The sequence below is a fragment of the Salinimonas marina genome (genome assembly GCF_015644725.1).
In the GTDB taxonomy this organism is placed as follows: domain Bacteria; phylum Pseudomonadota; class Gammaproteobacteria; order Enterobacterales; family Alteromonadaceae; genus Alteromonas.
This window is the reverse complement of record NZ_CP064795.1, coordinates 2,622,428-2,680,098: the sequence shown is the minus strand read 5'-3', so window position 1 is coordinate 2,680,098 and position 57,671 is coordinate 2,622,428. Positions and strand designations below refer to the sequence as shown.

General features: G+C 50.3%; 49 protein-coding genes, 1 tRNA gene, 2 pseudogenes and 1 riboswitch (1 of these 53 cut by a window edge). Of the genes and pseudogenes, 32 read left to right on the top strand and 20 right to left on the bottom strand.

Annotation, left to right across the window (positions count from 1 at the left end; genetic code table 11):
• Positions 1-330: 330 nt before the first annotated feature.
• Positions 331-2,388 (bottom strand): GNAT family N-acetyltransferase, encoded by a 2,058-nt coding sequence (locus IT774_RS11975; protein ID WP_195809971.1) that lies wholly within the window; start codon positions 2,386-2,388, stop codon positions 331-333.
• 59 nt (positions 2,389-2,447) lie between these two features.
• Here IT774_RS11975 and IT774_RS11970 point away from each other — a divergent pair, with 59 nt between their 5' ends.
• The gene (locus IT774_RS11970) at positions 2,448-2,879 is read left to right on the top strand and encodes an acyl-CoA thioesterase (protein WP_195809970.1); all 432 of its coding nucleotides are present in this window, start codon (positions 2,448-2,450) and stop codon (positions 2,877-2,879) included.
• Here IT774_RS11970 and IT774_RS11965 read toward each other — a convergent pair whose 3' ends face one another.
• Positions 2,880-4,643, bottom strand: coding sequence for a helix-turn-helix domain-containing protein (locus IT774_RS11965; protein ID WP_195809969.1), 1,764 nt, complete (start codon positions 4,641-4,643; stop codon positions 2,880-2,882).
• Between the two features lie 392 nt (positions 4,644-5,035).
• Positions 5,036-5,136: riboswitch (TPP riboswitch) on the top strand.
• 55 nt (positions 5,137-5,191) lie between these two features.
• Between IT774_RS11965 and IT774_RS11960 the strand changes: the two genes are divergently transcribed.
• The 16 genes and pseudogenes from IT774_RS11960 to lysS all read left to right on the top strand — a co-directional run bounded on the left by IT774_RS11960 (position 5,192) and on the right by lysS (position 22,562).
• A complete protein-coding gene (locus tag IT774_RS11960; protein WP_195809968.1) occupies positions 5,192-7,258 on the top strand; it encodes a TonB-dependent receptor in 2,067 nt (688 codons plus the stop codon).
• Between the two features lie 10 nt (positions 7,259-7,268).
• Complete coding sequence (locus tag IT774_RS11955; RefSeq protein ID WP_195809967.1) at positions 7,269-7,541, top strand: YkoF family thiamine/hydroxymethylpyrimidine-binding protein; 273 nt, start codon at positions 7,269-7,271, stop codon at positions 7,539-7,541.
• Positions 7,538-8,149 carry a nicotinamide riboside transporter PnuC gene (pnuC, locus tag IT774_RS11950; RefSeq protein WP_195809966.1) on the top strand — a complete coding sequence of 204 codons (612 nt, stop codon included), beginning with the start codon at positions 7,538-7,540 and terminating at the stop codon, positions 8,147-8,149. Before IT774_RS11955 ends, pnuC begins: the two co-directional genes overlap by 4 nt.
• Positions 8,136-8,906 (top strand): phosphotransferase, encoded by a 771-nt coding sequence (locus tag IT774_RS11945; protein ID WP_195809965.1) that lies wholly within the window; start codon positions 8,136-8,138, stop codon positions 8,904-8,906. The genes pnuC and IT774_RS11945 overlap by 14 nt, the downstream gene beginning before the upstream one ends.
• Before the next feature lie 117 nt (positions 8,907-9,023).
• A tRNA-Trp gene (locus tag IT774_RS11940) sits at positions 9,024-9,100 on the top strand.
• A gap of 66 nt (positions 9,101-9,166) precedes the next feature.
• A complete protein-coding gene (locus IT774_RS11935) occupies positions 9,167-9,634 on the top strand; it encodes a hypothetical protein (RefSeq protein ID WP_195809964.1) in 468 nt (155 codons plus the stop codon).
• Between the two features lie 6 nt (positions 9,635-9,640).
• Positions 9,641-10,102, top strand: a complete 462-nt coding sequence (gene rimI / locus IT774_RS11930) for a ribosomal protein S18-alanine N-acetyltransferase (RefSeq protein WP_195809963.1) — start codon at positions 9,641-9,643, stop codon at positions 10,100-10,102.
• A 252-nt stretch (positions 10,103-10,354) separates the two neighbouring features.
• The gene (locus IT774_RS11925) at positions 10,355-12,313 is read left to right on the top strand and encodes a hypothetical protein (RefSeq protein ID WP_195809962.1); all 1,959 of its coding nucleotides are present in this window, start codon (positions 10,355-10,357) and stop codon (positions 12,311-12,313) included.
• A 181-nt stretch (positions 12,314-12,494) separates the two neighbouring features.
• Complete coding sequence (locus IT774_RS11920; RefSeq protein ID WP_195809961.1) at positions 12,495-12,794, top strand: 2OG-Fe(II) oxygenase family protein; 300 nt, start codon at positions 12,495-12,497, stop codon at positions 12,792-12,794.
• Positions 12,795-12,882: 88 nt separating this feature from the next.
• Positions 12,883-14,742, top strand: coding sequence for a DUF294 nucleotidyltransferase-like domain-containing protein (locus IT774_RS11915; protein ID WP_195809960.1), 1,860 nt, complete (start codon positions 12,883-12,885; stop codon positions 14,740-14,742).
• Positions 14,739-15,461, top strand: coding sequence for an exonuclease domain-containing protein (locus IT774_RS11910; protein ID WP_195809959.1), 723 nt, complete (start codon positions 14,739-14,741; stop codon positions 15,459-15,461). Before IT774_RS11915 ends, IT774_RS11910 begins: the two co-directional genes overlap by 4 nt.
• A 310-nt stretch (positions 15,462-15,771) precedes the next feature.
• Positions 15,772-17,357, top strand: a pseudogene (gene prfC, locus IT774_RS11905) (peptide chain release factor 3).
• Between the two features lie 9 nt (positions 17,358-17,366).
• Positions 17,367-19,099, top strand: a pseudogene (gene argS, locus IT774_RS11900) (arginine--tRNA ligase).
• A 98-nt stretch (positions 19,100-19,197) separates the two neighbouring features.
• Positions 19,198-19,773, top strand: coding sequence for an NADPH-dependent FMN reductase (locus IT774_RS11895; RefSeq protein WP_195809958.1), 576 nt, complete (start codon positions 19,198-19,200; stop codon positions 19,771-19,773).
• Between the two features lie 132 nt (positions 19,774-19,905).
• Positions 19,906-21,004 (top strand): peptide chain release factor 2 gene (gene prfB, locus IT774_RS11890; protein ID WP_195809957.1). Its coding sequence is split into 2 segments (ribosomal slippage): positions 19,906-19,980 and positions 19,982-21,004, totalling 1,098 coding nucleotides; the frame shifts between segments, so codons are not numbered across the junction.
• 19 nt (positions 21,005-21,023) lie between these two features.
• The gene (gene lysS, locus IT774_RS11885) at positions 21,024-22,562 is read left to right on the top strand and encodes a lysine--tRNA ligase (RefSeq protein ID WP_195809956.1); all 1,539 of its coding nucleotides are present in this window, start codon (positions 21,024-21,026) and stop codon (positions 22,560-22,562) included.
• Here the strand turns inward: lysS and IT774_RS11880 are convergent.
• The 3 genes from IT774_RS11880 to IT774_RS11870 are packed head-to-tail and all read right to left on the bottom strand — an operon-like array spanning position 22,553 to position 24,733.
• Positions 22,553-23,476, bottom strand: a complete 924-nt coding sequence (locus IT774_RS11880) for a ketopantoate reductase family protein (protein ID WP_195809955.1) — start codon at positions 23,474-23,476, stop codon at positions 22,553-22,555. The genes lysS and IT774_RS11880 overlap by 10 nt on opposite strands.
• A 15-nt stretch (positions 23,477-23,491) precedes the next feature.
• Entirely contained in the window at positions 23,492-24,178 is a 687-nt protein-coding gene (locus IT774_RS11875; protein WP_195809954.1) for a TIGR01621 family pseudouridine synthase, read from the bottom strand.
• Positions 24,179-24,733, bottom strand: coding sequence for an Hpt domain-containing protein (locus tag IT774_RS11870; RefSeq protein ID WP_195809953.1), 555 nt, complete (start codon positions 24,731-24,733; stop codon positions 24,179-24,181).
• 223 nt (positions 24,734-24,956) lie between these two features.
• On the opposite strand from IT774_RS11870, the gene IT774_RS11865 reads away from it, so the two are divergent.
• The 3 genes from IT774_RS11865 to IT774_RS11855 all read left to right on the top strand — a co-directional run bounded on the left by IT774_RS11865 (position 24,957) and on the right by IT774_RS11855 (position 30,237).
• Positions 24,957-27,842: a M16 family metallopeptidase gene (locus tag IT774_RS11865; RefSeq protein WP_195809952.1), complete on the top strand. Its 2,886-nt coding sequence runs from the start codon at positions 24,957-24,959 to the stop codon at positions 27,840-27,842.
• Between the two features lie 94 nt (positions 27,843-27,936).
• A complete protein-coding gene (gshA, locus tag IT774_RS11860) occupies positions 27,937-29,550 on the top strand; it encodes a glutamate--cysteine ligase (protein ID WP_408641217.1) in 1,614 nt (537 codons plus the stop codon).
• Positions 29,551-29,601: 51 nt separating this feature from the next.
• Positions 29,602-30,237 carry a transglycosylase SLT domain-containing protein gene (locus IT774_RS11855; protein WP_195812287.1) on the top strand — a complete coding sequence of 212 codons (636 nt, stop codon included), beginning with the start codon at positions 29,602-29,604 and terminating at the stop codon, positions 30,235-30,237.
• 305 nt (positions 30,238-30,542) lie between these two features.
• Here IT774_RS11855 and smrB read toward each other — a convergent pair whose 3' ends face one another.
• Complete coding sequence (smrB, locus tag IT774_RS11850) at positions 30,543-31,106, bottom strand: endonuclease SmrB (RefSeq protein WP_195809950.1); 564 nt, start codon at positions 31,104-31,106, stop codon at positions 30,543-30,545.
• Between the two features lie 144 nt (positions 31,107-31,250).
• Between smrB and prmB the strand changes: the two genes are divergently transcribed.
• From prmB to IT774_RS11830, 4 genes are read left to right on the top strand one after another with little or no spacing between them, the layout of a single operon-like run.
• Positions 31,251-32,192 (top strand): 50S ribosomal protein L3 N(5)-glutamine methyltransferase, encoded by a 942-nt coding sequence (gene prmB, locus IT774_RS11845; protein ID WP_195809949.1) that lies wholly within the window; start codon positions 31,251-31,253, stop codon positions 32,190-32,192.
• Positions 32,193-32,195: 3 nt separating this feature from the next.
• Positions 32,196-33,299 carry a chorismate synthase gene (aroC, locus tag IT774_RS11840; protein WP_195809948.1) on the top strand — a complete coding sequence of 368 codons (1,104 nt, stop codon included), beginning with the start codon at positions 32,196-32,198 and terminating at the stop codon, positions 33,297-33,299.
• Positions 33,300-34,508 carry an MFS transporter gene (locus tag IT774_RS11835; protein ID WP_195809947.1) on the top strand — a complete coding sequence of 403 codons (1,209 nt, stop codon included), beginning with the start codon at positions 33,300-33,302 and terminating at the stop codon, positions 34,506-34,508.
• A 19-nt stretch (positions 34,509-34,527) separates the two neighbouring features.
• Complete coding sequence (locus IT774_RS11830) at positions 34,528-35,460, top strand: hypothetical protein (RefSeq protein ID WP_195809946.1); 933 nt, start codon at positions 34,528-34,530, stop codon at positions 35,458-35,460.
• Here IT774_RS11830 and IT774_RS11825 read toward each other — a convergent pair.
• The 4 genes from IT774_RS11825 to IT774_RS11810 all read right to left on the bottom strand — a co-directional run bounded on the left by IT774_RS11825 (position 35,457) and on the right by IT774_RS11810 (position 41,079).
• The gene (locus IT774_RS11825; RefSeq protein WP_195809945.1) at positions 35,457-36,977 is read right to left on the bottom strand and encodes a SpoVR family protein; all 1,521 of its coding nucleotides are present in this window, start codon (positions 36,975-36,977) and stop codon (positions 35,457-35,459) included. The two genes, IT774_RS11830 and IT774_RS11825, sit on opposite strands and share 4 nt — an antisense overlap.
• A gap of 2 nt (positions 36,978-36,979) precedes the next feature.
• On the bottom strand, positions 36,980-38,266 hold the full coding sequence (locus tag IT774_RS11820; protein WP_195809944.1) for a YeaH/YhbH family protein: 1,287 nt from the start codon (positions 38,264-38,266) through the stop codon (positions 36,980-36,982).
• Between the two features lie 35 nt (positions 38,267-38,301).
• Positions 38,302-40,224, bottom strand: a complete 1,923-nt coding sequence (locus IT774_RS11815; RefSeq protein WP_195809943.1) for a PrkA family serine protein kinase — start codon at positions 40,222-40,224, stop codon at positions 38,302-38,304.
• A gap of 270 nt (positions 40,225-40,494) precedes the next feature.
• Positions 40,495-41,079, bottom strand: a complete 585-nt coding sequence (locus IT774_RS11810; RefSeq protein ID WP_195809942.1) for a superoxide dismutase — start codon at positions 41,077-41,079, stop codon at positions 40,495-40,497.
• A gap of 392 nt (positions 41,080-41,471) precedes the next feature.
• Between IT774_RS11810 and IT774_RS11805 the strand changes: the two genes are divergently transcribed.
• From IT774_RS11805 to IT774_RS11785, 5 genes are all read left to right on the top strand, one after another.
• Positions 41,472-41,819, top strand: coding sequence for a Grx4 family monothiol glutaredoxin (locus tag IT774_RS11805; protein ID WP_195809941.1), 348 nt, complete (start codon positions 41,472-41,474; stop codon positions 41,817-41,819).
• Between the two features lie 329 nt (positions 41,820-42,148).
• Positions 42,149-44,740, top strand: coding sequence for a TonB-dependent receptor plug domain-containing protein (locus tag IT774_RS11800; protein ID WP_195809940.1), 2,592 nt, complete (start codon positions 42,149-42,151; stop codon positions 44,738-44,740).
• Between the two features lie 210 nt (positions 44,741-44,950).
• Entirely contained in the window at positions 44,951-45,508 is a 558-nt protein-coding gene (locus IT774_RS11795) for an RNA polymerase sigma factor (protein WP_195809939.1), read from the top strand.
• Positions 45,505-46,596 carry a FecR family protein gene (locus tag IT774_RS11790; RefSeq protein WP_195809938.1) on the top strand — a complete coding sequence of 364 codons (1,092 nt, stop codon included), beginning with the start codon at positions 45,505-45,507 and terminating at the stop codon, positions 46,594-46,596. The genes IT774_RS11795 and IT774_RS11790 overlap by 4 nt, the downstream gene beginning before the upstream one ends.
• A gap of 207 nt (positions 46,597-46,803) precedes the next feature.
• Positions 46,804-49,686: a TonB-dependent receptor gene (locus IT774_RS11785; protein ID WP_195809937.1), complete on the top strand. Its 2,883-nt coding sequence runs from the start codon at positions 46,804-46,806 to the stop codon at positions 49,684-49,686.
• A 34-nt stretch (positions 49,687-49,720) separates the two neighbouring features.
• Here the strand turns inward: IT774_RS11785 and IT774_RS11780 are convergent, their stop codons facing one another.
• On the bottom strand, positions 49,721-49,915 hold the full coding sequence (locus tag IT774_RS11780) for a (2Fe-2S)-binding protein (RefSeq protein WP_195809936.1): 195 nt from the start codon (positions 49,913-49,915) through the stop codon (positions 49,721-49,723).
• A 327-nt stretch (positions 49,916-50,242) separates the two neighbouring features.
• On the bottom strand, positions 50,243-50,947 hold the full coding sequence (gene rnt, locus IT774_RS11775; protein ID WP_195809935.1) for a ribonuclease T: 705 nt from the start codon (positions 50,945-50,947) through the stop codon (positions 50,243-50,245).
• A gap of 217 nt (positions 50,948-51,164) precedes the next feature.
• Here rnt and IT774_RS11770 point away from each other — a divergent pair, with 217 nt between their 5' ends.
• On the top strand, positions 51,165-52,037 hold the full coding sequence (locus IT774_RS11770; protein WP_195809934.1) for a flagellar protein MotY: 873 nt from the start codon (positions 51,165-51,167) through the stop codon (positions 52,035-52,037).
• On the opposite strand, the gene IT774_RS17790 is transcribed toward IT774_RS11770, so the two are convergent.
• The 8 genes from IT774_RS17790 to IT774_RS11745 form a co-directional block, all read right to left on the bottom strand.
• Positions 52,034-52,468 (bottom strand): glycerophosphodiester phosphodiesterase family protein, encoded by a 435-nt coding sequence (locus tag IT774_RS17790; RefSeq protein ID WP_269749767.1) that lies wholly within the window; start codon positions 52,466-52,468, stop codon positions 52,034-52,036. The two genes, IT774_RS11770 and IT774_RS17790, sit on opposite strands and share 4 nt — an antisense overlap.
• Complete coding sequence (locus IT774_RS17785) at positions 52,459-53,034, bottom strand: glycerophosphodiester phosphodiesterase family protein (protein ID WP_269749766.1); 576 nt, start codon at positions 53,032-53,034, stop codon at positions 52,459-52,461. The genes IT774_RS17790 and IT774_RS17785 overlap by 10 nt, the downstream gene beginning before the upstream one ends.
• 28 nt (positions 53,035-53,062) lie before the next feature.
• Positions 53,063-53,617 (bottom strand): SDR family oxidoreductase, encoded by a 555-nt coding sequence (locus IT774_RS11760; protein WP_332308892.1) that lies wholly within the window; start codon positions 53,615-53,617, stop codon positions 53,063-53,065.
• Between the two features lie 15 nt (positions 53,618-53,632).
• The gene (locus tag IT774_RS17905) at positions 53,633-53,773 is read right to left on the bottom strand and encodes an SDR family NAD(P)-dependent oxidoreductase (RefSeq protein ID WP_332308843.1); all 141 of its coding nucleotides are present in this window, start codon (positions 53,771-53,773) and stop codon (positions 53,633-53,635) included.
• Positions 53,774-54,459: 686 nt separating this feature from the next.
• A complete protein-coding gene (locus IT774_RS17780; protein WP_269749765.1) occupies positions 54,460-54,585 on the bottom strand; it encodes a hypothetical protein in 126 nt (41 codons plus the stop codon).
• 17 nt (positions 54,586-54,602) lie between these two features.
• Positions 54,603-54,848 carry a DUF1761 domain-containing protein gene (locus IT774_RS17775; protein ID WP_269749764.1) on the bottom strand — a complete coding sequence of 82 codons (246 nt, stop codon included), beginning with the start codon at positions 54,846-54,848 and terminating at the stop codon, positions 54,603-54,605.
• A gap of 1 nt (position 54,849) precedes the next feature.
• Entirely contained in the window at positions 54,850-55,248 is a 399-nt protein-coding gene (locus IT774_RS11750; protein ID WP_195809933.1) for a hypothetical protein, read from the bottom strand.
• Positions 55,229-56,119, bottom strand: a complete 891-nt coding sequence (locus tag IT774_RS11745) for a LysR family transcriptional regulator (RefSeq protein WP_195809932.1) — start codon at positions 56,117-56,119, stop codon at positions 55,229-55,231. The genes IT774_RS11750 and IT774_RS11745 overlap by 20 nt, the downstream gene beginning before the upstream one ends.
• 116 nt (positions 56,120-56,235) lie before the next feature.
• On the opposite strand from IT774_RS11745, the gene IT774_RS11740 reads away from it, so the two are divergent.
• Both IT774_RS11740 and IT774_RS11735 read left to right on the top strand, forming a co-directional pair.
• Positions 56,236-57,234, top strand: coding sequence for a zinc-dependent alcohol dehydrogenase family protein (locus tag IT774_RS11740; RefSeq protein WP_195812286.1), 999 nt, complete (start codon positions 56,236-56,238; stop codon positions 57,232-57,234).
• Between the two features lie 185 nt (positions 57,235-57,419).
• A protein-coding gene (locus IT774_RS11735; RefSeq protein WP_195809931.1) for an SDR family NAD(P)-dependent oxidoreductase crosses the window boundary here: on the top strand, positions 57,420-57,671 show its 5' end (the start). Its footprint extends 552 nt past the window's final position; the window shows 252 of its 804 coding nt (coding positions 1-252); the start codon lies at positions 57,420-57,422; its stop codon lies off the right edge, out of view.

Sequence of the window (57,671 nt, the reverse complement as noted above, 5' to 3'; positions counted from 1 at the left end):
AGTGCTTTTTAGCAGTGGCTGTTAAAGGTGGGTGTCCATCATTTGCTCAGGTGTCCGTATTTGGCTCTCATGCGAAGCGAGTGTCCATAATTGGGTGAGTGTCCATATCCGGGCTGCAATTTTTCCAATGACCACCTGCGAGTACCATAACTAATTTTTACAACGTCTGTAGGTCTAGGTGTTATGGGTGTCCGGACTTGGCTTTCATATGTAGTGAGTGTCCATAATTGACGGGTGTCCATAATTAGGTGGGTGTCCTTAATTGGGTGGGTGTCCATGTCCGGACTCGATGGTTACTGAATGCTTCTGAGCAGATTTGATCCAATCGGTTTAAGGATACTCTGCCGCTGCTGTATAAAGTGCCGGAGCCACTGCCTGAAGCTCATTCCGTAGTGCCTGCTCTAACATCTTTCGTCCTTTTAACCGGTGCTGCCCAATTACAGTCTGGATGGAGTGTTGCTGTACATAAAGCGCATAAAAAAGTGGCGTTTGTTGCAGTACCGCGGCACCAAGAGCGCGTGCGAGCAGGTTAAAAGTGGCGCCCATATGTTGCCTGGGACGATCGGACGCCAGGTAGCCATGCAACCGGTTTTTCATAACCTGACGAAGCCAGAGTGTGCTCGCCTTAGACGCGCTAACAGGCTGTTGTGTATCAAATTGATACAGCCAACGTAATTTCAGCTGCCATGGCAGCGCTTTGCCCGAGAGTGGCTTTAAACAAAGTGCACTGGGCTGGCCGCTGGCTTTATCGGGTTTCTCCCCTGTTTTAACCTGTTCGAAACCCACCTTGTGCCAAAAGGTTAGTAATGAGGGGGTGAGGCCGAAGCTGGTTGCAAGCCAGTCTACCTCTTGCCGGGCAGCAATTGCTTCAAGTTGGGTCAGCATGTCCCGCGCAATCCCTTGTTGCCGGCACTTTTCAGCCACCGCAATACGGCTGATGCGCCAATACGTATGTACTGCCAACTGGCTTTCGGTACTAAGCAGCGCCAGACTCTGGGCACACAAATGGCCGTTTACCCGGCGCCTGCCCTGGGCAATCTGCGAATCAACCGCTGCCAGCGTCTGGCCACCTTCAGTACTAATAGCAATGGCGCCCACTATGGTTTCATTGGCAGTTGCCACTAGCAACAAGCTATCCGGCGCATCATGCAAACGCATTAGATCATCGGGGGTGGTCTGATAATGTGCTAAAGCGAGTAAACTGAATACAGCATCACGCTGAGCCACACTCAGCCGGGCGGGGACCAGAAGCTCACACTGCACATTGGTGGTCTCAGTATGAGCCGGGGAGGGCAGTGCCGGCAGCAGAGTATTGCAAAGCACCGCTTCCAAAGGATCATCGGAATACCACCGCAGGGGCGTGGTTAAGGTTATCTCAGCCAGGGTTTTAGCATTCGTTCGCGGTTTTACAAAGCGGTGGATAAAGCCCAGTCCCGAACCTTCAAAGCCCATAGTGGTAGTACTGAGAATGCAGCGCTGATGGGTATCCACCAATGTATTGAGAACCGGTAAAGGCAGGCCCGCTGCTTCGTCTATTAATAAAATATCAGGCCGGTCATGCACCAGGGCAGGGTTGTCCGGGGCCAGCCATACAATCGATTCACGGGCGGCAAAACCGGCATCGCTGTAACGCGTTAGAGTTTCATAAAATACCTGCTGGCTGTGTTGCACCGGGCTGGTAAGCCACACCGTTTTGCCCTGTTGATGCCAGTACCACGCCAGTAACGCCAGTAAGGCGGATTTTCCACGACCACGGGGTGCGGTGATCACACAGTGCCGGGTGTCGGTATCGCTTATCTTGATAACCTGATGCCACGCCTGCAGCTGATCCGGACTATGAAACTGAGGATGTACAAATGTATCCACCTTTGAGATGTTTGCCTGCACCACCGGCAGTTGCACAGTCTCGCGGCTGAAGCGCGCCACGGCTGGATCATCAATAAGTTGTGCAAGCCAGGATTTAGTAAAAGCGCTGTGCGATAAGTTGCTGCCATAGCTTAAAAAGTGCGGCTGGGTGACACTGGGGTGGGCAGGCCAGTCTGCGATGTCGGGTAGCAACATGATCAGCGTGCCGCCCCGTTTCACCGTGCCGGCAATCGCCAGTAATGCATTGGGGCGTAAACCATCAAAGCCATTGAAAATCGCCACCTCAAATTCCTGCCCCAGCAACTGCCGGAACAAGGGAAGTTCCCGATGTTTGGAGACACATAGGTGGGTCGGCTTGGTGCCAAGCCAGCAGGACTCACCCGGTAGAGTTTCGGCTAACCCTAATGCTGTTATTTGTTGCATTACCCACTGTTTTTCACCGGATAACAACAATAATTGTCGGTGCGCCTGCGGAACAAAGCTATGCCGTTGTAACCAGCGCTGAAGGTTTGCCAGAGCCATAATGCAAAAATTAACGTATAATGGTGGCAAAGTTTAAACATTTACACAGAGGATTACGAATGCGTTTTTTATCGCGTCGATTAGTCATGCCAAACGATCTCAATTATGCCGATTCATTATTTGGCGGCCGGGCATTGGAGTGGATTGATGAGGAGTCGGCTATTTATGCGATTTGCCAGCTGGAAACCAACTGTCTGGTAACCAAACATATTGGCGAAATCAATTTTGACTCGCCGGCGATGCAGGGTGATATCGTAGAATTTGGTCTTGCCACCAAAGCCGTGGGACGCACGTCCATCACGGTCAGTTGTCTGGTGCGCAACAAAGCCACTAAAAAGACAATCTGTCTGGCCGATGACATCGTGTTTGTCAAAGTAGACCCCGCCACGCGCCAACCTGTGCCGCATGGAAAAACTCTGGACAGTCTGGAAGCACAAACTGAAGTTGAGCTGAAAGCGCTGAACCTGCTTACCGAAAGCAGCCAGTCATAGTTATTGCCACTGGCTGATAACGGATTTGATGCGCGCGGCCAGGGCCGGGATCATTGAGTCATAAACGATGGGGTGCGACTCGTGCCCCATCGCGTTTAGCGTAAAACTGATGTTATGGGCGTGTAAAACCTGGCCGGCTGCGCCGCCTGCGGCTTGGCTTTCTGCTACCTGGCACAGCTTCCATAGTGTCTGGTTAATCTCACTGTTAAAACCCCAGCGCAGCAGCATAAGCGAAGTGGCGCCATACAGACATACTCCAAACTCCTGACTCAGCCGACTCACAAAGTCACTGAAAGTCTGCGCTTCATCCCAGGCGCGCATCACGCCGTCGACAAATAAACACTTATCATGAAACACCAGAAAGACCGACAAGGTACTGAATAGAATTAATTGTTTCAGCGTATCGGTGGTGGCCACGGGTGTCTCGGTCTCGGTGTTCAACGCTTCAAAAACCGGTAAGCTGAGCAACATTGCATCGGCGAGCTTTTCCACATCAGGGTGCCGGCATTGCGCATTTAGCTGCTGCTGGGCAGCAAAAACCACGGCTAACTGTTTGATATTACTGAGACCTAAATTACGGCCAATGGCCTGCTCCAGGGTATCAGGTGAACTACCGTAGATGGCCTTGCTGGCCTTACTCATGATATGAGCCTGAAAAATAGGATCTTTTTGAATCAGCTGAACCACCGACTTTAATGTCATGGTGTCATCATCAAGCTGTAAAAGTGACTGGATAGTCGCCGGTAGCGGGGGCAGATTGTCCACAATATCCAGCAAACTATGATTGCCCTTTTGAAAGCGCAGGCGATTGCCAAGCTGACGTAACTGACCGGCGCTGATACCGGCATACTCTTTAAAGCTACGTTCAAATGAGCGGCGATCGGCAAACCCCAGGCTTACCGCGGTATCTTCGGTTTTTTCCCCGGCCAGCAACCTATGGCAGGACTTATCATGGATGTATTCCTTTAACACACTGCTAAAAGCAATGTTATGCGCCCGCAGCATACGACGCAGGCCCGACTCAGTCTGATTCATCTGTTGCGCTGCCCATTCAGCACGTATCCGGGCGGGGGCTTCAGCCTTGGCAAATATATGCAACAGTGTATCTTTCAGACCGGGTGTCTCAATTCGGCTCAATGTAGGAGCCAGCAGCTTTTCCATTGCCTGACTATGATAAAACGAAGGTCGCTGCAGCCAGTCTGCATCAATGCCCACTGCGATCCGGGCACCGGATTGCCACTCACTTCGACTGAGCGCTGCCAGCAGACATTGTTGTTTAGCGGGTAAGCCCCGGGTATAAGCAAAATCAAACTGCCGCCCAGCCAGATGCCGGCAAAGCGTCAATAAAAAATAGCTTTGCAAATCATCAATCAGTGGGTATGGACTGGCCTGCCACGACAGTTCAATATGGGTATCATCTGCCGTCTGGCGGGTTATGGCGTCATGGAATACCTGTTCAGCCCGGGGTACAAGGGCTGTTAGCGCCGCCTCAATATGCTCAGTAGCCGTGGCATACACCACCAGGTTACCCATTTTGTTAAAATCAAAATAGCCAATAAGCGAGCGCCCGAGGGTTTCGCGCTGCGCCGGCGGGCACAATGCCTCCAGCAGCTCATGGAGCGCCACATTATCGATAAGTCCGGCTTCAAGATCGGGTAATGATGCTAATGCATCGGCATCGGCCATCGACACTGTACCCTGGTCGCGGCGCATACTTAAGATAGCCCGCACCATGGCAGACCAGAATAAACCTTTATACTGCATGTTGCTCCTTGCTTAAACGACCCCGGGTAGCCGGAAAATATCTGTGGAGAAAGAAAATTGTCCCATATATCGTAAAAAGTGTCCTGTTTAATTACCACACCCTTTTTTATTATTTATGGGGGGTAACAGCATAATTTTTTATCTATATTGATTCGAAGTCATTTTCACCCGCCGGGTCAAAATGGTGTGCTGGCTCACTGATGAACCCATACCAATGCCATTACCCGTTGCCGGTTTTATGGTTGATTAATAGCGCAACAGACGCTAACAATCCGGTCTTCGACGACCACCCTTAGAAACGCCCGCGCCGTCACTAATAGCGGGCGTTTCTTTTTTCTTCTGCTTGACGATTTATTTACACTTGCTAGACTCTCCCGCTCAAAGTTTAAGTAAGACAGACCAAGGGGCGCCGTCACCGGCTGAGATCCACGTATGTGGGAACCCTTTACCTGATCCGGATAATACCGGCGTAGGGATGGTGTTTACATCTGACCAGTCAACCTGCCGTAAAGCCGGATCTTTCTTCGCATTAAGAAAAGAGATCCTGAATGAAAAAAAATCCTGTTCTGATAGCGCTGCTCTCATGCGCCCCTTTTACTGCTATCGCAAACTCTGACCCTAATAATGTTGAAACCATAGTGGTGACCTCTGATTTTCGGCAGGCCACGCTGGATCAGCTCAGTGCCAGCGCCACCATCATGGATGCACAACGGGTCCAAAGTCGTCAGGCTGAATATCTGGATGATGTATTAAATGTGGCACCCAATGTGAATTTCGCCGCGGGGGCTTCCCGGGGCCGCTTTGTACAAATTCGTGGTATCGGTGAGCGCTCGCAGTTTTCTGAGCCACTGAACCCTTCCGTCAGCTTTTTAGTCGATGACTTTGATTTTTCCGGGCTGGGTGCCACCGGGGTGTTGTTTGATACCCGGCAGGTGGAAGTATTTCGTGGACCCCAGTCTACGTTGTTTGGAACCGGCGCGCTGGCGGGGGCCATTAAAATTGTCAGTGCACAACCCACTGAAGATCAGACCAGTCATCTGCAATTGCGGGCGGGCAACAATAATAGCTACCGAATAGAAGGTGCCACCGGTAGCGCGCTATCCGATACCGTGCGTTATCGGGTCAGTGGGGTGCATAATCGTAGTGACGGCTTTGTTGAAAACCGCTTCTTAAACAGCGACGACACCAATAATATTGATGAAACCGCGTCACGGCTAGCATTGCAATGGGATCTGGATCGAAATTCGATCCTGGATCTCAATTATCGCTGGTACGATATCGACAATGGTTATGATGCCTTTTCGCTAGACAATAACCGCCAGTCGGTAGCGGATGAGCCTGGTTATGATACCCAGCAAACCCATGGGCTGAGCGCAAAGCTCACCCGTAACTTTAACGCTGGTCAGCTCACTATGCTGCTTACCCATGCCAGTCATAATCTGGCCTATGGGTATGATGAAGACTGGACCTACCCTGAGTTTCACCCGGGTACTTACCGTTCATTCGATGCCTACTTCAGACAAATCGATACCCAGACCGCCGAGCTACGGTTTACTTCTTCTGCTACAACCCGGCTGTTTAATGACAGCACAAGCTGGACCCTGGGGGCGCATTTTAAAGGTACTGAAGAAGCCTTGCGGCGCCAATACACCTACGCCGGCTCCGACTTTTTAAGTGAGTACACACCAACCACCACCGCCGTCTATGGCGAGACACAATCTCAATTGCTGGCAGATCTGGTGTTGATTTTTGGGGTGCGCCTGGAAAATTACGAATTTGATTATGCCGACAGTCAGGGCTTACAGCAAAATCACGATACCGATATGGTCGGCGGCAAGCTTGCGCTGCAATATACCGCCGGGGATAAGTTGTGGTATGGCAGCGTATCCCGTGGTTTCAAAGGCGCTGGGATAAACCCGGCCCAACGGGTGTCGGAAGATAAGCGCATTTTTGACGAAGAATACAGCTGGAATTATGAGGTGGGGGTGAAAGGTCCGTTTATTGTGCCGCAGCTCACCGTGCGCGCTGCATTATTTTATATGCGTCGGGATAATACCCAGGTCAATGACTTTGATGTGGTGATACGAGCAGACAGCACGCCGGACTTTATTGATATTATCGATAATGCCGATCTGGGCACCAATCAGGGGGCTGAACTAGAGGCAAGCTGGCAGGTGACCTCCAACTGGGCGCTACAGGGAAGTCTCGGGTATCTGGATGCGCGTTTTGAACAGTATACCAATGCCAAAGGCGAGTTTGTCGAAGAACAACGTCAGGCACAAGCGCCGCGCTGGACCGCCAACCTGTTCAGTGAGTTATGGTTAACCAGCGTGTTAAGCTGGCGAGTGGAAACGGACTTTAAAGATCGCTACCGGTTTTCTGATGGCCATGATGTGATGTCGCCCTCTGCCACCGTGTTTAATACCCAGCTGCATTATGAGCAGGAGCGCTGGAGCACCACCGTGTGGGTGAATAATCTGTTTGATAAAACCTATTATGTACGCGGATTTGGTGGCTTTAGTAACGATCCCCGTGACAATTATGCTTTCGACGAGCCGTACTATCAATTGGCGGACGGACGTCAGTTTGGTGTTACATTTAACTACCAGTTTTAGGAGAAAACGTATGCAGGTTATGGTCGAAATTTCATTGTATCCCCTTATGGAACAATACATTCAACCTATAAAAGGATTTATCGAGCGGCTCAACTGTCACTCCGATTTATGGGTCGACACCAGTGCCACCAATACGCTGGTCCGGGGCGATTATCAGACGGTAATGATGATCCTGGGCAAAGAGATGCAACAGACCCATGAAGAGGTAGGCCAGGCAGTATTTGTTGCCAAGTTTCTAAACTTCGATGCCATGCAGTCTGATAACACCCCGGCTCAGTCATGACCGAGACCTTTTTACAACAACTGGCCGCGACCTCGTTACTGGAATGGGCCGCGGTGGTGCTGGCGCTGGGCTATGTGTGGCTGGCGGCACGACAAAATAGCTGGTGCTGGGCATGTGCATTTGCCAGCACCGGCATTTACACCTATGTCTTCTGGCAGGTAACCCTGCCATTTCAGTCGGTGTTGAATTTTTTCTACATGCTGATGGCTGTGTATGGTTATTACCAGTGGCGACAGGGCCCGGAGGCCATCAGTAAGGTACGTTCCTTAAACTGGCCCTGGCATGTATTACTGGTGCCGGTGTTATTAATTGCTGGCTGGGGACTGGCACAAGTGGCCGAGGCGCAGTTTAATAACCGTTTTTTATGGTTGGATGCCTGTATTCAGGTGCTAAGTGTCGTCACCACGTTTATGGTGGCGCACAAGGTGCTGCAAAACTGGGTGTACTGGTTTTTTATCAACTTAGCTTCCGCCTACCTTTATGCACAATCCGGTTTGGTGCTTTCGGCCTGCCTGTTCACCAGTTATCTTGGCTTTTCGGTTTACGGTTACTGGCAGTGGCGCGCGGAATATCGCGAGCAACAAGATACTGTACATGCGTATTCCTGAGGCGCTGACACAAGCGTTGTCACTATCGAATGACGCTACCTTAACGCCACTTGACGGCGGTGCGGTCAATCATATTTATAAGCTGGAGGATAAGTCCCGGCACTTGCTGGTCAAGTGGCTGGGAGAGGACACCTTTAGTGGTATTGACCGCAAGGCGCAGTTTCATCTGCAACAACAACTTGCCGGTTGTAGCATCGCGCCGCAGCCGTTGTGGATGAGCGACGATGACCACTGGTGGGTAGAACAGTTTGAAACCCGGCAGCCCGGTGTGGTGACACCTGCGCTCTTAGGCAAGGTGCTGGCCCACATTCATCAGCTGCCGATTACCGGTCCCTACCTGAATTTGCCGGCCCGCCTGCAGCATTACTTCAGCCTTGCTGATTTGGCCACCGACAGTGAGCTGGCAATGCAGGCCAGCGAGCTTATACAGCGTTTGAAAAACCATCCAGACGTAGCCGGGGATTTGGTCTGCGGCCACAATGATTTGTCGGCCGGTCATCTGTTGCGACTAAAGCCTTTGATGCTGATTGACTGGGAGTACGCCGGGCAGGTAAGCAGGTACTTCGATATCGCCAGTTGTTGCGCCATCAATCAGTTTGAATCCGGGCAGCAACAACAGTTGTTTCAGGCCTATGCACAGTGTAGCGGAATTGGCTTGCATCATATTCTTGAACACGTTAGTTTTTATCAACGGGTCGTCGGTATTACCGAGGCGCTTTGGCATGCCGCCTTAAAGGCGACCAGTAACGCCATGTAGAAAACCGGCCAAATGCACAGGAATTGCGCAATATGCTGAATTGCTGAGCATTTAGAACGGTTGCGGGTAAAAAGTCTTTACCTTTTGTATTGCATACGTATAATGCGAAACCGCGCTAGGGGTGTAGTTCGAATTGGTAGAACAGCGGTCTCCAAAACCGATGGTTGGGGGTTCGAGTCCCTCCACCCCTGCCACTTTCCTTTCTTTTTTATTTGTTTCCCGCTAGGGTAGTACTTCTTTAGCTTCAGGTTTGTCTGACCGTGTTGAATCTTTCTCAAATTGCCGCTTTGCAACAAATGGGTATCTGTGTCTGGCAGCAGGTCGGGCAAGATGTAGCGACTGACTCTGCAATGCCGGTGACTACTCAGCCATCTGCATCACGGGTACAGACCGCGCCGGATCGAACTCAACAGCTTGCCGCATTACGAACGGCGATAAGCCGTGATAATCCCGATAGCAAAGACACCACGTCATCCCAGGCTGTGGCAGCGACCGCTGAGCCTGCCGAGGCAGCCCTGACCGCAGAGCAGCAATCGCAAGCCGAAGCCTTATTAGACGACATCAGTCTGGCAATGGCAGTGGTATTACCAAATCAGCCGATGCCCGCGGTCAAAATTGCCTCTGAGTTAAAGGTGACCAGCCAGCAAATTAGCCTACCGGTGGCCCCTGCAGCACTCACCGCCGCCGACAAAAAACAGTTGTGGCAAGCTATGGTGTGGCTAGGCTAGGTGGTTATGAATAGCTTTCATACGACCACTGCCAGGGCGCAGGATATCAGGCTGGCCCATGCTATCCATCAGCAGGTGGTACCGACCTCCTGGCGTCTGGATACCTTCACAGACAGCACTACGTCTCCCTACTGTTTACGTACACTATGGCAAAATCAGCGTCTTATCGGCTATGCGATCATTTTGATGGTGGTGGATGAAGCTACAGTGATTGATATCGGGGTGCACCAGGACGCCCGCGGGCAGGGCGCCGGTCGTTACCTGCTCAATGACGTGATTACCTGTTGTCAGCAACGCCAGATGGCCAGTCTATGGCTTGAGGTTCGTGCCTCTAATCAGATCGCCCGTGGCCTTTATGAAACCAGTGGCTTTGTCACTCAGGAAGTCCGCAAAGCCTATTATCCAGCGGCTGATGCGAACGCCCAGGCAGAAGACGCAATCATTATGAGCTACACACTTTTCCGCTAAAGATTAGGGTTTGCTAATCTATACCTTTCAAAATACCTGCAAGTTTTCACACTAAGGCAAAAAAATAAGTCACTGTTATTTAATAATAAAAAATCGACTTTAGTTAAATTTTCAAACCTTGTAAATACTCGCGTATTGGCGCTTATACCTCGTTTCCATAGGGCTTTTAGCCACTAAAGGCTACTCTTACGGCTCCTGCTCTGTCAGCTTGCAAAAGCGCAATTCCTGACTTTAACGAAGTGTGTTGCAGTTATGAAAAAACCAATTATTTACCTCTCAATGCTTGCCTGTTCGACCCTTATCAGTGCCTGTGGTTCTGGCGGGGGAAGCGAGCCCGAGATCGCGCAAAATGTCCCTGAAATCAATCAGGCTGCGCCTGTACCTACAGCCTCAGGTCCGTTACCTGGCTCCTCATCAAACCTTCCCATAAAGCCAACACCGCCGGTGCACTCAACCCCGCCAGCGACCAGCTTACCTGGTGGATTAATCGGTGAAGATGTAAACCAAGATGCCTTGTCCGAAACCGCAACTGCGACGCCCAATGAGTTCAGACTAGGCACGCAGGTGGCAAAGATTCAGGCTGATATGACCGCCTGGTCACTGGCTGATTTGATGAAAGCCTCAGGGGTCACCGGACACAGTCTGGATCAGCGCAAGCATGGCTGGTTTGTCGCTCAGTCCGGCGCGATTGATGAGCAGCTCAGCGAGCATATTCAGGTAGACGCCCAGGGCTGGCCCACCAGTATGGAGCTGAGTAACGGCCGTCGTGCCGATGCTATTTTCACCACGGTAATGAGTGCTGATATCGACCATGCTTACGCGGCCGGAACCTACACCTTTACGTTTGAAGGTGAGGGCGAGCTGGTATTTGAAAATGCCAGGGTGATAAGCGAAGAAGGCCAGCAGATATTGCTTGATTATGCAGGCCAGGGCGCCATCAGCGTGGCGATTGTAGATACCGATCCCCGGCAGTCCGGTAATTATCTGCGTAACTTACGGCTGTTGCGTCCGCAAAGCGAAATGGATGGATTGTTCACCCAGTCCTATTTAAATTATCTTAAGCCAGCAAAAGTCGTGCGTCCGGCGCTGTGGCACACACCGGCCTCTTTGTACGGGCTGACGACCGAGACGGGCAACCGCTTTGATGCGCAGGGCTGGGCTGACCGGGTCCGGTTATCACACAGCAACTGGGGCACCGAAAAAGGCGCACCGTATGAGTTAATGATTGAGCTGGCAAATCAGTCGGCTTCGCATTTGTGGCTTAACCTGCCGCTGGCTGCAGACAATGAATATTTGCAAAGTCTGGCCCAGTTGCTACACACCTCCCTGAACTCAAATCGGGTGGTGTACCTTGAACTTGGCAACGAGCTGGCAAAACGCACCTTCCCGCAGCGTCAGGGCCGTGATTACGCGCTGACTCAGGCTCTGACACGCTGGCCTGATGCGTACAGTGCGCCGGCGATGGAAAATTTATCCATGTTGCAGCAGGAAAATTTGCTTATCAGCAACTGGCAGGCCGCCCGCACCCTTGAAGTAAAAGCGTTGTTTAACGATGTATGGAAGGACGATGCCGCGCGGGTCATCAGTGTACTGGCCGGTACCATCCAGGATGCCAAAAGTTCGGTGACCTACAATCAACAGCTGCTTGAGGGCGCCCTGTTAACGTATTTTGAGGGAGCGCAGGCGCCAGGCGAGCAAATTGACGCACTGGCGGTGGACCCGCTGGTGTTAAATACCTCAGCCACTCAGTTCAGCATTGATAGCGCGCAGAGCATGCTAAGTGATGCGCGACAGTATGTCGATGGTACTTCCCGGTTTCATGAACAGGGAGAGGCGCCGGGTCTGCGTTATGGCATTCGTCAGGCGGCAACATTGACCGGCCAATACAATATCGCCCTGACGGCATATGCCGGCGGGCACGGCTTCGATGCATCGTCTTATCTGAATTATCAGGTTATCAAAAGCGCGGAGATGTACGACTTATATGAGCTGGTGTTTGATGTCTGGAATGAAGAAAACGGGGGGTTGTTTGTGGCTGGTAAGGGCATTTCTACCACCACGCTTCCGACCTATTGTAATAGCGCCTCTTCAGGCACTAAAGCTCTGACCGCCAGTATTGGTTTAAAAGAAACCATGCAGCAACATGAGCAGGATGCGCCTATGTACCGGGCCTGGCGCGACCAGATGCGCAAAATCGGGCAGATTAAATAAGTTAACTGGATCTCGGGCGGCAGCAGGACCGCCCGCTTCAACGTGGTGCTGCCACAATCAAATAGTTTTATCTCATAAACAATTCATCTGGGCTGCATCCCGATCCACACTTTTCTTCGTTTTTTGCCTGTGCCAGTATCCATAGATTATGCTATTACCTCATCACAAGTAAGGTTGGTTAATGGGCAAAGTCATTAACAAAGCGCTATTTAGTTTCTCTCGTATCTCGCTTAATCTGGTGACCTATCCACACGGACATCAGGTGCTTCGACACAATGATCCAATGGGAGGCGGTCGCTATTACAAATTCAATATCGTGCTTAAAAAGCCACAAAAAGGCGGTGTATTTAACGCGGATAAAGTGATTTTTGCGTGGCTCAACCGTATCTACTTTTTTCGGCCAGATTTGTATTCGCACAGCGTCAGCCGTATTGAACAGGGCCAGCGTAAGCTACTGTCACTGGCGTTGCATTTGCCCTGAATCTGGCGCCACGGCCAGACCCGTTACATTTTACAGCAGCTCTGCCTTTGCTTGTCAGCGGCAGGTCGCAACAACCAAAAGATAAATTATGGAATCTTCATTACTGCCCAATATTGTGGGTTTTTTAGCAAAAATTGACCCGTTTGATTTGCTCGATGATGAAGAGCGGCAATCCCTGGCAACCTCTGTCGATATTATGTATCTGAAGAAAAATGAGACCTTGCCGGGCGAGCAGATTGTAGGGCAGGGGCTGTACATTGTGCGTACCGGCGCGGTAGAACAGCGCCATCAGGATGGCAGCTTGCGCACCCGGCTTGCCGACGGCGATTTGTTTGGTTTTAGTCAGTTATACCGTACCGGCGAATGTGGTTATACCCTGCAGGGAATTGAAAACACCTTGTTGTATCGTATTCCTAAACAGGTGTTAACCCGTCTGATAGACAACAATCCGGGCATTCGAAACCATTTTTCTTCCCAGGAGTCGGTTCGCCTTGCCCATTCCTCGGCTCATCAGGAAGGGGAAGAGGCGCTGTACCTTCGCAGCGTCAAAGAAGTAATGAACCGGCGTGTGGCGCGGGTTAACAAAGACACTCCCATACGTGAAGTGGCTCAGGTCATGGCGAAAATGCATCGCTCCAATGCCCTGGTTTTTGATAACGATGCCCTGGTGGGAGTGGTTACCGATCGGGATATGACCACCCGGGTGCTGGCGACCGGCATGAATCCCAGTGTGCCCATTAAAGAAATCATGACCCAGCATTTGCGTACAGTTAACCCCGAGGCACCTTTGCTGCAGGCTATTGAGATCATGATGCAACACAATGTTCGCAGCCTGCCGGTAATTGAAAACGATGCCGTGGTCGGTGTACTTACTGCCACCAGCCTGGTTGAAAACTCTCATGTACAGGCGATCTTTTTAATTAGCCAGATTTACCGTCAGACGTCTTTGAAAGAATTAATTTCGCTGGTGCCACAACGTCAATCCGTGTTTGAAGCCTTGCAAGCTGCCAGGGTCGACTCACGGGCTATCCAGCAGATGGTGACCCTGATTGCTGATGCCTTCAATAAACGTATTTTGCAACTGGCAGAAGATAAGTTCGGGCCGCCACCCATTCCTTATGCCTGGTTTTGTGCCGGCTCCCAGGCCCGGTTTGAAATGCATCTTGGTTCTGATCAGGACAATGGCATGATTCTGCAGTGGGAGCCGGAAGGTGAGGAAGTTAAATATTTTAAAGCGCTGGCTGATTATGTTTGTGATGCGCTCAACGAATGTGGCTATCCCCACTGTACCGGCAATATCATGGCCAGTAACGAGCGCTGGCGGGTGCCGCTGGCCACCTGGCAGGACTATGTAAAAGAATGGGTGGCAGAAACAGAATTACAGAATCTGCTGGATATCAGTGTGTTTCTCGATTTGCGATTTTTGTTTGGTACCGATCATCTGGTGGCCGCATTAAAACAATCTCTGCTGGCCCGGGTGGAAGGCCACCACCGGTTCTTTGCGATGCTGGTGGCCAATTCGTTGAGGGTAAATCCGCCTCTGGGTTTGTTTCGCAAATTTGTGTTAACCCGTGATGGGGATAACCGGCAGGTGCTGAACATTAAGCGCCAGGCGGTCAACCTGATTGTGGAGCTGGCACGGGTCTACGCCCTGGCGGCCGGCAGCTCGGCTACCGAAACCACCCACCGTTTGCGCGACGCGGCCAAAAGTAAGGTCATTAACGATAAAAGCCGTAATGAACTGCTCGAGGCGTTCCAGTTTATCAACATGGTTCGGTTTAAACACCAAAGTGAAGTGGTCTGTCATGGCGGTAAACAGGACAATCTGATTGCGCCTTCACAACTGACCGCCTTTGAACGCAATCATCTTAAAGATGCATTTCGAATAATTGCGCGTTATCAGGAGGCCGCCCAGCAACGCTTTAATGCCGCAGGATTATTGCGATGAAGCTGGCCAGGCGTTCCTGGTTCAGTCGTTTTCATCCGCTGGTCAAAGCCGAAAAAAAACGGCGGCTGGCCCTGGCGAAAAACGACTTTGAGCCGCAGTTAAAAACCTTTTTCGGGCATAGTCTGGCCGCGCCTGAAACCCCGCTTAAAGATCTGGAATGTGTGATCCTGGACTTTGAGACCTCGGGACTCAATGCCAGCCACGATGCCATATTATCAGTGGGCATGCTGACTCTGAAGTTTCCGGTCTTGTCGCTGTCCTCCGCTCAGCATTATTATGTCGACACCGGGCATAGCGTGGTGCCGGATACCGCCATCATCAATCATATTGTGCCAGAAACCCTCGACAGCGGTATGTCGCCGGTAAAACTGGGGCCGCTCTTGTTGCAGGCGCTGGCCGGTAAAGTGGTCATTGCCCATGGCGCCTGGATTGAACAGCAGTTTTTACATGCCTTATTAAAATTACCTGCAGAGGTAGACTTGCCGCTGGTCTTTTTAGACACGCTGGCCATTGAGCGCTCTTTGTGTGTGGCCTCGGGGATGGTTAAACCGGATCTGCGGCTGACCAGTATTCGCGAAACCCGCGGCTTACCACCTTATCTGGCGCACAATGCCTTTGCCGATGCGGTGGCGACCGGCGAGCTGTTTCTGGCTCAGGTCACCGATATATTCGGTTTGCAGCAGGCCACCCTGGGGCCGCTGGTAAAACGCTCGGGTTAAGCCTTTGCGGCCTGGGCGCCCCTGTGCAAGCGAATAGCGTTTACCCACAAATACAATCGTGGGTCAGCTAAATGAACGTGTTATCATGGATGTTTGGCTGTGGCGTCAGCGCTACAAGTTGTTGATGCCTGCGGGTGAGATTTGTAGAATACGGCCGCATCAGCGTAGGGCGGTGGATACTGATTAGTAATTGACCTCCTGGTCGCAAAGCCAACCGGTCAGTAACCGAGCTTGGCTGGCAACCCGCAATTCCGCGTGCGACACCTGCAGCGCGCAGGTAAACATCTTATAAAAGAAGCAAAGAATTTACATGGCAGATAATACTCAAAGCGAAATCAGCAAACGTCGCACGTTTGCGATCATATCGCACCCGGATGCGGGTAAAACCACCATCACCGAAAAAGTCCTGTTGTTTGGTCGCGCTTTGCAAAAAGCAGGTACTGTAAAAGGCAAAAAATCTGGTCAGCATGCAAAATCGGATTGGATGGAAATGGAAAAAGAGCGGGGATCTCGGTAACCACCTCGGTGATGCAGTTCCCCTACCGGGATAATCTGGTCAATCTGCTGGATACCCCGGGACACGAAGACTTCTCAGAAGACACCTACCGGACTTTGACCGCCGTCGATTCCTGTGTAATGGTGATTGATGCTGCCAAAGGGGTGGAAGCCCGAACCCGTAAACTGATGGAAGTTACCCGGCTGCGTGATACGCCTATTATTACGTTTATGAACAAGCTGGATCGGGATATCCGCGACCCAATGGAATTGCTGGATGAGGTTGAAACCGAGCTGAACATTGCCTGTGCGCCAATCACCTGGCCCATCGGCAGTGGCAAAAACTTTAAAGGGGTGTATCACCTGCATCGCGATGAAGCCATTTTGTATCAAAGCGGGCTGGGCCACACCATCCAGGATGTCCGTATCATCAAAGGCATTGATAACAGCGAACTGGATGCGGCCGTTGGCAGTGATCTGGTGCAAACGCTGCGTGATGAGCTGGAACTGGTAATGGGTGCCTCCAATGAGTTTGACCATGAACTGTTTATGGCCGGTGAAATTACCCCGGTCTTCTTCGGTACCGCTTTAGGTAACTTTGGCGTGGATCATATGCTTGACGGGCTGGTGGAATGGGCACCGGCCCCGCTGGGACGTGAAACCGAAGAAGGGCGTATCGAAGCTGATGCACCCGGCTTCAGTGGTTTTGTATTTAAAATACAGGCCAACATGGACCCCAGACACCGCGATCGTATTGCCTTTTGCCGTATTGTATCGGGCAAGTATGAAAAAGGCATGAAGATGCGTCATACCCGTATTGGTAAAGATATCCGTATTGCGGATGCCCTGACCTTTTTAGCCGGCGATCGGTCCCTGCTCGAAGAAGCTTACGCCGGCGATATTATTGGTCTGCACAATCATGGCACCATTCGTATTGGCGATACCTTCACCGCCGGTGATAATTTCCGTTTCTCTGGTATTCCAAATTTTGCGCCGGAGCTGTTCAAACGCATTCGCCTGCGCGATCCACTCAAGCAAAAGCAGTTGCTTAAAGGACTGATTCAGTTGTCCGAAGAAGGGGCCGTACAGGTCTTCAGGCCAATGATGAATAACGATTTAATCGTAGGTGCGGTGGGCGTGCTGCAGTTTGATGTGGTGGTGGCCAGATTAAAAGCTGAATATAATGTCGAAGCAATTTACGAGCATATCAGTGTGAACACGGCTCGCTGGGTCTACAGTGAAGACCCGCGTAAGTTAGAAGAATTTCAGCGTAAAGCCGCGCAGAATCTGGCCCTTGATGGCGGCGACAATCTGACTTATATCGCTCCTACCATGGTAAATCTGCAACTGGCGCAGGAACGTTACCCCGATATCCAATTTACCCACACCCGGGAACATTAAGACACCACTATGAATATACATGCACTATTAGTCAGCCGGTTCAAAGAAGCCTTAACCGAACTGAATGCCGCCGATGCGCCGGTTCCTATTGCTCGTAGCACCCGCCCTGAGTTTGGCGAATATCAGTTTAACGGGGCGATGGCGCTGGCTAAAAAGCTGAAGCAAAAGCCGCGGGATATTGCCGATAAAATTGTTGAGCTGGTGAAAATGGACGATGTGGCCGCCAAACTGGAAGTCGCCGGCCCCGGGTTTATCAATATTCATTTAAGCGATCGCTGGCTGGCAAATCAGTGTGAGCTGGCCATACACGACCCGCGTCTGGGCGTGGCCAAGCAACCCAAACAAAATGTGGTGGTCGATTATTCTTCCCCCAACCTTGCTAAAGAAATGCACGTTGGTCATCTGCGTACCACTATCATCGGTGACAGTGTGGTTAAGCTACTTGAGTTTCTAGGTCACAATGTGATTCGTCAGAATCATATGGGGACTGGGGCACGCAGTTCGGGATGCTGCTGGCGCATTTGCACGATAAGCTACAGAACAATCAGATGGCTGAAACCGCGTTGTCGGATCTGGAAGATTTTTATCGTGAAGCCAAGATCCGTTTTGACGAGGAAGACGGTTTTGCCGATCGTGCCCGGGAATTTGTGGTTAAGTTGCAAGGTGGCGATGCGGCCTGTCTGACCTTGTGGGATAAGTTTATTGATGTATCCATTACCCACAGCGAAGAGGTTTACGACAAACTGAATGTCAGCCTGACCCGCGATCACATCATGGGCGAGTCGGCCTACAATCACGATCTGGCCCAGGTGGTGGCAGATCTCAAAGCCAAAGGGATTGCCGTAGAAGATCAGGGCGCCCAGGTGGTGTTCATTGAAGAGCTGGCCGATAAAGAAGGTAATCCGGCGGTGTACATTGTGCAAAAGTCGGGCGGCGGGTACTTGTATGCCACTACCGATTTGGCGGCCATGCGCTATCGCAGCGGCCAGTTGAATGCCGACAGAACGCTGATCCTGACCGACGCCCGCCAGGCCCTGCATTTTAAACAAACTGAAATTGTGGGCCGTAAGGCTGGCTTTATGGCACCGGAACAAAGTTATGAGCATTGCCCGTTTGGAATGATGCTGGGCAGTGATGGCCGCCCGTTTAAAACCCGCACCGGCGGCACCGTAAAACTGGTAGAGCTGTTAGACGAAGCGGTAGAACGTGCCCGTAATCTGATAGCCCAGCGTGACAGCGACCTGAGCGAACAAGAGCTGGATGAAGTTGCACGTAAGGTGGGCATCGGTGCGGTTAAATATGCTGATCTGAGTAAAAACCGTACCACCGATTATGTGTTTAACTGGGACACCATGCTCAGTTTTGAAGGCAATACCGCCCCGTATCTGCAATATGCCTTTACCCGGGTCAAAAGTATCTTCAGAAAGTCCGGTGTATCGCTGGCGGACCTGCCCATCGATATTGCCTTGCATGAAAAACAGGAGCATGCGCTGGCAGTACAGTTGCTGCAGTTTGAAGAAACCATCAATGTGGTAGGCCGGGACGCCACCCCCCATGTAATGTGCAGCTACCTGTACGACCTGGCCAGTTGCTTTATGAGTTTCTATGAAGCCTGCCCGATATTGCGTGACGATACGCCGGTCGCCGTGCGCCAGAGTCGTCTGGCCCTGGCAGCATTGGTTTCCAATACCATGGCCCTGGGGTTATCGCTACTGGGTATCGAAACCCTGGAAAAAATGTAAACTTAGGCATAAGCCATTATATCCCGATACTATTTTCAGGATTTACTCACAGGGGCTGTTGAATTCAACAGCCCCTTTTTTGTAAGGAACAGCAAACTATGCCAAAACTTCTCGCCTTTTGTGGCAGTACCCGTCGCCAATCATTTAATCAGGCCATTTTAAATGTGGCGGTGCAGGGCGCCGAAGAAGCCGGTGCCCAGGTGACGGTCGTCAGTCTGGCAGACTATGCCATGCCTATTTTTAATCAGGATGAAGAGGCCGAACAGGGGATCCCGGAACGCGCCCAGGCATTTAAAGAGCTGATGGTCAGCCATGATGGATTTCTTATTGCGTCGCCCGAATACAACAGCAGCTATCCGGCGTTGCTGAAAAATGCACTGGACTGGGCCTCGCGCGCCGCGGAAGGTGAACCCATGATGCAGGCTTATCGCGGCAAAACCGCCGGCATCATGGCCGCCTCTGCCGGCGGGTTAGGCGGACTGCGGGTGCTGGTGGCCCTGCGCATGTTACTGGAAAATGTGGGCGTGCTGGTGCATCCGAATCAAAAAGCCATTGCCAAAGTCGATACGCTGTTAAATGAGCGGGGCGAAATCGATAACGAAAAAACCATCAAACAGCTTAAAAAGCTGGGGGCAGATACCACCAAACTGTGCGCCAGCATTCAGGCCGGCTAGTTTCACTACCTCCTCGCTGCTAAGGGAGTCAAATCTGTCTTAGCAGCAATTTCTTTTTAGCTTTGCGCTATCAAAATTTCACTATTTTCGTTACTATTCGCGGTCTTACTTTTTACCTGAATGTAGCGGATTATGTTGGAAACAAACCCTGTGCAAAACGCCATAGTCGATATTCGCCAGCGCACTGAAGCGCTTAGGGGGTATCTTTGACTTTGATGCAAAGTCAGAGCGTTTAGAAGAAGTTAATCGCGAGCTGGAAAATCCGGATGTCTGGAATGATCCTGAACGCGCGCAGTCTCTGGGCAAAGAAAAAGTTGCGCTGGAGCAGGTGGTCGACACCATTGGGCAGCTTGATCAGGGCACCGAAGATATCGAAGGCCTGGTGGAGCTGGCAATAGAAGCCGACGACGAAGAAACCTTTGAAGAAGCGAAAGCCGAGCTGGAAACGCTGGTTCAAAAGCTCGAAGGACTGGAATTTCGCCGGATGTTCTCGGGCCCTAATGATGCCGCCGATTGCTACCTTGATTTGCAGGCGGGCTCTGGCGGGACCGAAGCCCAGGACTGGGCAAACATGCTGCTGCGCATGTATTTGCGCTGGGGTGAAGCTCATGGTCTGAAAACGGAAATTATCGAATTGTCCGAAGGCGATGTGGCCGGGATCAAAAGTGCCACCGTGCGCTTTGAAGGTGAGTATGCCTTTGGCTGGCTACGTACCGAGACCGGCGTCCACCGTCTGGTGCGTAAGTCTCCCTTTGATTCGGGCAACCGTCGGCACACCTCGTTTTCTTCGGCGTTTGTATACCCCGAAGTAGATGATGACATCGATGTAGACATCAATCCTTCTGATCTTCGCATCGATACTTACCGGGCCTCAGGCGCGGGTGGTCAGCACGTTAACCGGACCGACTCAGCGGTGCGAATTACCCATGAGCCCACCGGCATTGTGGTGCAGTGTCAGAATGACCGTTCGCAGCACAAAAATAAAGACCAGGCCATGAAGCAGTTAAAAGCCAAAATTTATGAGTTTGAGCTGCAAAAACAAAATGCTGAAAAACAGGCCATGGAAGAAAGTAAGTCTGATATCGGCTGGGGTAGCCAGATTCGTTCCTATGTATTGGATGATTCCCGTATTAAAGACTTACGCACCGGCGTAGAAAACCGCAACACGCAAACCGTACTAGACGGTGACTTAGATAAATTTATTGAAGCCAGCCTGAAGTCCGGGCTTTAACAACACAAGCGATTAGGTTATGACCGACCAACAAGACGAGAATCGATTAATTGCCGAGCGCCGGGCCAAACTGAGCGCAATTCGTGAAAACTGCAAATCAAATGGTTTTCCTAATAGCTTTCGTCGTGAGCACTATGCGGACGATTTGCAGCAGAAATTTGGTGAGCTGGACAAAGAAACCCTGGCGGAACAGCAATACGAAGTCAGTATCGCCGGGCGCATCATGGCCAAGCGGGGCCCATTCCTGTTGCTGCAGGATATGAGCGGACGTATTCAGTCGTATGCCGCCAAAGACACGCAAAAAGACATCAAAGCACGTTACGGCGCGCTGGATATCGGCGATATCATTGGTGTGTCGGGAGTGCTGCACAAATCAGGTAAAGGTGATTTGTATGTTGATATGGCTCACTACGAGTTGCTTACCAAGGCGTTGCGGCCGCTGCCGGAAAAATTTCATGGGTTAAGCGACCAGGAAACCAAATACCGTCAGCGTTATGTGGACCTTATTACCAGTGATAAAACCCGTGAAACCTTTCGGATCCGGAGTGCGCTAATCAATGGCATTCGTCAGTACCTGACCGACCGCAAGTTCATTGAGGTAGAAACCCCAATGCTGCAGGTGATCCCTGGCGGCGCTACCGCCAAACCTTTCACCACCCATCACAATGCGATGGATATTGATATGTATCTGCGTATTGCCCCGGAGCTGTATCTGAAGCGTCTGGTGGTAGGTGGTTTTGAGCGGGTATTTGAGATTAACCGCAACTTCAGGAATGAAGGGCTATCAACCCGTCACAACCCTGAGTTTACCATGCTGGAATTTTATCAGGCCTATGCTGACTACCATGATCTGATGAATCTGACCGAAGATATGCTGCGTACCCTGGCGCAAAATATTCTGGGCACGACTAAGCTGGAAAACACCGTGCGTGATAATGACGGTGAAGTGACAGAAACCAAGCATTATGATTTCGGTCAGCCATTTGTACGCCTGAGCATGGGCGAAGCTATTTTAAAATACTGGCCGCAAGCAAATGAACAGGCTATCCGCGATCCTGAGGCCCATCTGGATGAGCTTAAAGCGATGGCTAAGCAACTGCACATCAAAGAACCTGAAGTCGATGGCATCTGGGGCGCCGGTAAATATCTGTGTGAGATTTTTGAAGCCACGGCCGAAGAACAGCTGGAACAGCCGACATTTATTACCGAGTACCCATGGGAAGTGTCGCCACTGGCACGTCGAAACGATGACAACCCGTTTATCACCGACCGCTTTGAGTTCTTTGTGGGCGGCCGTGAGTTGGCCAATGGCTTTAGCGAATTAAATGACTCTGCCGATCAGGCCGAGCGGTTTCGTAAGCAGGTTGAAGAAAAAGATGCCGGCGATGATGAAGCCATGCATTTTGATGAAGACTACATCCGCGCCCTGGAGTACGGCTTGCCGCCAACGGCAGGCCAGGGCATTGGTATTGACCGCTTAGCGATGCTGTTTACCGATAGTCCGACCATCAAAGATGTGATTTTATTCCCCCATATGAAGCCTCAGGCTCAGGAATAATCAGCCTCAAGTTCGGTTATTTTGTTATATAAAAAGGCATTGACGGGAACGTCGATGCCTTTTTTTTCGGCCTGTCTGACCACAAAGCCATTAATCGCTTCATTTTCGGTAGGCCGGTGCCGCGCCAGATCCTGATGCATGCTTGAATAATTTTCAGCGGTATTAATAATCACCTGCTGAACATTTTTCTGAAGTTCCGTCGCCTCAGCCTGGATCCCACAGGCACAGGCCACCTGCGCCACCTCTTCACATATAGTCCCAATCTGATCTTTAAATTCTGCGCTGTCTAATTTGCCATTGGGAATATCATTAATAGCGGTAAGCGGATTGATTACCGCATTAATCGCCAGCTTTAACCATAATGCCCGCACAATATCCTGTTGCCAGGTCACCGGCTGCAAACAACGACTGAGCACCTTCATCACCATTTCACTTTGCGCGCTGTTGTCACGGTAATTGTCGGGGGCTTCTCCCACCATGGTGCGACCAAAGCCGGTATGCTTTACTTCGTGGGGGTTGAGCTTAATTGCGCCATGACTGGTTGTGGCCAGATAAATAGGCTGTTTTTTGAAAACCTCGCGGACAGACTCTAACCCGCCCATCCCATTGTGTAGCAGTAACACCGGCGTATCGGGGCTGACCCGCTGCTGCCATTGCTGAGCTGCGCTTTGCAACTGATGCGCTTTAAGCGGAAAAATCAGCAGGTCGCTATCCTGTAACCGCTCAGCCACCGGCAAGTTATGGTTCAGCAGTACCGATTGTCCACTATAGGTAATTAAGCGCTGGGTAAGCTGATCCCTGGTGCGGGGGGCCAGACTATAGGCTATATCATGGCGCTGGGCATTCGCGGCAATGATTGAGCCGATGGCGCCACTGCCAACAATTTGGATACGTCCCTGAAGAGGAAAAGACATGCAAAAATTCCTGTACTAATTAATCGGCAGTTGATAGTTGGGCCAGGCAAGTTGTGCCACCGGTTCCATTGATTGCAACCAGTGCCTGCATGCCTCATCTTCAAACAGTTCGCCAGTAGGGGTACTGGTCACCTCGATACACTCATCCTGATAACAAAAGCTGAGCTGCCAGGCATGCAGATACAACCGCTCGGCGGGGTCGCCTTTGTACAGATCATCACCCAGGATGGGCGCACCAAGACTTTTTAGTGCCACTCTGATTTGATGAGTTTTACCGGTTAATGGCCGTACCACAAACCCGCGCCGCCCCGGCGCAACCGCCTGACTGAAAAACTGAGTGACGGCAGGCTGCTCACGGGTTTTAAGCAAAATATGCTGACCCTGGCGACGGTTTTTCATATCGCCGCTCACCGTACCCTGCTTCTTTTTGGGTTTGGCGGTGGCCAGCGCCACATAATATTTTTGTATCTGCCGGCGGGCAAAAAGCTCACCTATACGGGCGGCCGCCGCTGCGTTGCGGGCCAGAATAAGGCAGCCGGAGGTACCATCATCCAGCCGATGGCACAGATATAGCCGGCTATCTTCGACCAGGGGCAAAACCTGAGAGATAATTCCCTGCGCGCTGTCATGCATCGTTACGCCAGCAGGTTTGTTGATGATGTAGAAATCATTATGGACAAATAAAATGGAAGGTCGGGTCACTTATCGCTCTATTAATTCAATAGCCTGTTCATAGTCCAGCTCATCAATGGCATCACGAATCGCTTCTTTGTGCGCCGCACTGGTGTTCAGGGCTCCCAGCCAGTCATCTAATTGAGACTGGGGGATAAACTCATGCTGTTTTAACGCGCTCAGTAAGGCCTGAGGGGGGACGGTCTTGGCTGCACTTTGGGTATCGACGCCGCTTTGGCCGGTCTGGCCGTTCAGTTCATCAATCGTGCTTAAGGTCAGTTGATGAACCTGACTAAAGCGCGCAACATTTTCAGGTACGCTGGCCTGGCTTTTCAGGTGGTTTTCAAACGCCCGGGCTTCTTCAAATAAGGCGTTACAGCCAAGGTTACCGGCCACACCTTTTAATGTATGCACTAATACCCGGGCGTCGTCCCAGCGAGCCTCGCTAAAGGCCAGATCCAGCGTACCAGGCAACTGGCGGTATTCGTCTGCAAATTTTTGCAGCAATTTTAACAACAAAGCCCGGTTGCCGCTTAATTGTGACAGGCCAAAATCCAGGTCAATAATTTGAGATGTACTATTCATGGGTGTTCCTTGAACCTTATTGGCAAATTGTAGGGCAAGCCGCGACAAATTGATACATTTCAGCTGGATGTGCTTGGGCCATTTACCTGATAATCTGGTAGTCTGGCGATAAGAATTGCCTGTGTGACATAATCGCGATACATCTGATGATGTGACACAGATTCGTTAAAATCAAGGCCCACCGCAGGTGCGTTAACAACAACATCAAGATAAAGGAAATGGAATGTCGTTAAATCCTGTTTGTAAATTATCTGCCCTGGTCGCCGGCATTATGCTGTTAGGCGCGTGTCAGCAACAAGGAAGTACTGAGTCCCGGAGCTCGCAGAGCGCAATGACGCCGACGCAGGCAGACGCCCAAACGCAGACCATGGCGATTGACCACCAGCGCTATCAGCTTGAAAATGGTCTGACGGTCATTTTGCATGAAGACCATTCTGACCCGTTGGTGCATATCGATGTTACCTACCATGTGGGGTCGGCTCGTGAGGAACCGGGAAAGTCCGGGTTTGCGCATTTTTTTGAGCATATGATGTTCCAGGGATCAGAAAATGTGGCCGACGAACAGCATTTTCAGATTATCACCGAAGCCGGGGGCAAGCTAAACGGCTCGACCAATACCGATCGCACCAATTATTACGCCACGGTACCGGCCAACCAGTTACAAAAAGTCTTGTGGCTGGAAGCAGACCGGATGGGCTATCTGTTACCGGCGGTGGATCAGAAGAAATTTGAAAATCAGCGTGAAACGGTTAAAAACGAACGGGCGCAGCGTATCGACAACCAGCCCTATGGCTTACGTCAGGAGCGCACCGCCGAAGCGCTATACCCCGCGGGGCACCCGTACTCATGGTTACCCATCGGCTATGTAGAAGATCTCGACCGGGTCGATGTCACCGATTTAAAAGCATTTTTCAAGCGCTGGTATGGCCCCAACAATGCGGTGCTTACCATTGGCGGCGATATTGATATTGCGCAAACCAAAGCCTGGGTTGAACAATATTTCGGGCCCATCGCCCAAGGCCCGGCGGTCGCAAAAGCCAGCCCTGAACCTGTCACGCTGGAACAAGACCGCTATATCACCCTGCAGGACAATGTCCATCTGCCGTTACTCCAGATCACTTACCCCACCGTGTATGCCCGTCATGAAGACGAAGCACCACTGGATGTGTTATCCAATATTCTGGGTGGCGGCAAAACCTCGCTGTTGTACAAAAATCTGGTAAAAGCCGGGCTGGCAGTGCAGGCCACAGTCAATCATCCCTGCCGGGAACTGGCTTGTGAGTTTCAGATGCTGGCACTGGCCAATCCTTCCAGTACCAAAGATCTGGCGCAGCTGGAGCAGGTTATCAGTGACACCTTAAGTGAATTTGAGCAGCGTGGGGTGAAGCCGGATGACCTGGAGCGCACCAAAGCCTCCATTGAAGCGTCCACGGTGTTTGGATTGCAAAGTGTGGCGGGCAAAGTATCAGCCCTGGCCAATGGCGAAACCTTTCAGGGGCAGCCGGATCTTATCGCCCAGGACATTGAACGCTACAATGCGGTGACCGCCAGTGAGGTCATGCGGGTGTATCGTAAATATATCAAAAATGGTCATGGGGTGTTCTTAAGTGTGGTGCCAAACGGTAAATCGGAACTGGCGGTTAAACCACAGAACTTTACCTTACCTGAGCGCGATATCAGCTCTACAGATACCAACGACCCACTGTCCACCACAGCCCCGGCAGCGGATGATTTTGATCGCTCGGTGGTGCCTCCGGCCGGACCTGCGCCCATTGTTGAAGTACCTGACTACTGGGAAGCCTCCTTACCGCATGAGGTAACCTTGTTAGGGGTAACCAGCAGCGAGACGCCCACCGTCACCTTCACCCTGAGAATGGAAGGCGGCATTGTTTTAGATGCTATGGACAAAGCCGGTACCGCGACACTTACAGCGATGATGATGAACGAATCAACTCAGCGCTATACCAATGAGCAGATGGCCAATGAGCTGGCAAAACTGGGAAGCCGGATCCGATTTGATACCAGCGGTCGTTATACCCAGGTGCGGGTAACCTCGCTAACGAAAAACCTAGAGCCAACTCTGGCGTTGTTAGAAGAAAAGCTATTGCGGCCAGCCTTTAAAGAGTCAGACTTCAGCCGCCTGAAAGAGCAGCTAATGCAGAGTATGCAGCAGCAGCTGAAAAGTAGCTCGGCGTTAGCCAGCCGGGCCCGGGATCTGGTGTTGTTTGGCGACAAAAACCGCGTAAGTCTGCCGGATGAAGGCACGTTGGAGACGATTGCGAACATTACCCTTGCTGATGTAAAGGCCTACTATCAGCAATACTATTCCCCGAATAACGCCCATGCGGTGGTGGTGAGCAACTTACCCCAGGCCAAAGTAATGCAGGCCTTTGAGTTTTTATCGGCGTGGCAGCCCCGTGCCTATGAAATAAACGGGCCCGGCTCGTTTCCGGAGCATCAGCAGCAAACAATTTATCTGGTGGACAAACCTGATAGTGTACAATCGGTAGTGAAGCTGGTTCGACGCGGTCCGCTGTTTGATGCTACCGGTGAGTATTTTAAGTCCAGGCTGATGAACTTTGCCCTTGGTGGTGCGTTTAATAGTCGTGTGAACCTGAATCTGCGCGAAGACAAAGGTTATACCTATGGTGCCTCGACGGCATTTGTAGGCGGCAAAACAGTGGGCTGGTTTGAAGCGGCAGCTGATCTCAACGGACCCAATACCGCCGCCGGAATTACCGAGATCCTTGATGAAATTAAGCGTTACAAAGCCGCGGGCATGACACCGCAGGAACTGGCCTTTATGCGCAGTGCCTACACATTAAGTGATGCCCTTGATTACGAAACACCGGCGAGTAAAGCACGCTTTTTAAGCCAGCTTCAGGCCTTCGACCTGGCGTCGGATTATCGTTCTGAGCAACTTGAAATTATTAGAAATATTTCGTTGCAGGAGCTGAATCAACTGGCCAGTGAACAGCTGGCGCCAGAGCAGCTACAGATTATTGTCGTCGGTGATAAAAGTTCGGTGTTGCCACAGCTACAGAAGCTGGATATCCCGATTGTTGAATTGTCTTTGCAAGACAACCGTCGGCGTCGGTTAACACCATAAATACGCGGTTCATCGTATATGAAGATGAACCACAATTGATTTGCCCATGTTTCGCCTTATTCAGGGGGAGCATTTTACATTAACGGATGAAGATTTGACTGTGACTCAACTGAACTTCGAGCAGCGACTGGCTGCACTACAATCTTCCGACTTTGCCCATACCCTGACCCAAATTCAGCGTGGGGTAGAGCGTGAAGGTTTACGCATCAAAGCCAGCGGGGCATTGTCGCAAACCGGGCACCCCAAAGCCTTAGGTTCGGCGCTGACCCATGAAAGTATCACCACAGATTTTTCTGAATCGTTGCTAGAATTTATCACGCCTCCGGCAGACTCCTCAAAAACCACGGTGGAGCAGCTAAACGATATTCACAAGTTTGTGCTGAACAACCTGGATGACGAACTGCTTTGGCCAATGAGCATGCCGTGTTTCATTGATGACGATAATGGTATTCCGATTGCTGATTTTGGCTCCTCCAATGTGGGCAAAATGAAGCAGGTTTACCGTATCGGTCTGAAAAACCGTTACGGTAGCATGATGCAGGCAATCTCTGGTGTGCATTTTAATTTCTCATTGTCCGGGGATTTCTGGAAACAGTGGGCGCAGTTGCATGATACCGCCTCTTCTCAGGACCAGGTGGATGCGGATTATTTTGCCTTGATTCGCAACTATCGTCGTACCTGCTGGCTCATTCCTTATTTATTCGGGGCCTCGCCGGCGCTGTGCAGTTCATTTTTGAAAGACAAAAAACATCAGTTGCCGTTTGAAAAAGTGGGCAAAGGTACGTATTACATGCCATATGCGACATCGCTTCGAATGAGCGATTTGGGGTATACCAATGCCGAACAATCCTCGCTGGAGATCTGTTATAACCAGCTGGACAATTATGTCCGTTTGCTGCGTGATGCTATGCAACGTCCTTCGACCCGCTTTAGTCAGTATGCTGCGGGGGAAGATGGCCACTGGCAGCAGTTGAGTCATAATATTCTGCAAATTGAAAATGAATTGTACGCACCTATTCGTCCCAAGCAGCCCACCAAAGCCATGGAAAAGCCTTCTGATGCGCTGGTACGTCGCGGCGTCAGCTATATCGAAGTGCGGTCGCTGGACGTTAATCCTTTTGATCCTAATGGTATTGATCAGCAACAAATGGACTTTTTGGATGTATACCTGGTGACCTGTTTACTTATGCCCAGTGATGAACTGACATTAGATACGATTGCCACCGCCCGGGAAAACATGAATAAGGTGGTTCTTGAAGGCCGTGATCCGGAGCTGATGCTGGATAACGACGGCCACCAGGTAAACATGCGGACGTGGGCCGGCGAGTTGTTTGATAAGTTTGACAAAGTTGCTGCTGTATTTGACCAGGCGCATAACACCGGGCAATTCAGTGAAGCGGTAGCGGCTCAGCGAGCTAAAGTAACCGATTCAGCCAAAACCCCGTCTGGCCAGATTTTAGAGATACTGCTAAAAGATGATGCGGATAATTCAGCGTTAGGATTGCTGCTGGCAAAAGAGTACGCCCGTGCTTATGATTCGCTGGATTACACCCATCTGACACAACAGGATTTTGAGGCGATGGCGACCACCTCTTTACAGGCCCAACAAGACGTTGAAAGTGCTGATGAAGAGGACTTTGCGACCTTCATCAAAAACTACTTTAACGAACCACCGGCGAAAAAAACGCCTGACAGAGTCAGGCGTTGAAAGCGTTCCAGGGAAACACACATTTTGCTAGAACAGTTATTTGGACACGTGATGTTGAAAAAGTTCAAATCAATTTGGCAGAATTTGCTGATGGCGGTGTTTTGTCCGCTCATGTTAGTTGGTTGCGCCACGGCGCCGCCTAAAGATATCAGCAATATCTGTAAAATTTTTGAAGAAAAGAATGATTGGTACGATGCCGCCGCTGATACCAGAGATAAGTGGGGCGTGCCTATTCACGTGCCGATGGCCATGATGTATCAGGAAAGCTCGTTCAGACACAATGCCCTGCCGCCCCGGGATTATGTTTTCTTTGGCCTGATCCCCTGGGGCAGAGTAAGCTCGGCCTATGGCTACTCTCAGGCCAAGACCATGACCTGGAGTGATTACATTCGCGAGACCGGCAACAGCTGGGCAGATCGGGACGATTTTGATGATGCGATGGATTTCATGGGCTGGTTTATCTACAAAGCCTACGCCATCAATAAAACCTCTAAGTGGGATGCGTACGGACAATACCTGAATTATCACGAAGGGTGGGGCGGTTATAAACGACGCAGTTATGATCGCAAACCCTGGCTGAAAAAAGTAGCATCAAAAGTAAAATCACGTTCGTTGCGTTATGCCACTCAACTGAAAACCTGTGAAGAAGACTTACAGAAAAACTGGTTCATGCGTTTGTTTACCTGAAAAATGGCTGGGCAGGCGCACCACACACCCGCCCAGCACCGACGCTAAGCCAAGACCGTTAAATCACCTTAACGCCAAACAGGCAGAACCAGATTATTGTAAATGATAATGATTTGCAATAGCAGTTGGTGTCTTTTTGTTTCTTTTTTATTCAGGTTTTTTTATTGAGGCAGCTGTTGCTGTTACCCGGCAGGGCGCAGCCTGGATTCGGGACCATGTCTCCACTAAAAAGGTGCTAAACCAGACACTGATGTGGCGCTATCGATGCAGGAGCGCTATGCCTGCCGGAGCAAGCACTTTAAGCGCTAACGAAAATGCGTAGGCTCAGCGGTTTCTACCAACACCAGCAACGCGCCCTGACCGCCATGCTCGAGCGGAGCCTGGTGAAACGCCATCACATGCGGATGTTGTACCAGCAGGTGAGGTAACGCTCTTTTCAATACCCCTGAACCGATGCCATGCACCACCCCGACACAATTAATCAGTTGTTTGTGCGCGGTATGTAATAACGCACTGAGTTCCAGTTTCGCGGTTTCCCGGGTCAGGCCATGCAAATCGAGAATCAGTTCGGGATAATAGTCGCCCCGGCGTAATTGTTTTAAATAGTGGGTCGACACATTGTCACGGCAATACCGCATCGGGCCTGCTTCAGGCAGTGCTGCCTGATAAATATCTGAAAACGCGAAGCTGGCGGTCGCCTGGCGCTGCTGGGCCTGTCCCCGCCGGCGGGCTTGTTGAGCGGGAGTGGGGGATAACGTCTTATACGGGGTTATTTTATCCTGAGCCAATGGTTTAACCGCGCCCATGGTTTCCCGGAACAATGCGAAATCGTCATCTTGTGAGTCGTTACCGGTTGTATCGTCTGCCATGAAAACCCTGTTGGTACGAGGCGCTGATTATGCCGCCCCCGGTTAAATTCAGATTCAAGTGCTAACGGCCAAATTAGTCATGGGCGCGCTGGTTATCTTTGGGTATGATACCAGCTTTAATTTAGCGGATGTACCGGGTGCCTAATGACGGACAAAATTTATCTGGATGAAGCCATCAACGACCTTCATAGTATTTTAGATATGGTGCGCTGGTCGGTGAGCCGGTTCAATGATGCTCAGCTGTATTATGGACATGGCACCGACAATGCCTGGGATGAAGCGGTATCCCTGGTATTACATGGATTGCATTTACCTCAAAATCTGCCAGCCCAGACCGGTGACGGCCTGTTTTCGGCCAGACTGACCAAAGGTGAGCGCGAAATGGTAGCAGAGCTGGTATTAAAGCGCGTACAAACACGTTTGCCACTGCCTTATATTACCAATGAGGCATGGTTTTGTGGCTTACCGTTTTATGTTGATGAGCGCGTACTTATTCCGCGGTCACCCTTTGCCGAGCTGATAGAAACCGGCTTTGAATCTTTTCTGGCGTCGCCGCCTGCCGCCATTCTGGATATGTGCACTGGCGGTGGCTGCATTGCTATTGCCCTGGCCCACCAGTTTCCAGAGGCACAAATTGATGCGGTAGATATCAGCCCGGATGCGCTGGAAGTGGCTGATATGAACATTCAGGAACATCAGCTTGCCGATCGGGTTTATCCCATCGAGTCTGATTTATTCAGCAGCCTGCAGGGACAGCGTTACGATCTTATTGTCTCCAACCCACCCTATGTCGATGCCGAAGATATGGCCGACTTACCGGAAGAGTTTCAGCATGAACCAGAGCTGGCGCTGGCCGCAGGAGATGATGGTCTTGATTTGGTAGAACAAATGCTGCGTCAGGCGACCCAGTACCTTAACGATGGCGGCTGGATGTTTGTCGAGGTAGGCAATAGTGAAGTGCATATGCAGCATCGCTTTGCCGGACTTGCGGTGCAGTGGCTCGACTTTGCTCAGGGCGGCCATGGTATTTTCGCGGTTTCCAAAGAAACCCTGGTACAGTTTTTCAATTCGCAGGAAGGTCGGTAGACAATGTCAGGAAACAGTTTTGGTAAACTTTTTACCGTTACCACCTTTGGTGAAAGCCATGGCATAGCCATTGGTGGAGTTATTGATGGTTGCCCGCCCGGGCTTGAACTTTGTGAAGCCGATTTACAGCTGGATTTAGACCGGCGCAAACCCGGCACCTCGCGGTACACCACCGCGCGTCGCGAAGACGATGAAGTCCAGATTTTATCGGGGGTATTTGAAGGTAAAACCACCGGCACCAGCATTGGCGTGTTGATTAAAAACAAAGATCAACGCAGCCAGGATTATTCCAATATCAAAGACCGCTTTCGTCCAGGCCATGCTGATTACACCTACGAACAAAAATACGGTACCCGCGATTACCGCGGCGGCGGGCGCTCATCAGCGCGTGAAACCGCGATTCGGGTGGCCGCCGGCGGCATTGCTAAAAAGTATCTTAAAGATTACTTTGGGGTACAAATTCATGGGTTTTTATCCCAGCTTGGGCCGGTAAAAATTGATGAGGTGGACCCAGCGATCACCAATACCAATCCGTTTTTTTGTCCCGATGCCTCCAAGCTGGAAGCACTGGATGAGTATATGCGCGAATTAAAAAAGTCCGGTGATTCTATTGGGGCTAAAGTCTCTGTTATCGCCACCGGGGTACCTGCCGGGTGGGGCGAGCCGGTATTTGATCGTTTGGATGCCGATATTGCCAGTGCCATGATGGGCATCAATGCGGTGAAAGGCGTGGAAATTGGTGATGGCTTCAAGGTCGTTGAACAAAAAGGTAGTGAACACCGGGATGCCCTGACGCCTCAGGGGTTTGCCAGTAATCATGCTGGTGGGGTATTGGGAGGCATTTCCTCTGGCCAGGACATCACCGTACACATGGCCTTAAAGCCCACTTCCAGTATATCTGTGCCGGGCTCCACCATTGATGTTGATGGTAATGATATAGAGATTGTAACCAAAGGCCGTCACGACCCATGTGTTGGTATACGCGCCGTGCCGATTGCCGAGGCCATGCTGGCGATAACATTGCTTGATCATTGTTTACGTCACCGGGCCCAGAATGCGCAGGTTAAAAGCCGGACGCCGCCTATCCCCGGACAGGCTAAAGAATAGGTGACCAGCCCTGCGCCTCAGGTTGTGGGGCCTGCCCACCAACCCTTAAATTTTTTGTTACTGGCCATCACCTACCTGTTGTACTTTGGGCAGCTGGGCGTACTGGTACCGTATCTGGGGATTTTCCTGGATGGTCGGGGGTTTACCTCGGCCGATATTGGTAACTTATTTGCCGTTATCACCTTGTCCCGAATTATTGGCCCTTCACTGTGGGCGAGTCTGGCAGATAAGACAGGGCGGACCGCCTTTATTCTGCGGGCCGGATGTTTACTCAGTGCCTTATCCTTTACCAGTGTCTTTTATTTTTCAGGGTTCTGGGGACTGACATTGTCATTTGGTTTGATGATGATGTTCTGGACCGCGGTGCTGCCACAGCTAGAAGTGATTACCATGCAGTCGGTAGCTCCCACCCGGGTAAGCTACGGCAAAATTCGCTTGTGGGGCAGCATCGGCTTTATTGTTTTCACCGTCGCGGTTGGTAAAGCGCTGGATGTGTTTAGCTCTGAAACCCCGGTGATCGTAAGTATGGGCGTTCTGAGTGCGTTGTTTGTCGCCTCACTGTTCATCCGCCAACCCGCCACACCGCGTTATTCAGAAGGCAATCGCGGTTCAGTATGGCGCTACGTAACCCGTCGCCCCTTTGTGGTTTTTTTGGTTAGCGCCACCCTGCTACAAATTAGCTTTGGACCTTATTACGGATTTTTCGCGCTTTATCTGCGCGACCTGCAGTACACTGGCCAACAAACCGGCTTTTTGATTGCTTTAGGTGTTGCTGCTGAAGTGGGTATCTTTTTGCTGGCCTCCCGGCTGATCAGTCGGTTTGGCGTGTGGTGGTTGTTAATGGTGTGCATGCTTGGAACGGCTGCGCGTTGGTATGCCTTTGCCAGCTTTGCCCACTACCCATGGGTCGTTATAGCGGCGCAGCTGATTCATGCGTTGAGCTTTGGCCTGACGCATGCGGCTTCAGTGCATTTTATCCACCGTTTTTTACCTGCTCAGTATCACAGCCGGGGGCAGGCATTGTATATTTCGGTGGCATTTGGTTTGGGCGGGGCATTAGGTAACTATGGGGCCGGACAACTGTGGGAGCAGGGGACCAATGCCGAGCTGACCTTTATGCTGGCCGCCTTTACCGGACTGCTAGGCGGTTTGATTATGCTGGGTTGTCGGCCTCAGCAAATGAATCATAGCGTTTCTGTGCAGGCGTAAAACATAACAAGGAATAGATATGAAAGGTCGTAGCTTAACTATGATAATTGGGTGGATAGCCTTTACCTGCCCGGTATTGGCGCAGACCACGGTGTCGAACTTATGGTTGTTTGATTTATCCTATGATGAACAGCAGCCGGTTATTGAGCATGCCCGTAAACTCACTGACACCAACAGTTATACCAACCAGCCGTATTTTTTTGCCCAGGAACAGGCACTGTATTATACCCAAAGCTATGCGGCCGGCATGGCCAGACAAACCGATATTATGAAGTTTGATATCAGCCGGGGCTTTCATCGTAATCTGACCCACACGGCTGAGTCTGAATATTCACCGACTCCTTTGCCTGAGAAAAATGGGTTTTCGGCGATTCGCGTGGATAAACAAAACAAGCAGTGGTTATGGATTTATACCCACAAAGAAAACTATCGCTTCACCGGGTTGGAGCCTATTGGATATCACGTATGGGTGAATAGCGACGAAGCATTGGCGTTTGTGCTTGGCGAAACGCATACGCTGCAGCGGCTGGCTGCAGATTTGTCACCCACCGTCATCGACAAAAATATCGGGCCCAGTCTGTGGGCAATACCCAATACGCATTTGTTTAGCTACACCAAAAATCCGGCGCCTGCCCAACAACCCTGGACCCTGATGAGTTATGACCCCAAAGCAGAAAAAACCAGTTTGCTGGTAACTTTGCCTGACGATGCCTACTACATGGCCTGGGCACCCGATGCCAAAGCCCTGACGCTGGTAGATACCCAGATTTATGCCTGGGACTTTAATGAGCCGGGCGCCGATGTAACCTTAGCGTCGGACGCTCAAACTGCCAACAGTGGTGACTGGCAGCCCTGGTTAGATCTTAAAACCTATTGCCCGGAAGGGGGCAGCCGCCTGCACATCAGTCAGGATGCTCGTCAGCTGGCGGTGGTGTGCAACGAATCCGGTTAGGCTGCATTCGATTTCCCCTGGCTGGCGGCAATGACCTCAATGGCGCCATCTTCATGCTCCTGTTCTAGCCTGACATCAAATTTCCATAGGCGATGTAGGTGGCGCATCACCTTATCTCGGGAGTCGGCCAGAGGAATGCCTTGCTGAGGGATATAACGCAAAGTAAGTGAGCGGTCACCTCGTACATCGACATTGTAAACCTGAATGTTGGGTTCCAAGTTACTGAGATTGTATTGCGCCGACAATTTTTCCCGAATCATCTGATAACCACTTTCATCATGAATGGCACTAACACTGACGTAAGGTCGGCTCGCATCGTCTTCCACCGCAAATAACCGGAAGTCACGCATCAGTTTGGGCGATAAAAACTGACTAATAAAGCTCTCATCCTTAAAGTTATGCATGGCAAAATGCACAGTATCAAGCCAGTCGCTGCCCGCAATGTCCGGTAAAAACCGATAATCTTCCTCGGTAGGGTGCTGGCAAATGCGCTTGATATCCATAAACATATTAAATCCCAGAGCATAGGGATTGATGCCTGAGTAGTAAGGACTGTTGTAGTCAGGCTGCATCACCACACTGGTATGATTGTGTAAAAACTCCAGCATAAATCTATCGGTCACCAGGCCTTCATCATACATCTGGGTCAAAATATGATAGTGCCAAAAGCACGCCCAGCCTTCATTCATTACCTGAGTTTGTTTTTGGGGATAGAAATATTGTGAGACTTTGCGAACAATACGCACCAGTTCACGTTGCCATGACTCCAGTAAGGGCGCATTTTTCTCAATAAAATACAGCAGATTTTCTTGCGGCTCCTGGGGAAAATGTGAGGTATGGGAACGCTGTTCTGCTTTAACCTCAGGAAGCGTCCGCCACAGTTCATTCACCTGCGATTGCAGGTACTCTTCACGTTGATGCTGGCGATTCATTTCTTCCTGAATGGAGATCTTTTGTGGCCGCTTGTATCGATCGACCCCGTAATTCATCAATGCATGGCACGAGTCCAGAATATCTTCCACCTCACTGGTGCCATATTTTTCTTCGCATTTGGCAATATAGTTTTTCGCAAACACCAAATAATCAATAATAGAGCTGGCATCAGTCCAGGTTTCAAAAAGATAGTTGCCTTTAAAAAAGGAATTGTGGCCATAGCAGGCATGGGCCATCACCAGCGCTTGTAAGGTAATGGTATTTTCTTCCATCAGATAAGCGATGCAGGGATCCGAGTTGATCACAATTTCATACGCCAGGCCCATCTGGCCGCGCCGGTATTGCTGCTCAGTCTGAATAAACTTTTTGCCAAACGACCAGTGGCTGTAATTGATAGGCATGCCGATACTGGCATAGGCATCCATCATCTGTTCAGCGGTGATCACCTCAATTTGATTGGGGTAGGTGTCCAGTCGAAAGTTTTTGGCGATACGGTCAATGTGAAATTCGTACTGTTCGAGTAAGTCAAAATTCCAGTCAGGGCCATCGCTAAGCGGTTGTTGTGCTTTTTGTGCCTTTGTCATAATTAACCTCCGGTGGTGGCCACCTGCTTATCGCGGGCAAAAAGTTCACGAAAGACCGGGTAGATATCGCTCACGCTTTGAATATGCTTACAGACAAAATTGTCGCACCCGGCTTCTATCGCCTGGTATTCACGCCACAAGCTTTGATGCTGGCGTTCAGTAATCTCTATGTAGGCAAAGTACCGGGTAAGCGGCAGAATATCTTTTAAAAGCAGGTTACGACAGTGAGGTGAATCGTCGGCCCAGTTGTCGCCATCGGATGCCTGCGCCCCATAAATATTCCAGTTAGAGTCGCAATAGCGATCTTTAATAATCTCATCCATTAACTTTAAAGCGCTGGAGACGATGGTACCGCCGGTTTCCTGAGAATAGAAAAACTCGTGCTCGTCGACTTCTTTGGCCTGGGTGTGATGGCGTATATACACCACTTCAACATTTTCGTAAGTACGGGTTAAAAACAAATACAGCAAGATATAAAAGCGTTTTGCCATATCTTTAGTGGTTTGATCCATTGACCCTGATACATCCATCAGACAAAACATTACTGCTTTGCTGGTGGGGATAGGGCGTTTGTCGTAGTTTTTGAAACGCAGATCAAAAGTGTCGATAAAGGGCACCCGCGCAATTTTCGCCCGCAAAGCTTCGATATCTTTTTCCAGGGCTAATATCGCCAGCGTGTTGTCGTGCTTATCATTGTGCAAGGTCTCGAGCTCGGCTTCCAGCTCCTTTAGTTTTCTGCGATCTTTACCGGTTAACGCAATACGCCGGGCGATAGACCCTTTTAATGAACGCACCACATCCAGATTACTGGGCACGCCATCCGTTTGATAGCCGGCCCGATAGGTTTCGTATTCGACCACTTTATCAAATTGCGACTTTTTCAAATTCGGCAGCGCCAGGTCATCAAACAGCAAATCCAGATATTCATCTTTGGAAATAGAAAACACAAACTCATCTTCGCCTTCACCGGAGTTACTGGCATCGCCGTCTCCCTGACCTTCGCCTTGGCCCTGTGGCGGTCGCTCAATGCGATCGCCGGCGGTGAACTGATCGTTACCCGGATGCACTACCGACCGTTTTCCTCCTTTGCCGGTATGAAACACCGGCTCGCTGATATCCCGGGTGGGAATACTGATTTTTTCGCCGCTTTCTAAATCGGTGACCGAACGATTACCCACCGCGTCAGAAACCGCGCGTTTTATTTGCTGTTTGTAGCGACGTAAAAAGCGTTGGCGATTAACAGTACTCTTGCCTTTGCTGTTCAGTCGTCGGTCGATAAAATGCGCCATACACACCTACTTGTTGTTTGCTCATAGACAGCAACTTACGAGGCTTTACGCACACGTAAGTACCACTCACAAAGCAATCTGACTTGCTTCTGGGTGTAGCCTTTTTCGGTCATGCGGTTGACAAAGTCGTCGTGTTTTTTCTTGTCTTCGGTCGATCCCTTAGTATTGAAAGAGATAACCGGTAACAGATCTTCGGTGTTAGAGAACATTTTCTTCTCAATTACAGTGCGCAGCTTTTCATAGCTGGTCCACGACGCATTTTTGCCACCATTGTTGGCCCGGGCTCGCAACACAAAATTGACAATTTCATTGCGGAAATCTTTCGGGTTAGAAATTCCCGCTGGTTTTTCGGTTTTTTCTAACTCGGCGTTAAGCGATTCGCGGTCAAACAACTGGCCGGTTTCCGGATCGCGATATTCCTGATCCTGGATCCAGAAGTCGGCATAAGTGACATACCGATCAAACAGGTTTTGGCCGTATTCAGAGTAAGACTCCAGATACGCGGTTTGAATTTCTTTGCCGATAAATTCCACATAGCGGGGTACCAGGTACCCTTTTAAAAATTCTTTGTAGCGTTCGGCGGTATCCTGTGGAAACTGCTCGCGTTCAATCTGGCGTTCTAAGACATAGAACAGGTGTACCGGGTTGGCCGCGACTTCCTGATGATCAAAGTTAAACACCCGGGATAAAATTTTGAAGGCGAAGCGGGTGGATAACCCTTGCATACCTTCATCAACACCGGCGTAATCACGGTATTCCTGATACGATTTTGCTTTAGGATCGGTATCCTTTAGGCTTTCGCCATCGTAGACTCGCATTTTGGAATACACACTGGAGTTTTCAGGCTCGTTGAGGCGAGACAAAACAGTAAACTGCGCCAGGCTTTCCAATGTGTCAGGGGCACACGGCGCGCCCGCCAGCTCGCTACTATCCAGCAATTTTCGGTAAATCTTAATTTCTTCTGACAAGCGCAGGCAGTAAGGGACTTTTACAATGTAAACCCGGTCTAAAAATGCCTCGTTGTTCTTATTGTTGCGAAAAGTTTGCCACTCTGATTCATTAGAATGGGCCAGGATCAGCCCATCAAAAGGCAGGGCCGAGAACCCTTCGGTCGGATTGTAATTGCCTTCCTGGGTAGCCGTCAGCAATGGGTGCAACACCTTGATCGGCGCTTTAAACATCTCCACAAATTCCATCAGGCCCTGGTTGGCTTTACACAGGGACCCTGAATAGCTGTAAGCGTCGGGATCATTTTGTGCATATTGTTCTAACCGACGAATGTCGACCTTGCCTACTAATGAGGAAATATCCTGATTGTTCTCATCCCCGGGTTCGGTTTTGGCGATCCCGATTTGGTCGAGTACCGAGGGGTACATCCGCACTACCTTGAATTTGGTAATATCTCCGCCAAATTCGTGCAAACGCTTGCGAGCCCAGGGCGACATAATGGTTTTCAGGTAGCGTTTCGGTACGCCGTATTCCTGTTCAAGAATACTGCCATCTTCGGCCAGATCGAACAAACAGAACGGATGGTCGTTGGTTGGCGATCCCTTGAGCATGTAAATAGGGACCTTTTGCATCAATTCTTTAAGTCGTTCAGCCAGCGAAGATTTACCGCCGCCCACCGGCCCTAGCAAGTACAGAATTTGTTTCTTTTCTTCCAGTCCCTGAGCGGCATGGCGAAGATAAGAAACAATTTGCTCAATGGCTTCTTCCATCCCATAAAACTCGCCAAAGGCAGGGTAACGCGCGATCACCCGATTTGAAAAAATACGGCTTAAGGTTGGATCATTGGATGTATCGATCATCTCAGGCTCGCCGATTGCCTGTAATAACCGTTCCGCAGAATTTGCATAAGCCGACGGATCGGTTTTGCAGATCTCCAGAAATTCCTGAATCGTAAATTCTTCTTGTTGTCGTTCTTCGTAACGATGCTGGTAATGTTCAAAAATACCCATACGTACCTCTAAGTCAAAAAACGGTCCCCCGTACTTTCAGCTTAGACGCTATTTAAAAAACCGGTACTTTTTTTGAACATATTTTGGAATAGAAAAAGCCCAATACTTCTATAATAAAATGAACTTTTTTTAATGAGTTACGTCATACAGACTTACGCGGTATAGAAAAATGTAAATGCCGATATAGCCATCATAGATGCGCACAAAATAGCAGATATAAAAAAGCCCGCTTACACAGCGGGCTTTTTCTGACGAACTTACAAACCGGAATTATTTTGCGAAGTTTTCTGCCGCAAATTCCCAGTTAAGTACCGCCCAGAAGTTTTCAAGATACTTCGGACGCGCATTACGATAGTCGATGTAATAAGCATGTTCCCACACATCACAAGTGATGATTGGCGTATACTCATTCCCTGCAACCGGCGTATCAGCATCATCAGTATTGACAATATCCAGGCTGCCATCTGATTTTTTCACCAGCCAGGTCCAGCCTGAGCCAAAATTACCTGTCGCTTTGTCATTAAATGCCGCTTTGAAATCGTCGAACGAGCCCCATTTGGACTTGATGGCATCGGCCAGTTCACCAGTAGGTTCACCGCCGCCATTCGGGCTTAGGCAATGCCAGTAAAATGTGTGGTTCCAAACCTGGGCTGCGTTATTAAACAAACCGCCATCAGCAGACTTGATAATTTCCTCAAGGCTTTGGCTTTCTTTTTCAGTACCTTCAACCAAACCGTTCAGTTTAGATACGTAGGTGGCATGGTGTTTACCATAATGATATTCCAGCGTTTCAGCTGAGATATGCGGTTCTAAAGCATTTTTTTCATAAGGTAATGCTGGTAATTCAAAAGCCATTACGAGTCTCCATGTTGGTGATAATTTAGTGTTGTGCCTGCCGCCAGGTTACGTGGTGTCAAAGCGGGGCCGCAACAACGGTCTCAACGTAATAGTTGTATATGGGCGAATTATTATAACCCAATGACAAATTTGCGAATTTACCGTTAAAATTAGGAAATTCGCCGTATTACCAGACCGGCAAAACCGGACTGCTCTGCTATTCTCATAGCGTTGTGAGCACAGATAAGATCAACGCTGGGGCAGATTTTGTCGGTCGCGTTGGTGATTGCCAAAAGGCTAGCCCCTCCCGCAATGCTACTGCTGTGTGTTATGATGTTGGCACTTGAAATTCACCCATACGGGCCACATATACCGGCTATTACCCAGTTGCCTGTAAAAGCGAGGATTTAATGGAAAACACCAACCCCGAAGCAACCGTAGATAAAATTAAAGAGCAAATTGCAGAAAATCCTATTCTGCTTTATATGAAAGGCTCACCGAAATTACCCAGCTGCGGCTTTTCGGCGCAAGCATCGCAGGCCCTGATGTCTTGTGGTGAGCAGTTTGCGTATGTTGATATTCTGCAAAACCCTGACATTCGTGCTGAATTGCCAAAATATGCCAACTGGCCTACCTTCCCGCAGTTGTGGGTAGATGGTGAACTGGTAGGTGGCTGTGACATCATTATTGAAATGTTTCAGCAAAATGAGCTTCAGCCTTTGGTAAAAGAAGCCGCTGAAAAAAGCAAAAGCGAATAAACAATTATCGTGATGTAAAAACCCGGCAGCAGCCGGGTTTTTTGTATCATTACCCCCAGACTCGCCCTGAACAATCTCATTTCATGACGGCCTGAACGCCGCTAATACAGTAATAGACAAGTCACCACACAAAATCCTCTACGCTATAAAAATAAATAATTTTTCACTTATAAATGGTTTGTTTTACTCCGCAATAGTGGCTATAACGAAGACGCTGGTTAACAAAACAGCACCAAAAACAACAAGTGAAAAATGTTTTTTTGCACCGGTAAAACCAACAATAAACAGCCGGGAACACTGCAATAAAAATTAATCCGGGGAAAAATTATATGAAAACAACTCTGTCATTACTGACTAAAAGTGTGCGTACCGTTCTGACCGCCTCCGCGGCCATGTCGGTACTGGCATTCAATACTGCGGTGGCGCAGGAGCAGGACGCCAGCGCGGAAACACCAGAAGATATGGAACAGATAGCGGTGGTCGGTACACGCGCCGCACCACGCTCAGTAGGGGAGTCGCCTGTTCCTATTGATATTATCTCTGACGAAGAATTTAAGAATCAAGGCTCCACCGACATGGTGTCGATGCTGCAAACCGTGGTGCCTTCGTTTAACGTGAACGACCAGCCAATTAACGATGCATCATCGTTGGTACGCCCGGCAAACCTGCGGGGTATGGCATCGGATCACACGCTGGTGCTGGTTAATGGCAAGCGTCGGCATCGCTCAGCGGTAATCACCTTTTTAGGTGGTGGTTTATCCGATGGTGCCCAGGGCCCGGATATTTCAGTGATTCCAGCGGTAGCGCTTAAACAGGTTGAAGTACTTCGGGACGGCGCCGCTGCGCAGTATGGCTCTGATGCCATTGCCGGAGTGATCAACTTTGTCCTAAAAGACAATGACGACAGTGGGGTGGTGGAAGCTCGCTATGGCTCTTATTACGAGGGCGATGGTGACATGATGCAGATCTCAGGCAATGTCGGCTTACCTATGAGCGATGATGGTTTTATTAACCTAAGCGCTGAATACCGAACCGCAGACCCCACATCACGTAGCGTGCAACGTGATGATGCTGCCGGCCTTGTGGCGGCAGGTAATACATTTGTAGCGAACCCGGCGCAGATTTGGGGTAATCCCGAAATCAAAGATGACATCAAATTATTTGCCAACGCCGGGCTTGATTTAGGCAACGACGCCGAAGCCTATATCTTTGGTAACTACGCCGAACGAGAAGTCGAAGGTGGCTTCTATTATCGTAACCCGCATACCCGTGGTGGGGTCAATGATGGCGGCGTTGACGAAGATGGTACACCGTTGTTATTGGTGGGCGATTTAGATGGCCTGAACACCGGTGTTGAATGTCCTACCGTACGCATCAGCGATGGCAATGTGTTAGATGATGCGGATTATGGCCTGATTGCCGACAACTCCACGGCGGTTGGCGCCAACTGTTTTGCCTTTAACGAATTATTTCCTGGTGGGTTTACCCCACGCTTTGGTGGCACCATTACCGATATGTCGCTGGTGTTTGGTACCCGCGGTGAACTGGATAACGATGTGACCTATGATGTCAGCGTGAATCTGGGCCAGAATGAGGTCGATTTTGCCATTTCAAATACAGTGAACCCCTCATTAGGTCCTAACACGCCCACCTCATTTAAACCTGGTCGTTATACCCAGTCAGAACAAACCTTTGATTTTGGTCTGACCAAGCCTTTTGATGTGGGTATGGATGACCCGCTGTTTGTCGCTGGTGGCTTCCAGTATCGTCACGAAACCTATGAAAGCTTTGCGGGTGACCCGGCTTCCTACGAAATCGGGCCACTAGGTTCACAAGGCTTCGGGATTGGTTCAAATGGCTTTCCGGGCTTATCTGCGCGCAGTCAGGGTGAGTCCTCACGCCACAACATTGCCTTTTACCTAGATGCTGAAATGTATCTGACCGAAGACTTTCTGATTGCCGGTGCGGTGCGTTACGAAGACTTCTCAGATTTTGGTGACACCACCAAAGGCAAAATCTCGGCGCGCTGGCAGGCCACCGACACCATTGCATTTCGGGGTGCCTTCTCTACTGGCTTTAAAGCCCCGACCATCGGCCAGAGTAATGTGCGTAACGTAACTACGGCCTTTGGTACCGATGGTGAGCTTATTGACCGTGCCACCCTGCCGCCAACTGATCCTATCTCAGTACAAAAAGGCGGCAGCGTGTTAACGCCTGAAGAGTCTGAGAGCATGAGCTTCGGGGTAGTGGCGCAGTTTGATAATGGCTTATTCCTGACCGCCGACTATTACAATATTGAGTTGACTGACCGTATCAGTACCACCTCCGGTATCAAACTCACGCCTGAAGATATTGCTACCTTATTGGCGCAGGGCGTCAGTGATGCCTCTAGCTTTACTGAAGTCAGCTTCTTCACTAACGACTTTGATACCACCACGGAAGGGGTGGATTTGGTGGCCAACTACAGCCACGAAATGTTTGGCGGTGATACCAAATACTCACTGGCCTACAACTGGACGTCGACCGAAGTGGATCAGGCCTCTGATAACATCTCGGCTGATCGTATCAGAATGCTGGAAAACAACCTGCCCGCGGTACGCTGGAGTCTGACTGCGAATCACACTAATGGCGACTGGCGGATGCTGGGCCGGGTGAACTACTTCGGCAGTATTTATGAAGACCATTTGGACTCAGCATTGCCAATTGATGACATCGGCAGTGAGTTCACCCTGGATCTGGAACTGGCGTATCACTTTAGTGAACAGCTGCAGGTTGTGGTTGGGGCGAAAAATGCGCTGGATGAGTACCCTGATGAAAATGTTTTGTACGACACTGAGGTAGCGGGTGCTGCTTATCCGGTAACCTCACCGGTAGGCATCAACGGCGGCTTCTATTATCTGCGGGGCATTTACACCTTCTGATTATAGCTGGTTGATAAAGCAGGGGCATTTATGCCTCTGCTTTACGGGTAAGTCTTAAGCTTTTGCCAACTACCGCGGTGAGGGCTTACCCGTAAAGCAGGTCTGGATCGGGTATTGTAGGGCGCTGGCAATCCGGCGAAAAAAGATGACAAACCGTAAGGGCTGCTGCATTATTAGGCAGATTTTTTCAAGGCATATCTGACGCACCCTATGACACAGAAGTCGAACCTGGCGGATACGTATATCAGGTACCGCTCAAAGTTAATGCGCGCAATCAGTAATATGGTCAGCAAAGACGATATTGAAGACATTGTGCAAGAAGCATTTATCAAAAGTTATGAGGCTGGTCTGAATCAGGACATTCAGTACGAGCGAACCTATATGCTGAAAACGGTAAGGAATCTGGCGCTAAATCATGTTACCAGTGCGGCCAGTCAGTTAAATGATGCCGTCGAAAATATGGATGCGTTGCCCCACGATCTGGTTGGGCATAGCCTGGAAAAAAATTTAGAAAGCAAAGAGCGTTTTATCAACTTTTGTCGTGCTACCGATACCCTTTCTGCCGATGTTAAACGTGTATTTCTACTAAAAAAAGTATACGAAATGAAGCAAAAAGACATCGCTGAACTGGTGGGGCTGAGTGAAAGTACGGTAGAAAAACATGTCGCGAAGGGGCTATTGCTATGTTCCCGTTATCTGGCTGGGCTAGCCAATAATGAGACACCTTCGGGCTCATCATCCAGCAGTCAGGGTGTGCGAAGCCGATGAATAATGTGCGTCAGTTTACCAGTAAAGAAGATATTTATGAGCAGGCTTCGTTATGGATAAGCCGTATTGACCGTGGTTTAACCGAGCCTGAAAAACAACAACTGCAAATATGGGTGGCGTCCAGCAATGGCCACCGGCGCATATTGGCCGAGTTGGCCGAGTTGTGGGACGACATGAGTGTACTTACTGAACTCAATACGCTGCTGTCTGAGCAGGTTACCCGGCCCCGTAAGCACCAATGGGCTGGCAAATTTGTACGGCAAACCCGATATGGAGCGGCGGCGGTGATGTGCACCGTATTGCTGCTGGGCCTGGTTTCTGACTGGTCCTGGCTTCTGGGCCAGGATACCAATCTGGCGCAAACCAGCCGCCGGGTAGCTACCGCTATTGGTGAGCAGCGTTCGGTCAAGCTGGCTGACGGCAGTATTGTGCAACTTAATACCAACTCGATTATCAACATTGATTTTAGCGGCAATATACGTCGTATTGAATTGCAAAAAGGCGAAGCGCATTTTGCGGTAGCCCACGATCATTACCGGCCCTTTGTGGTGGTTGCGGGTAACAACACCGTAACCGCCATCGGCACTGCCTTTAATATGCAGTATACCGACACCAGTGCCTTTGAGCTGGTGGTTACTGAAGGTAAAGTATTAGTACGCAATAAGTCTGCACAAGGCCAGCTCAGTGATGCCACGGCTCTGATAAATCCTGATGCCAGTAATGCTGGTCAATTGCTGGTTTCAGGTGAAAAAGCCAGCATACAGGGGCAGGTCAGTAAGCGGCATAATATGACCACCGATGCCATGCAGCAGGATTTAGCATGGCAGCAAGGCATGATTGTGTTTAAAGGTGAGGCATTAGAAGATGCATTAAAGGAAATAGGCCGCTATACCCCGGTAACCTTCAAAATTGCAGACCCGGCCCTGCGCACCAAACGGGTGGCAGGCTACTTCAAGGTGGGTGATATCAGCGGTTTGTTGTTTGCCCTCAAAAACAGTTTCAATATTGAACACACCCGCACCAATGGCATGACTATCGAATTAACCGAGATGAACGCCGCCGCACCGCCGCCGGTTCACAGTAGCTAAGTTGACCGCCAGCCAGACAATTTTTTTGTCATGAGAGGCAATGTATTGTCATTCGCATATGTGTTGTGACAAGATAACCAAAAGTTTTGGGATCTTTTGGTACGTGCATTTCTGGTTTGCGGCATTATCTGACAGTGTTTTTGCCTGGTTTAATTACACCTTTAAGGTCAGGCAAAGGTATTTGCTTACGGACGTCTGTTGGTAAGTATGTATAGATTTGGCAGATGGCTGGTTGCATTGTGTTTAGCTGGCATGACAGCGTTGCCGGTACTGGCAAAACAAACCTACGAATTCTCCATACAGGCAAAAAGTGCTGATGAAGCGCTTACCGAATTTGCCCGTCAGGCCGATACCACCTTACTGTTTTCCTACGAACTGGCACAACAAGTCAATGCGAATGCTCTGACCGGCAGCTTTACGCTGCAAGAAGGCCTTCAGGCGTTATTAAAAGGGACCGAACTGGCCGTGCAGGTGGATGCACGGGGTATGCTCACGGTAAAGCACATCGATGACATCGCTCGTGCTGCCACGCCGATAACCAAACATCAGCCTGATGCCGATGACGAGAATACTTTTGCCCTTGAGCGTATCGCCATTGTTGGGTCACGCAACGCCCCTCGCACGGTGGTGTCTTCAGCGGTGCCGCTGGATATTCTCACCGAAGATACCTTTAAAGCCCAGGCGGGCGCTGACTTATTAGGCATGCTGGCCTCCGCCGTTCCCTCCTTGAATGTTAATGATCAGCCAATTAATGATGCCACCAGTCTGGTGCGTCCGGCGAACCTGCGGGGAATGGCCTCTGATCACACGTTACTGTTGTTAAACGGTAAGCGCCGCCACCGTTCGGCCGTGATTACATTTTTAGGCGGTGGATTGTCAGACGGCGCCCAGGGGCCGGATATCTCAGTGTTACCGGCCAGTGCGATGAAGCAGGTTGAAGTGTTGCGCGACGGGGCTGCGGCCCAATATGGCTCAGATGCCATTGCCGGGGTGATAAATTTTGTTTTAAAAGAAGCCGATGAAGGCGGCAGCGTCGCCCTCAAAACCGGACAGTATGGTGCCGGTGACGGAGAATTGGTGCAGGTACAGGCGAACATAGGCATGCCGATGACAGCGAACGGCTTTGCTAATCTGTCAGCAGAATATCGTGAGCAGAAGCCCACCTCGCGGTCAGTGCAGCGAGACGATGCGCAGGCTTTGATGGACGCGGGTAATACTCAGGTTGCCAATCCTGCCCAGATATGGGGCTCGTTGGCGGTAGATTACGACTGGAAGCTGGCGGCAAACCTTGGATACGATATCAGCCCAAAGCATCAGCTTTATGCGTTTGCTAATGCAGCGAAACGCCAAACCGGTGGCGGCTTTTATTATCGGCACCCGCATTTACGAAGCGGGGTATTTAGCCAGCCGCAGGGGGAGGGGCTGCAGTTACTGGTGGCCGACCTGGATGGTCTGAATAGCGGTATTGAGTGTCCGACCATTCCAATCACTCTTGCCAACGTGCTGGACCAGGCCGACTACCAGCGCATAGCAGACAACAGCACGCCAGTAGGCGCTAACTGCTTTGCCTTTAACGAATGGTTTGCCGGCGGCTTTACACCTCGTTTCGGCGGTACCATTGAAGATGCCTCATTATTTGCAGGCATAGAAGGACAGCTATCTTCACAGTGGCAATATGATGTCAGTTTTGGGGCTGGTTATTCGCATATCGCGTATGAGCTATTGGGCACGGTAAACCCGTCTCTTGGCCCTGCCTCCCCCTTGAACTTTTCGCCCGGCGCAGTCGCGCAGGTTGAGCGCACTTTTAATGCTGATATCGCCGGTCCGGTGGCCGCTGGGTTACCAGAGCCGGTGTATTTGGGCGTAGGGGTGGAATGGCGACGCGAGACCTACCATCAGCGCGCGGGCGAGCCGCTGTCCTGGCAGGCCGGGCCGTATGCCTTCAACCCAGCTACCGGCACTTCGCAGGGCTTTAGCATAGGGTCTAATGGTTTTCCGGGTTACCAGCCGCAGTCGGCGGGTCACTGGAGTCGGCACAACTGGGCCTTATACGCCGATGCGGAAAGCCAGCTGCACACTAATCTGGAGGCGGGACTGGCGGTGCGACTGGAGCACTATTCTGACTTTGGCAGCACCTTTGATGGCAAACTTAGCGGCCGTTGGCAGCTAAGTGATACTTACGCACTGCGAGGCTCCGTCAGTACTGGCTTTAAAGCACCCACGGTGGGACAAAGTAATGTGGTGAATGTGACCACCGCGTATTCGGCACAGGGTCTCCAGGACCAGGCAACCTTACCGCCCACCCATCCTATTTCCCAACAACTGGGGGCCAGTGCGCTGCGGCCGGAGCGTTCGGTAAACATCAGTCTGGGCGCCGTGGCGATGTGGAGCGAGCAGTTTTATCTGACGCTGGACTACTTCAATATTAAGCTGAAAAACCGCATCAGTACGACCTCCGCGATTGCCCTGACGGCCAGTGATATAGCCCGTCTGGAGCGCCAAGGAGTTAACGGCGTTGCAGAATATGCCGCGGCCAAATATTTTACCAACGATTTTGACACTCACACCCAGGGGCTGGATGTGGTTTTAAATTACAGCTTTCTCAGCGGCCCAATAACTCATGAGATCACCGCGGCCTATAACTGGACCCACACCGAAGTAGACCGGGTGACCCTGTATCCGGCAAAAACCAGCCAGGGCCAGCCTGCCTTTGCCCCTAACCTGACCGCGGCGCGCATAAACATGCTGGAAAATAACTTACCGGCCCACCGGGCTACGGTCACCCTGAAGCAATACTGGGAAACCTTTTCGGTGTTTTGGCGGGCGGGCTATTATGGCAGTTATTATGAAGATCATTTAGATGCGGCCGCCGGACTGGATATTGATGGCAAGCCGATGTTTACCCTGGATTTAGAGCTAAGCTGGTTGTGGACCGAGCAACTAACCCTGGCTTTAGGGGCAAAAAATATATTTGATACCAGTCCGCAATTGAACCCGTACCGGGGAGAGGTTGGGGCGCAATATCCTGCCACAGCGCCGGGGGGAATTAATGGCGGCTTTTACTACGGCGAAGTTCGATATACATTTTGATGCGAGGTATGGGGTAAGACCGTTACACGCGGTATTAACAGACTTCGCGGAATAAGGATTCGTCGATTATGGTCGAATCGATGATTTGCTGCGTCATACTGATGCATTTGCCACACTGACTGCCAATCTCCATGACCTCACGAAGTTCACGCAAATTACCCGCACCATGATCTTCTACCGCCTGCATAATTGCTTTGTCTGTTACGCCGTAGCACATACATACGTACATCAATAAAACCTCGTGATTACTATATAAATGATAATAATTGCTATTTGCACTCAATGCAAGACAGATTGGGATGAAAATCATTCGCGTTTGCATGAAAAATTATTGGGGTATTTTTGAGCGCTTGAGCGGTGGGCTATACCGACAGAGTAATCACTAACTAAAAGCTGCAAGAAAAGAAAATTATTAAGCTTGAGTGCCATTAAAAAAAATCTCCGCTTCCGGGGCCTGGAAAGCGGGGAAAAACGGCAATCTTTGATTGTTTGCCACGCTCAGGCTGGCAGGACCGGCTTGCTGCTTCCCGTACTGGCCGCCGGCTAGCCAACGGCTTCAGGCGGGTGGGTTGTCGGTATCTGAGACAGAGGTGTCGGCAGCCTTTTTTTGTTTGCTGTCATCATCACTGTCTGGCACCGGCAGCGGCCAGCCTCCTAATGCTTTGTAACGATTCACCATATAGCAAAACAGCTCGGCGGTGCGTTGCGTATCATAAAGCGCGCTGTGGGCTTCGCTTTGGTCAAACGCAATACCGGCAGCACGGCATGCTTTAACCAGCACGGTCTGACCCAACGCCAGACCGGCCAGGCTGGTGGTGTCAAATGACACAAACGGGTGGAACGGAGTGCGTTTAATATTGCTGCGCTCAATGGCGGCATTTACAAAGCTTTGATCGAAGGTAGCGTTGTGCGCCACAATCACCGAACGCTGACATCCTGCCGCTTTTTGCGCTTTTCGAATGGTTTTGCATAAGTCTTTCATAGCCTGGGTTTCATCAACGGCTCCGCGCAATGCACAGTGGGGATCAATGCCGTTAAACTCCAGTGCCGCGGGCTCAAGGTTGGCGCCCTCAAAGGGTTCTACATGTGCATGAAAGGTTTGATCAGGCACCAGGTTGCCATCTTTATCCATGGTCAGGGTGACGGCTGCTATCTCAAGTAGGGCGTCGGTAGCAGCATTAAAGCCGGCGGTTTCCACATCAATGACAACGGGAAAGTAACCGCGAAAGCGCGTGGATAAGGTGGTGTTATCGTCTGACATAATTCCTCTGAAGACAGGCAAAATAATTTCGGTTTCAACGGATAACTCCGCTAAAAGCACGAACCGCGGTAAATTATCTCAGTAATGGCCGGGCATATCCAGCTTTGCTCTCGCGCGCGCCGATAGCTGACAACTCCGGTAACGATGTAAATGTGTGCTAAACTTTTTTTGATTAATGACGATATCTTAAACATAGAATGTAGCACGGTGTATAAAGATGAACTTCAGGCAAGGCTTAATAATTGCGGTAAGCTTTCTGTGCAGTCTGTCCGCGACAGGCGCAATGCGTCAGTACTCTGCCACTGTGGAAAGCTCCGACTGGATCCTGGCAGGCCAGTCCAGATTGCAATGTGAGCTGAGTCACAAGGTCCCCGGTTACGGTGAAGCTAAGTTTGTCAGTGTGGCTTCAAAGCAGCTGAATATGGAATTTGATATGCAGATGGCGCTGCTCCCAAAGAAGTTTTCTGTCGCTTCGGTTTACGCGGTGCCGCCAAAATGGATGCCTGGCCAGGCGCCACGTAAAATTGCCAATATGCAGTTACGCAAGCAATACCACGGGGATTTGCCTGAAGAGGCTGCCTGGACCATGCTCAGCGAACTGCAAAAAGGATTTTGGCCAACCCTGTATTATCAGGATTGGTATAACCGCCATGATAAAGTCGCGGTGGCGTTAAATGCCAGCAATTTCAGACCCACCTATCATGAGTTTGTCCAGTGCGTGTCGCAATTGCTGCCGTACAGTTTTGATGATATTGCTTATACCGTGCTTTCTTATGAAAAAAACAGTACTGAGCTTACCAAATATTCCCAGAAGCGGCTGACCATGATTGGTGAGTATTTGAAGGAAGACAACAACCTCGAGCTGGTGTTATTAGATGGGTATACCGACAGCTACGGTGGCCGGTGGACCAATGAGCAGCTTTCTGAAAAACGGGCCGGCGAGGTTAAAGGCTACCTTACTGCACTGGGGGTGGCGGATGACCGTATCGAAATTACCGGACACGGCGAAAAGCGTCATATCGCCTCTAATACTACCAGCGATACCCGGGCATTAAACCGGCGGGTGGTGGTGCGGCTGTCAAAAGGCTAATCAGCTGCACTATGACTAAGCCGGGCTTTGACTGCCGGCACTTGATCGGTAAACAGACCATCGGCTTTAAGGGTATGTTGTAAATAATGAATCAGCGAGCGACCGCTGAGATTATCCGGCAAAGCATCTTGACGATAGGTATAGGGATGGATTGTTAAGCCGTGTTGCCGGGCTATCGCCACCCATGCAGGTACTTCAAGATCATTGCTGGCAGAGGTTTGTTCATATATTTGCGGCAACCACGGACCTAACCCATCTGCTACCTTAGCTACCTGCGCCAGTCCGGCACGGCTCATCAGCCAGTCATAGTCGGTAGCAGATTCATTCCAACTGTTTTCGCCTACCAGCTGGAGCAGCTGCCCTTTGTACTCCAGGTTTGTTCTTATGCGGCGGATTTCAGCAAAATCAAAGCATTGCAGTACTACTGACATATCCGGGCCACCTGATGCTGAATAAGCGTTATAACCGCGTCAGAAATATCCACACCCTGACGCCGGTGCCATGCAGGCGCTTTAATCTCAACATATAACCCGATATTGACTGCAAACTGACGATTCAGCTGGGTAATAAGCTCAATATGCTCCACCAGAGTAGCGATGCGAAAGCCACCACTGTCTCCCTGATAACGCTGGCTGAATACCGCTTCGCCCTGCGAATTATGCCGTTCATGAATACTTAACTGACGTAGTTCGGCCAGCGTAAAGTCGATGGCATAGAAGTGTTGGTCGGCGCGGTGACGATCGGGAAAAACCTGCTCAACATTGGTCACATCCTGCAATTGAACATCATGCAAGACCACCGGAATATGGTCTTTGGTCATCACCACATCCTGTTCAATGAAGTCAGGGCCCTGACTATGGGCGAGGGTGGCTGCCGCCAGAGTATGTTCAGGCAGATATCCTGAGGCCCCACGGTGCGCAATGATTTCAAAACCTGCGCACACGGGGGCATAAAGCGAGCAAGCAATTATCAGTGTTCTGACCCACGCCAGCATCATAAAGTAGTCCTTTTTAATATTTAAAGCCTTAAAAACCCCACATACCGATATTTTCGATTTTTAGCCGGCGAGGTTGTTTAAGTAAAAACAGTAAGGTACTGGCAATATCCTCGTTTTGCACCAACCCTTCATCAATCGCCTCGTCAGAACTGCGATGTGACGGAATTAATGCCGGGTTTAAAGAGTGAACATGAATGTTATGCTCCCGCACCTCTTCCTGTAGCGCTTTTGCCAGACCGACCAGAGCAAACTTCGACGCGCAGTAAACTCCGGCATTGGCGTAACCATTGAGCGCCGCCTGCGAAGCAATGTTTACGATATAACCAGACTGTTGCGATATCATGACAGGCACCACTTTTCTGGCCAGCAGAAAAGGTCCTTTCACATTGGTTTCCATCACCTCGTCCCAGTCTGTTTCACTGGCTTCCCATACCCGGGTTTGCTTGCCAAAGCCGCTGTTGTTGATCAGCACATCGATACGGTTAAAACGTTGCGTAACCTCATCTACGAAGGTTTCCACCTCTTCAGCCTGGCTAACATCACACTCCTGCCAGAATAGCTGTTCAGGGTAAGTTGTTGACAGCCGTTGACCTTCTTTTTAAAGCGCGATGCCGTCGCGGCCACAAATCGCAACCTGCATGCCTTGCGCGAGTAGTGATTCGGTGAGCGTCAGGCCCAGGCCTTTGGCGCCGCCGGTAACGATAGCAACCTTGTTTTTCAATATAAATGTGGGTGTCATTAAGCCATGCCTGTTAATTAAAAGGCCCAGCCTAAGTGAAGCCAGGTTTCACCGCTATTAACATACGTATGCGAAAGGCATGTTAGTAAGCGATACCGCTTTGGAAATATATTTACAACGCCTGGAATCAGGTAAAGGAGATAGAACCAGCACATGGCGTCCTGAACATGGACACTCACCAAAGTCACTCGTCCTGAATATGGACACTCACCTAATTTTAGGTATGGACACCCACTAACACCCAATCACGGCGTCCAACATCGTCCAACATGGACACCCACCAAAGCCTGCGATACCCCTGCAACCCTCAGAGTTATAAAAGTTATGTTTCCTAGGTCAGGGGGATATGTACAGCGCCTGGCTATTCACCCTACGGTTATTGAGCAATAAAGTGGGTGTCCATAGAGTCTGTTAGAAAGTGAGTGTCCACGAAATCTATGCACGAAATCTAAGTGTCCATGAAACCTGCTGGCTGTTTGTGCAGCATAATACCGCCGCAAATCTTGTGTTTTGGATTGGTAGATGCTTCCGATATGTGCTTTAGGGGTATGCAGCACTTCGGGAGCGCCCTTTAAATAGAGAGCGCTCATTTTGCATCGCCGAAAAAGGGTGGTAAGTAAAAGCAGGCGGCGACGGTGAGGGTTAGCGCTCAGGCGCCAGACTTGAGTTGTGCTCAAATGTCCATATTAATGCCAAAGACCAAATACCAGACCGAACAGGGTAAACTGGGCGATATGATAGCCGCCATCGATAGCCAGTAAGACCGCAGGACGTTGGCAGAACTGGTAGTTGATTCCAAAGCTGGTAGCCACAAAACATGCTCCCACCATCAGACCGGACAATAACGCTTTGGACAATTCGGGGCAGGACCCAAATACGCCGCGAAAGCCAGAGCGGCGATCAGGCAAAAAAGAAAACTAAGTCCAAACACCTTTGCCGGGTGTCCGGGCTGAGGCGGCGCCCCGCTAGCGCGCACCCAGGTCTCTTCAAATAGCAGTTTAGAATACCAGATGCCGCCCAGGGCAAAACTGGATACCGCTGCAACGATTACGGCTAGCACATTAATGTCATTCATATTATGCCTCTCTTCTTATTATTGTTTTAATAGATAGCCTATTTTGAGGCGTTTTAGAAGGTTTAATAGACAGTCTGATTACCGGCCTAAGCTGCGCCGCACAGGCGACGCGAAGCACCAACAAGCACCAGCTTATATTTTTACAGGCCGGCACGAAATCGGATATAAGAAGCAAAAAGCCCGCAAAAATACTTTTTGCTACTCGTACTGCTGTTGCCGGAGATAACGGTTTATACCAACATAAGCGCTGCTTACGACGAAATAATTTATTATCAGACAAAACTGTTTTCTCAATTATCGTCGGTGATTGCGTATCCTTATTGCAGGCTTTTATTTGTGCACCGAGCCACATTTTTTTCGGTAAAGGGTGACAAACACGCTTAGCCCCAATACGACTCATCACCAAACTTTTCTGAAAAGTAATCTATAAAAGCCCTGACTTTAGGGGCTAATAATCTTGAGCTGGGGTACACCGCCCAAAGAGCGGTGTTGGATACCAGCGGATAGTCCTTTAACAGCTGAACCAGTTTGCCTTCCTTCAACGCCTGGGACGCACTCCAACGAGAGTTGATGGTGATCCCCAGTCCGTTGATACAGGCATCACGTACCGCCTCGCCATTGTCGGTTCGAAGACGGCCCCGTACCTTAATGCTGGTGACCCCTTTGGGGGTGGTAAATTGCCAGTTATCCAGCCCCATCAGGGCGATGCATTGATGAGAATTCAAATCGTCTGGCGAATGTGGCTGTCCATAGCAGGCCAGATACTCTGGCGACGCACACAAAATTCGACTGTCCTCAGCCAGCTTACGGGCCACCAGGCTGGAGTCTTTAAGGGCTGAGTTGCGAATAGCAATATCAAACCCGCCTTCAACCAAATCGATAATGGTATCCGACAGTTTTAAATCTATAGTTAATTCGGGATAGCGTTCGAAGAAGTCATTGAGTGCCGGCAGCAAATGCATGCGTCCGAACGAAGCCGGAGCGGCCACGCGTAAGGTGCCTCTTGGCGAGGATACGCCTGCGCCTACGGACGCCCGGGCAGCCTCTATACTTGCCAGTACATCTTCGGCGTGGGGTAAAAAGCTAACTCCTTCTTCGGTAAGGGAGACTTTGCGGGTTGTGCGATGCAACAGCCTGACGCCAAGTCCTTCTTCAAGTTTATTGATATACGCGCTTGCCACAGCGGGCGACACACCGGCTTCCTGCCCGGCCATGCTGATATTGTGGGTACTGGCAACCCTGACAAACAATTTGAGATGGTCAATATTCATGCTTATCAACAACAATTATCAATAAAAACTATAAAGTGATTGTTTATTCTGCTCTATTATCAATTCAATTGGTAGGGAATATACTTTTCTTCGTCAACTAACGGAGAACAGCAATGATGAAAGCAATGGTCGTAAAGAATTTTGGTGGCGAAGAGGTTTTTGCAGCCGCGGATATCGCTATCCCCCAGGTCAAACCGGGCCACGTGTTAATAAAAGTGGCAGCAACCAGCGTGAACACGGTGGATACCATGATCCGGGAGATGGGCCGGGATTTACCGTTTGCTCCGGCATTGCCTGCCGTTTTAGGTATGGACTTTGCGGGAACGGTAGAAGCAGTCGGCGAAGGTGTAACGGGTTTTGTCAAAGGCGATGAAGTGTACGGATGCGCCGGTGGTCTGGGCGATCTTCAGGGCACCTTAGCCGAGTACATGGTGGCCGATATCGATTTAATTGCCAAAAAACCGGTTAATCTATCCATGGCAGAAGCGGCTGCCTTACCTTTGGTCGCTATCACTGCCTATGAAGGACTAATGCGAGCCGGGATTCAGCAAGATGCTACCAGCGACAAAAAGGTATTGGTTCACGGTGGTTCAGGCGGCGTAGGTCACGTGGCGCTGCAGCTTGCGAAACACTTTGGTGCCGGGGTTTATTCTACAGGCGGAGGCGACAAACAACTCGCATTGATAGAAAAGCTGGGCGCCCAAGGCATTAATTATAAAACCGAGAAAGTGGCCGATTATGTCGCCCGCCATACCGATGACAAGGGTTTTGATATTGTCTTTGATACAGTGGGGGGCGAAAACATGAAAAATTCATTTGAAGCTGCCGCGCTCAATGGACAAATTGTATCAACTATTTCTATGCTCGAATTAGATCTGACGCCGCTCCACTTTAAAGGGCTGTCTTTGCACGTGGTGTTTATGCTGATTCCGATGATTCACAATACTATGCGGGCACAACACGGGCACATCCTAAATGAGTTAACCAAGATTGTGGAGCAGGGTGGTTTACAGCCTGTCCTGGATGAACAGCGCTTTTCGTTAGCCCAGGTTGGCCAGGCCCATGCCCGTTTAGCCAGCGGGCAGGCCATAGGCAAGGTTGTGATCGAAATTTAGCGAGACTGTCCGGCCATAAAAGATAGTCTGACCGGCAGACCGTATTGTTGCCAGTTGCTATCTTATGGCTCTGCCCAGATTCGGCATCGCGAGAAATGGCGTTAATATGCTAAGGCAGCGCTTTGAAAGGTACCGCTTCTTTGCCTTATCTGGTTTCTGACCCTGAACTATAAAGAGCACGCATTATGCAAAAAACTATCTTAATTACAGGGGCTACCGACGGTATCGGTCTGGCCACCGCAAAAAAGTTAGCTTCGCAGAATCATCATCTGCTATTGCACGGGCGCAGCATTAAGAAACTCAAAGATGTTGAACAGCAATTAGCTTGTCTCTCATCCGGGCGCGTTCAAACCTACCTGGCTGATCTATCTGAGCTAGCGCAGGTTAGTGCATTAGCCAAAAAAGTCGCTGCAGAGCACAAACACATTGATGTGCTT

Coding starts and splice junctions, on each gene's coding strand:
- IT774_RS11975 (WP_195809971.1), bottom strand. CDS start 2,388: ATGGCTCTGGCAAACCTTCAGCGCTGGTTACAACGGCATAGCTTTGTT.
- IT774_RS11970 (WP_195809970.1), top strand. CDS start 2,448: ATGCGTTTTTTATCGCGTCGATTAGTCATGCCAAACGATCTCAATTAT.
- IT774_RS11965 (WP_195809969.1), bottom strand. CDS start 4,643: ATGCAGTATAAAGGTTTATTCTGGTCTGCCATGGTGCGGGCTATCTTA.
- IT774_RS11960 (WP_195809968.1), top strand. CDS start 5,192: ATGAAAAAAAATCCTGTTCTGATAGCGCTGCTCTCATGCGCCCCTTTT.
- IT774_RS11955 (WP_195809967.1), top strand. CDS start 7,269: ATGCAGGTTATGGTCGAAATTTCATTGTATCCCCTTATGGAACAATAC.
- pnuC (WP_195809966.1), top strand. CDS start 7,538: ATGACCGAGACCTTTTTACAACAACTGGCCGCGACCTCGTTACTGGAA.
- IT774_RS11945 (WP_195809965.1), top strand. CDS start 8,136: ATGCGTATTCCTGAGGCGCTGACACAAGCGTTGTCACTATCGAATGAC.
- rimI (WP_195809963.1), top strand. CDS start 9,641: ATGAATAGCTTTCATACGACCACTGCCAGGGCGCAGGATATCAGGCTG.
- IT774_RS11925 (WP_195809962.1), top strand. CDS start 10,355: ATGAAAAAACCAATTATTTACCTCTCAATGCTTGCCTGTTCGACCCTT.
- IT774_RS11920 (WP_195809961.1), top strand. CDS start 12,495: ATGGGCAAAGTCATTAACAAAGCGCTATTTAGTTTCTCTCGTATCTCG.
- IT774_RS11915 (WP_195809960.1), top strand. CDS start 12,883: ATGGAATCTTCATTACTGCCCAATATTGTGGGTTTTTTAGCAAAAATT.
- IT774_RS11910 (WP_195809959.1), top strand. CDS start 14,739: ATGAAGCTGGCCAGGCGTTCCTGGTTCAGTCGTTTTCATCCGCTGGTC.
- IT774_RS11895 (WP_195809958.1), top strand. CDS start 19,198: ATGCCAAAACTTCTCGCCTTTTGTGGCAGTACCCGTCGCCAATCATTT.
- lysS (WP_195809956.1), top strand. CDS start 21,024: ATGACCGACCAACAAGACGAGAATCGATTAATTGCCGAGCGCCGGGCC.
- IT774_RS11880 (WP_195809955.1), bottom strand. CDS start 23,476: ATGTCTTTTCCTCTTCAGGGACGTATCCAAATTGTTGGCAGTGGCGCC.
- IT774_RS11870 (WP_195809953.1), bottom strand. CDS start 24,733: ATGAATAGTACATCTCAAATTATTGACCTGGATTTTGGCCTGTCACAA.
- IT774_RS11865 (WP_195809952.1), top strand. CDS start 24,957: ATGTCGTTAAATCCTGTTTGTAAATTATCTGCCCTGGTCGCCGGCATT.
- IT774_RS11855 (WP_195812287.1), top strand. CDS start 29,602: ATGTTGAAAAAGTTCAAATCAATTTGGCAGAATTTGCTGATGGCGGTG.
- smrB (WP_195809950.1), bottom strand. CDS start 31,106: ATGGCAGACGATACAACCGGTAACGACTCACAAGATGACGATTTCGCA.
- prmB (WP_195809949.1), top strand. CDS start 31,251: ATGACGGACAAAATTTATCTGGATGAAGCCATCAACGACCTTCATAGT.
- aroC (WP_195809948.1), top strand. CDS start 32,196: ATGTCAGGAAACAGTTTTGGTAAACTTTTTACCGTTACCACCTTTGGT.
- IT774_RS11830 (WP_195809946.1), top strand. CDS start 34,528: ATGAAAGGTCGTAGCTTAACTATGATAATTGGGTGGATAGCCTTTACC.
- IT774_RS11825 (WP_195809945.1), bottom strand. CDS start 36,977: ATGACAAAGGCACAAAAAGCACAACAACCGCTTAGCGATGGCCCTGAC.
- IT774_RS11820 (WP_195809944.1), bottom strand. CDS start 38,266: ATGGCGCATTTTATCGACCGACGACTGAACAGCAAAGGCAAGAGTACT.
- IT774_RS11815 (WP_195809943.1), bottom strand. CDS start 40,224: ATGGGTATTTTTGAACATTACCAGCATCGTTACGAAGAACGACAACAA.
- IT774_RS11810 (WP_195809942.1), bottom strand. CDS start 41,079: ATGGCTTTTGAATTACCAGCATTACCTTATGAAAAAAATGCTTTAGAA.
- IT774_RS11805 (WP_195809941.1), top strand. CDS start 41,472: ATGGAAAACACCAACCCCGAAGCAACCGTAGATAAAATTAAAGAGCAA.
- IT774_RS11800 (WP_195809940.1), top strand. CDS start 42,149: ATGAAAACAACTCTGTCATTACTGACTAAAAGTGTGCGTACCGTTCTG.
- IT774_RS11795 (WP_195809939.1), top strand. CDS start 44,951: ATGACACAGAAGTCGAACCTGGCGGATACGTATATCAGGTACCGCTCA.
- IT774_RS11790 (WP_195809938.1), top strand. CDS start 45,505: ATGAATAATGTGCGTCAGTTTACCAGTAAAGAAGATATTTATGAGCAG.
- IT774_RS11785 (WP_195809937.1), top strand. CDS start 46,804: ATGTATAGATTTGGCAGATGGCTGGTTGCATTGTGTTTAGCTGGCATG.
- IT774_RS11780 (WP_195809936.1), bottom strand. CDS start 49,915: ATGTACGTATGTATGTGCTACGGCGTAACAGACAAAGCAATTATGCAG.
- rnt (WP_195809935.1), bottom strand. CDS start 50,947: ATGTCAGACGATAACACCACCTTATCCACGCGCTTTCGCGGTTACTTT.
- IT774_RS11770 (WP_195809934.1), top strand. CDS start 51,165: ATGAACTTCAGGCAAGGCTTAATAATTGCGGTAAGCTTTCTGTGCAGT.
- IT774_RS17790 (WP_269749767.1), bottom strand. CDS start 52,468: ATGTCAGTAGTACTGCAATGCTTTGATTTTGCTGAAATCCGCCGCATA.
- IT774_RS17785 (WP_269749766.1), bottom strand. CDS start 53,034: ATGATGCTGGCGTGGGTCAGAACACTGATAATTGCTTGCTCGCTTTAT.
- IT774_RS17905 (WP_332308843.1), bottom strand. CDS start 53,773: ATGACACCCACATTTATATTGAAAAACAAGGTTGCTATCGTTACCGGC.
- IT774_RS17775 (WP_269749764.1), bottom strand. CDS start 54,848: ATGAATGACATTAATGTGCTAGCCGTAATCGTTGCAGCGGTATCCAGT.
- IT774_RS11750 (WP_195809933.1), bottom strand. CDS start 55,248: ATGAGTCGTATTGGGGCTAAGCGTGTTTGTCACCCTTTACCGAAAAAA.
- IT774_RS11745 (WP_195809932.1), bottom strand. CDS start 56,119: ATGAATATTGACCATCTCAAATTGTTTGTCAGGGTTGCCAGTACCCAC.
- IT774_RS11740 (WP_195812286.1), top strand. CDS start 56,236: ATGAAAGCAATGGTCGTAAAGAATTTTGGTGGCGAAGAGGTTTTTGCA.